Annotated in this window: 55 protein-coding genes (2 of these 55 running past the window's edge); 33 read left to right on the top strand and 22 right to left on the bottom strand. The window is 63.3% G+C overall.

The features are described 5' to 3' along the window. The 4 genes from SH412_RS25900 to SH412_RS25885 form a co-directional block, all read right to left on the bottom strand. A protein-coding gene (locus tag SH412_RS25900) for an HDOD domain-containing protein (protein ID WP_336520938.1) crosses the window boundary here: on the bottom strand, positions 1-246 show its start. 753 nt of this gene lie to the left of the window's left edge; the window shows 246 of its 999 coding nt (coding positions 1-246); it begins with the start codon at positions 244-246; its stop codon lies beyond the left edge, outside the window. After that, entirely contained in the window at positions 243-1040 is a 798-nt protein-coding gene (locus SH412_RS25895; RefSeq protein WP_336520937.1) for a response regulator, read from the bottom strand. The genes SH412_RS25900 and SH412_RS25895 overlap by 4 nt, the downstream gene beginning before the upstream one ends. After that, on the bottom strand, positions 1040-2683 hold the full coding sequence (locus SH412_RS25890) for a hybrid sensor histidine kinase/response regulator (RefSeq protein WP_336520936.1): 1644 nt from the start codon (positions 2681-2683) through the stop codon (positions 1040-1042). The genes SH412_RS25895 and SH412_RS25890 overlap by 1 nt, the downstream gene beginning before the upstream one ends. 101 nt (positions 2684-2784) lie before the next feature. Continuing rightward, positions 2785-3513 carry a response regulator gene (locus tag SH412_RS25885; protein WP_336520935.1) on the bottom strand — a complete coding sequence of 243 codons (729 nt, stop codon included), beginning with the start codon at positions 3511-3513 and terminating at the stop codon, positions 2785-2787. Positions 3514-3807: 294 nt separating this feature from the next. Between SH412_RS25885 and SH412_RS25880 the strand changes: the two genes are divergently transcribed. Next, positions 3808-4209, top strand: coding sequence for a 6-pyruvoyl trahydropterin synthase family protein (locus SH412_RS25880; protein WP_336520934.1), 402 nt, complete (start codon positions 3808-3810; stop codon positions 4207-4209). 145 nt (positions 4210-4354) lie between these two features. Here the strand turns inward: SH412_RS25880 and SH412_RS25875 are convergent, their stop codons facing one another. Then, on the bottom strand, positions 4355-5293 hold the full coding sequence (locus SH412_RS25875; RefSeq protein ID WP_336520933.1) for a hypothetical protein: 939 nt from the start codon (positions 5291-5293) through the stop codon (positions 4355-4357). Positions 5294-5616: 323 nt separating this feature from the next. Here SH412_RS25875 and SH412_RS25870 point away from each other — a divergent pair, with 323 nt between their 5' ends. The 21 genes from SH412_RS25870 to SH412_RS25770 all read left to right on the top strand — a co-directional run bounded on the left by SH412_RS25870 (position 5617) and on the right by SH412_RS25770 (position 29775). Next, a complete protein-coding gene (locus SH412_RS25870; RefSeq protein WP_336520932.1) occupies positions 5617-6150 on the top strand; it encodes a hypothetical protein in 534 nt (177 codons plus the stop codon). A 59-nt stretch (positions 6151-6209) separates the two neighbouring features. Then, on the top strand, positions 6210-8120 hold the full coding sequence (locus tag SH412_RS25865) for a DEAD/DEAH box helicase (protein WP_336520931.1): 1911 nt from the start codon (positions 6210-6212) through the stop codon (positions 8118-8120). A gap of 427 nt (positions 8121-8547) precedes the next feature. Then, positions 8548-9228, top strand: coding sequence for a cytochrome c3 family protein (locus tag SH412_RS25860; protein ID WP_419555760.1), 681 nt, complete (start codon positions 8548-8550; stop codon positions 9226-9228). Then, the gene (locus SH412_RS25855) at positions 9216-12326 is read left to right on the top strand and encodes a TAT-variant-translocated molybdopterin oxidoreductase (protein ID WP_336520929.1); all 3111 of its coding nucleotides are present in this window, start codon (positions 9216-9218) and stop codon (positions 12324-12326) included. The genes SH412_RS25860 and SH412_RS25855 overlap by 13 nt, the downstream gene beginning before the upstream one ends. A 96-nt stretch (positions 12327-12422) precedes the next feature. Beyond that, positions 12423-13823 carry an NrfD/PsrC family molybdoenzyme membrane anchor subunit gene (nrfD, locus tag SH412_RS25850; RefSeq protein ID WP_336520928.1) on the top strand — a complete coding sequence of 467 codons (1401 nt, stop codon included), beginning with the start codon at positions 12423-12425 and terminating at the stop codon, positions 13821-13823. Between the two features lie 103 nt (positions 13824-13926). After that, entirely contained in the window at positions 13927-15279 is a 1353-nt protein-coding gene (locus SH412_RS25845) for a quinol:electron acceptor oxidoreductase subunit ActD (RefSeq protein WP_336520927.1), read from the top strand. Positions 15280-15339: 60 nt separating this feature from the next. Beyond that, positions 15340-16581 (top strand): quinol:cytochrome C oxidoreductase, encoded by a 1242-nt coding sequence (locus SH412_RS25840; protein WP_336520926.1) that lies wholly within the window; start codon positions 15340-15342, stop codon positions 16579-16581. A gap of 57 nt (positions 16582-16638) precedes the next feature. Next, positions 16639-16935: a hypothetical protein gene (locus tag SH412_RS25835; RefSeq protein ID WP_336520925.1), complete on the top strand. Its 297-nt coding sequence runs from the start codon at positions 16639-16641 to the stop codon at positions 16933-16935. A gap of 10 nt (positions 16936-16945) precedes the next feature. Continuing rightward, positions 16946-17806: an SCO family protein gene (locus SH412_RS25830; RefSeq protein WP_336520924.1), complete on the top strand. Its 861-nt coding sequence runs from the start codon at positions 16946-16948 to the stop codon at positions 17804-17806. An 80-nt stretch (positions 17807-17886) separates the two neighbouring features. Continuing rightward, positions 17887-18897, top strand: coding sequence for a cytochrome c oxidase subunit II (gene coxB / locus SH412_RS25825; protein WP_336520923.1), 1011 nt, complete (start codon positions 17887-17889; stop codon positions 18895-18897). Between the two features lie 103 nt (positions 18898-19000). After that, positions 19001-20704 carry a cytochrome c oxidase subunit I gene (locus SH412_RS25820; RefSeq protein WP_336520922.1) on the top strand — a complete coding sequence of 568 codons (1704 nt, stop codon included), beginning with the start codon at positions 19001-19003 and terminating at the stop codon, positions 20702-20704. Positions 20705-20764: 60 nt separating this feature from the next. Further along, positions 20765-21637 carry a cytochrome c oxidase subunit 3 family protein gene (locus SH412_RS25815; RefSeq protein ID WP_336520921.1) on the top strand — a complete coding sequence of 291 codons (873 nt, stop codon included), beginning with the start codon at positions 20765-20767 and terminating at the stop codon, positions 21635-21637. A gap of 59 nt (positions 21638-21696) precedes the next feature. Next, entirely contained in the window at positions 21697-22056 is a 360-nt protein-coding gene (locus SH412_RS25810; protein WP_336520920.1) for a cytochrome C oxidase subunit IV family protein, read from the top strand. A 31-nt stretch (positions 22057-22087) separates the two neighbouring features. Next, entirely contained in the window at positions 22088-22687 is a 600-nt protein-coding gene (locus SH412_RS25805; protein WP_336520919.1) for a cytochrome c oxidase subunit 3, read from the top strand. A 16-nt stretch (positions 22688-22703) separates the two neighbouring features. Continuing rightward, complete coding sequence (locus tag SH412_RS25800; protein ID WP_336520918.1) at positions 22704-23012, top strand: Rieske (2Fe-2S) protein; 309 nt, start codon at positions 22704-22706, stop codon at positions 23010-23012. A gap of 252 nt (positions 23013-23264) precedes the next feature. Then, positions 23265-24023, top strand: coding sequence for a hypothetical protein (locus tag SH412_RS25795; RefSeq protein ID WP_336520917.1), 759 nt, complete (start codon positions 23265-23267; stop codon positions 24021-24023). Positions 24024-24227: 204 nt separating this feature from the next. Then, positions 24228-25208, top strand: a complete 981-nt coding sequence (gene hpnC, locus SH412_RS25790; protein ID WP_336520916.1) for a squalene synthase HpnC — start codon at positions 24228-24230, stop codon at positions 25206-25208. Further along, positions 25190-26080, top strand: a complete 891-nt coding sequence (locus tag SH412_RS25785; RefSeq protein WP_336520915.1) for a phytoene/squalene synthase family protein — start codon at positions 25190-25192, stop codon at positions 26078-26080. The genes hpnC and SH412_RS25785 overlap by 19 nt, the downstream gene beginning before the upstream one ends. Further along, positions 26077-26844 (top strand): hypothetical protein, encoded by a 768-nt coding sequence (locus tag SH412_RS25780; protein ID WP_336520914.1) that lies wholly within the window; start codon positions 26077-26079, stop codon positions 26842-26844. Before SH412_RS25785 ends, SH412_RS25780 begins: the two co-directional genes overlap by 4 nt. An 80-nt stretch (positions 26845-26924) precedes the next feature. Continuing rightward, the gene (locus SH412_RS25775) at positions 26925-28376 is read left to right on the top strand and encodes a sensor histidine kinase (RefSeq protein WP_336520913.1); all 1452 of its coding nucleotides are present in this window, start codon (positions 26925-26927) and stop codon (positions 28374-28376) included. Next, positions 28354-29775, top strand: a complete 1422-nt coding sequence (locus SH412_RS25770; RefSeq protein ID WP_336520912.1) for a sigma-54-dependent transcriptional regulator — start codon at positions 28354-28356, stop codon at positions 29773-29775. The genes SH412_RS25775 and SH412_RS25770 overlap by 23 nt, the downstream gene beginning before the upstream one ends. A 10-nt stretch (positions 29776-29785) precedes the next feature. Here the strand turns inward: SH412_RS25770 and SH412_RS25765 are convergent, their stop codons facing one another. Further along, positions 29786-30229, bottom strand: a complete 444-nt coding sequence (locus SH412_RS25765) for a flagellar export chaperone FliS (protein WP_336520911.1) — start codon at positions 30227-30229, stop codon at positions 29786-29788. A gap of 161 nt (positions 30230-30390) precedes the next feature. Further along, positions 30391-33126 (bottom strand): flagellar filament capping protein FliD, encoded by a 2736-nt coding sequence (fliD, locus tag SH412_RS25760; RefSeq protein ID WP_336520910.1) that lies wholly within the window; start codon positions 33124-33126, stop codon positions 30391-30393. A gap of 754 nt (positions 33127-33880) precedes the next feature. Here fliD and SH412_RS25755 point away from each other — a divergent pair. Together SH412_RS25755 and proC are read left to right on the top strand one after the other, a co-directional pair. Continuing rightward, positions 33881-35167: a beta-ketoacyl-[acyl-carrier-protein] synthase family protein gene (locus SH412_RS25755; RefSeq protein WP_336520909.1), complete on the top strand. Its 1287-nt coding sequence runs from the start codon at positions 33881-33883 to the stop codon at positions 35165-35167. Positions 35168-35299: 132 nt separating this feature from the next. Continuing rightward, positions 35300-36124 carry a pyrroline-5-carboxylate reductase gene (gene proC, locus SH412_RS25750; protein ID WP_336520908.1) on the top strand — a complete coding sequence of 275 codons (825 nt, stop codon included), beginning with the start codon at positions 35300-35302 and terminating at the stop codon, positions 36122-36124. Positions 36125-36139: 15 nt separating this feature from the next. Here the strand turns inward: proC and SH412_RS25745 are convergent, their stop codons facing one another. The 5 genes from SH412_RS25745 to SH412_RS25725 form a co-directional block, all read right to left on the bottom strand. Further along, positions 36140-37984 (bottom strand): ATP-binding cassette domain-containing protein, encoded by a 1845-nt coding sequence (locus SH412_RS25745; RefSeq protein ID WP_336520907.1) that lies wholly within the window; start codon positions 37982-37984, stop codon positions 36140-36142. After that, positions 37981-39435 (bottom strand): hypothetical protein, encoded by a 1455-nt coding sequence (locus SH412_RS25740; protein WP_336520906.1) that lies wholly within the window; start codon positions 39433-39435, stop codon positions 37981-37983. Before SH412_RS25740 ends, SH412_RS25745 begins: the two co-directional genes overlap by 4 nt. After that, positions 39432-40466 (bottom strand): substrate-binding domain-containing protein, encoded by a 1035-nt coding sequence (locus tag SH412_RS25735; protein ID WP_336520905.1) that lies wholly within the window; start codon positions 40464-40466, stop codon positions 39432-39434. The genes SH412_RS25740 and SH412_RS25735 overlap by 4 nt, the downstream gene beginning before the upstream one ends. 71 nt (positions 40467-40537) lie before the next feature. Beyond that, positions 40538-42163 (bottom strand): hypothetical protein, encoded by a 1626-nt coding sequence (locus SH412_RS25730; RefSeq protein ID WP_336520904.1) that lies wholly within the window; start codon positions 42161-42163, stop codon positions 40538-40540. Positions 42164-42376: 213 nt separating this feature from the next. Next, the gene (locus tag SH412_RS25725; protein ID WP_336520903.1) at positions 42377-43213 is read right to left on the bottom strand and encodes a PEP-CTERM sorting domain-containing protein; all 837 of its coding nucleotides are present in this window, start codon (positions 43211-43213) and stop codon (positions 42377-42379) included. A gap of 379 nt (positions 43214-43592) precedes the next feature. Between SH412_RS25725 and SH412_RS25720 the strand changes: the two genes are divergently transcribed. After that, positions 43593-44687 carry a prenyltransferase/squalene oxidase repeat-containing protein gene (locus tag SH412_RS25720; protein WP_336520902.1) on the top strand — a complete coding sequence of 365 codons (1095 nt, stop codon included), beginning with the start codon at positions 43593-43595 and terminating at the stop codon, positions 44685-44687. Between the two features lie 202 nt (positions 44688-44889). Here the strand turns inward: SH412_RS25720 and SH412_RS25715 are convergent, their stop codons facing one another. The 4 genes from SH412_RS25715 to SH412_RS25700 form a co-directional block, all read right to left on the bottom strand. Then, entirely contained in the window at positions 44890-45381 is a 492-nt protein-coding gene (locus SH412_RS25715; RefSeq protein WP_336520901.1) for an Hsp20/alpha crystallin family protein, read from the bottom strand. Between the two features lie 92 nt (positions 45382-45473). After that, complete coding sequence (locus SH412_RS25710) at positions 45474-45674, bottom strand: carbon storage regulator (protein ID WP_336520900.1); 201 nt, start codon at positions 45672-45674, stop codon at positions 45474-45476. 89 nt (positions 45675-45763) lie between these two features. Continuing rightward, entirely contained in the window at positions 45764-46024 is a 261-nt protein-coding gene (locus tag SH412_RS25705; protein ID WP_336520899.1) for a hypothetical protein, read from the bottom strand. A 35-nt stretch (positions 46025-46059) separates the two neighbouring features. Beyond that, on the bottom strand, positions 46060-46524 hold the full coding sequence (locus SH412_RS25700; RefSeq protein WP_336520898.1) for a response regulator: 465 nt from the start codon (positions 46522-46524) through the stop codon (positions 46060-46062). A gap of 237 nt (positions 46525-46761) precedes the next feature. Here SH412_RS25700 and SH412_RS25695 point away from each other — a divergent pair, with 237 nt between their 5' ends. The 6 genes from SH412_RS25695 to SH412_RS25670 all read left to right on the top strand — a co-directional run bounded on the left by SH412_RS25695 (position 46762) and on the right by SH412_RS25670 (position 50357). Continuing rightward, the gene (locus tag SH412_RS25695; RefSeq protein ID WP_336520897.1) at positions 46762-48219 is read left to right on the top strand and encodes a PAS domain-containing sensor histidine kinase; all 1458 of its coding nucleotides are present in this window, start codon (positions 46762-46764) and stop codon (positions 48217-48219) included. Between the two features lie 27 nt (positions 48220-48246). Next, positions 48247-48906 carry a response regulator transcription factor gene (locus SH412_RS25690; protein ID WP_336520896.1) on the top strand — a complete coding sequence of 220 codons (660 nt, stop codon included), beginning with the start codon at positions 48247-48249 and terminating at the stop codon, positions 48904-48906. A gap of 279 nt (positions 48907-49185) precedes the next feature. Further along, the gene (locus tag SH412_RS25685; RefSeq protein ID WP_336520895.1) at positions 49186-49443 is read left to right on the top strand and encodes a hypothetical protein; all 258 of its coding nucleotides are present in this window, start codon (positions 49186-49188) and stop codon (positions 49441-49443) included. A gap of 90 nt (positions 49444-49533) precedes the next feature. After that, positions 49534-49716, top strand: a complete 183-nt coding sequence (locus SH412_RS25680; RefSeq protein ID WP_336520894.1) for a hypothetical protein — start codon at positions 49534-49536, stop codon at positions 49714-49716. A gap of 203 nt (positions 49717-49919) precedes the next feature. Continuing rightward, on the top strand, positions 49920-50084 hold the full coding sequence (locus tag SH412_RS25675) for a DUF1328 domain-containing protein (RefSeq protein WP_336520893.1): 165 nt from the start codon (positions 49920-49922) through the stop codon (positions 50082-50084). Positions 50085-50120: 36 nt separating this feature from the next. Next, positions 50121-50357: a hypothetical protein gene (locus SH412_RS25670; RefSeq protein WP_336520892.1), complete on the top strand. Its 237-nt coding sequence runs from the start codon at positions 50121-50123 to the stop codon at positions 50355-50357. Between the two features lie 124 nt (positions 50358-50481). Here SH412_RS25670 and SH412_RS25665 read toward each other — a convergent pair whose 3' ends face one another. From SH412_RS25665 to SH412_RS25655, 3 genes are read right to left on the bottom strand one after another with little or no spacing between them, the layout of a single operon-like run. Next, positions 50482-50946, bottom strand: a complete 465-nt coding sequence (locus SH412_RS25665) for a YaiI/YqxD family protein (RefSeq protein WP_336520891.1) — start codon at positions 50944-50946, stop codon at positions 50482-50484. A 7-nt stretch (positions 50947-50953) separates the two neighbouring features. After that, positions 50954-51298 (bottom strand): hypothetical protein, encoded by a 345-nt coding sequence (locus SH412_RS25660; protein ID WP_336520890.1) that lies wholly within the window; start codon positions 51296-51298, stop codon positions 50954-50956. Then, positions 51295-51534 carry a hypothetical protein gene (locus tag SH412_RS25655; protein ID WP_336520889.1) on the bottom strand — a complete coding sequence of 80 codons (240 nt, stop codon included), beginning with the start codon at positions 51532-51534 and terminating at the stop codon, positions 51295-51297. The genes SH412_RS25660 and SH412_RS25655 overlap by 4 nt, the downstream gene beginning before the upstream one ends. 113 nt (positions 51535-51647) lie before the next feature. Between SH412_RS25655 and SH412_RS25650 the strand changes: the two genes are divergently transcribed. Continuing rightward, positions 51648-52058 carry a protein-tyrosine phosphatase family protein gene (locus SH412_RS25650; RefSeq protein ID WP_336520888.1) on the top strand — a complete coding sequence of 137 codons (411 nt, stop codon included), beginning with the start codon at positions 51648-51650 and terminating at the stop codon, positions 52056-52058. 99 nt (positions 52059-52157) lie between these two features. On the opposite strand, the gene SH412_RS25645 is transcribed toward SH412_RS25650, so the two are convergent. Both SH412_RS25645 and thiC read right to left on the bottom strand, forming a co-directional pair. Then, positions 52158-53723, bottom strand: coding sequence for an alkaline phosphatase D family protein (locus SH412_RS25645; protein ID WP_336520887.1), 1566 nt, complete (start codon positions 53721-53723; stop codon positions 52158-52160). Positions 53724-53958: 235 nt separating this feature from the next. Beyond that, entirely contained in the window at positions 53959-55800 is a 1842-nt protein-coding gene (gene thiC, locus SH412_RS25640; protein WP_419555826.1) for a phosphomethylpyrimidine synthase ThiC, read from the bottom strand. Between the two features lie 200 nt (positions 55801-56000). On the opposite strand from thiC, the gene SH412_RS25635 reads away from it, so the two are divergent. Further along, positions 56001-56387 (top strand): hypothetical protein, encoded by a 387-nt coding sequence (locus SH412_RS25635; RefSeq protein WP_336520885.1) that lies wholly within the window; start codon positions 56001-56003, stop codon positions 56385-56387. Positions 56388-56478: 91 nt separating this feature from the next. Here SH412_RS25635 and lptB read toward each other — a convergent pair whose 3' ends face one another. Further along, positions 56479-56587: the 3' end of an LPS export ABC transporter ATP-binding protein gene (gene lptB / locus SH412_RS25630; protein WP_336520884.1), read on the bottom strand. 683 nt of this gene lie beyond the right edge of the window; only the last 109 of its 792 coding nucleotides appear in the window; the start codon falls outside the window, past its right edge; the stop codon is at positions 56479-56481.

Raw genomic sequence — 56587 nt, 5'->3', positions numbered from 1 at the left:
GATCACCGCGTCCTTGATCGTCGACACCCGTCGACGGAGGCCGAAGAATGTCGAGTTGGCCAGCCGGACGATGCGGGCGGCGAGGACCGGATCGTACTCGATGAGATCGACGATCCGCTGCAGGGGAATGTCGCAGGTGCTGGAAATCGTCAGCAGCTCGCGGGCGACGCGCGGCAGCGGGCGGAGGCTGTGAAGCGCCCGCTCAATGTCCTCTCCAAGTCGACGTTCGCGAAGTTCGATCATCATCGACTCCCTCCGAGAATAATCAGACAGCCGCGAGTCTGCCCGTCCGAAGAGAGCCGCTGGAGAAAGACGTGAGCGTCGGCGCCGTCCGCCGGCGTTTCGAGCGACTGAAATTCAATCTCTCCCAGGATGCAACTGCGGGCGGCCGTCGCCAGCTCGGCCGGCAGAGATTGCACGAGGTCTTCGCCGGGAAAGATGTGATTCCAGGGAGCCGGCGCATCGGTCACGGCGTCGTTTCGCAGCGCCACCACGCCGTCCGAGCCGACCCCGATCACCGGCATCGGAATTCGGGAAAGGACTTCCTGAGCGAGCTGCAGGGAGCGGGTTCGCTCTTCGACGACTTCGGCGAGCCGCAGATTGAGCCGTTCGAGCTGCGAATTCTTGACCGCGATCTGCTCGGTCAGCCGGCTGTTCTGCCTGGCGATGTCGAACTGGCGGAGGCAGTCGCGGACGCCGTCGCGAAGGACTTCGTCATCCCAGGGCTTTGTGAGAAAGCGGAAAATGTGGCCGTGGTTGATCGATTCGAGGATGGTCGCGGCGTCCGCATACCCGGAAAGCACAACGCGAATGCTGTCGGGATGGAGTTGCTTGACCCGTTCGAGGAACTCCGTGCCGGACATCCCCGGCATCCGCTGATCGGAGATGATGACTTCCGGAGCGCAGGTCTGGAGGAGTTCGAGGCCTTCCTCGCCGCTCGAGGCCGTCAGCACCTGATAGTCCTCCTTGCGCAGCAGCCGCCGAATGGCGCGCAGGACGTTGACCTCGTCGTCCACGCAAAGAATGGTGGGGACGGTCATCAGGCCACCCCCTTTCGCGGCAGGATCACGGTAAAGGTTGTCCCTCTGCCAACCTCGCTGGCGACTTCGATGCGCCCGCCGTGCTTCTGGACAATTCCGTAAGAAATCGACAGCCCCAGGCCGGTCCCGGCCCCGACAGGTTTTGTCGTAAAGAACGGGGTAAAGAGCTTCGACAGGTTTTCCGGCGGAATGCCTTTCCCGGTATCGTTCACGGAGACGCAGATGTCGTCGTCATTGGACCATGTGGAAATCGTCACTTCGCCATGGTCGCCGATCGCCTGCGCAGCATTCATCAGCAGATTCATGAAGACCTGATTGAGCTGACCGGCGTAACAGCGGAGCCGGGGGATCTCGCCAAGTTTCAGCTTGACGTCGCACTTGTAACGCAGCTCGTTGGCGACGACTTTCAAGGTCGTCTGCAGGCTCTCGTTCAAGTCCGCCTCTTTGACTTCGGCCTCGTCGAGCCGGACGAAACTCTTCAGGTTCTGCACGATGTCCTTGACGCGCAGCAGACCTTCTCCGGAGTCGTCGAAAAGCTCGCCGATGTCGGCCAGAATCTCGTCGTAGCGTTCGCGGCTCTGGAAATCGCGGATTCTCGCGACGCTGCGGGCGACTTCCTCCCGATCGCCGGCGACGGCGGCCTCTGCCGTCGCCTGGTACCCCCGGATCACGGACTGAAAGACTTCGACGTATTCCTGCAGCGTGCCGAGGTTGCTGAGTACGTAGGCGATGGGATTGTTGATCTCATGGGCCACGCCCGCGGCAAGCTGGCCGAGCGATGCCATTTTCTCCGACTGGACAAGCTGAGTCTCCAGCTCCAGCCGCTTGGACACATCGCGGATGAAGGCGTTGATCAGCCAGACGTTTTCGGATTCCACGGCCGTCAGACAGACTTCCACGGGGATCGGCCGTCCTTCGTGATCGATGACGGCGGTCTGCAGCCGGCGCTGATGGGGAAATCCTTCCGGATTCCGACGGAACTGCTGCATCAGTTCGCCGCACGCGTCGCGATGCTGGGGAGGAACGATCGTGTCGAGAACATTGCTGCCGAGGGCATGGTCGCGGGGAAGTCCGAACATGCTCTCCGCAGAGCGATTCCATTCCATCACGGTGCCGTCGACCAGGATCGAAACGAACGCGTCCGGGTTCGAGTCGACGATCTGCCGCATCCGCTGCTGCGAACGGCGGACGGAATCCTCGGCCTCTTTAAGAATTCGGTCGACCTTCAATCGCTTGAGGAGCCGCTCCACCAGCGTCGGGAGCATTTCGCAGATGGCCCCGTCCTTGATCAGATAGTCGACGGCCCCGCGCTTCATCATGGAAACGGCGACCTGCTCGCTGCCGCGGGCCGTAATGACGACGAAGGGGGGAAGAATCCGGTCGGCCTGAAGACGATCGACAAGCTCTCCCGCCGAAATGTCCGGCAGCTCGTAATCGACGAGCACGAGGGTCACGGCCTCCGACTGCAGGATCCGCTCGGCCTCGGCCCCGTTGCTCGCAGTCAGGACTCGCACCGGCAGGATCGACAGACTCTGTCGCATGGCCTGTCGCTGCGCTCGGCTGTCCTCGATGAGCAGGATGGAGTCCATCCGCGGCGACGCGACGCGCTCCACCGTCGCCGACACGGGAGCCAGTGCAGTCATCGACGGCCTTTCGAAAATGCAGGGCGTCGACACGCCGGGGAGGCCCGCAGCAGAACCCGTGTGTCGACGCCCGCAAGAGCGGGGCGGAATCCGATGATTCGTTATGTTTTGGCGGGGAACTCGCGGGAAGCGTTCCGGTCTCGAGATCTTTGCCGATCCCCCGCGTCATCGCCGATCTGCGGAAGAAGTCTGCGGACTTTCTCGATCAGGGTTGAGTTGAGGAATGGTTTGCTCAGAAAGTCATCCGCCCCGGACTGCAACGCGCGGTCGATGGCGGACTCTCCCTCGCCCGACGCCACAAGCACGCGTGTGCTCCGGAAACGGGGCGAGTCCTTAAGGAACTCCAGGACTCCGAGGCCGCTCGTACCGGGCAGGTGCAGGTCCAGAGTGACGACTGCGGGCCGGAAGGTTCCCAGCAGGATGCCGGCGCGGAAACCGTCAGAGGCGACTTCGACCTCCAGACCCTGCCGCTCGAGAACGCGTCGCATGGCGCCGGCGACTTTCGGGCAGTCTTCCACAATCAGCACGCGCGAGCCGAGGGCCGAGAACTCGTGCGGGACCGGGAGCTCGTGCCGAAGCAGGAACTCCAGAAAATCCGTCACCAGAACTCGATTGTCCCCGCGCCCGGGGATCTGGTGGGCTTCCAGCTCGCCGCGCTGAATCCAGCGCAGAACCGTTCGAAAATGCACCTTGCAGTGCTCGGCAATTTCGCGCGCGGTGAGAGTTTCTTCGAGCGGCGTCAACGTAGACTCCTCGCTGCCACCGGCAACGTCGGCCAGATCCGAATTCCGATCCGGGGCGGGCGAGGCGAACCCGCGCGGAACCGGCATGCGTTCGAATCGACTGGAGCGCCGGGAATGATGAAGTATGTTCATCCCCCTGGTGAACGGTAGGTCGAAGCGAGAACTCGTCAAACCGTCGCGTCGGGAACGACGCCGTTTTTGTGACTTTCGTGACATCGGCGGGACATTCGGCCGGGCGCGTCCGCCACAACCCTCCCAATCGAAACTGGCGGCGTGACCCCAAGTTGCCGGCGCAGGGCCGGCTCGGGATTGGCCGTGCCGACCGTGAGGTCTACAATTCGCCTGAGCCGAGACGATACACTGCGAGCCCGGGATCTGCCGATGTACGCCATCACCGTCGAACTGGAATTCTGCTACGGTCACCGGCTGTTGAATTACGACGGCAAGTGCCGGTACCCCCACGGGCACAACGGCCGGCTTCAGCTCGCCATGCGCGGCGACCAGCTCGATTCGAACGGGATGCTGGTCGATTTCACGGTGCTCAAAAAGGACGTCAACGGCTGGATCGACGAAACGCTCGATCACCGGATGATCCTGCACGAGAGCGATCCGCTCGTCGCGTTTCTGCGGACGCAGAACGAACCGGTCTGTCCGATCCCGCATCATCCGACGACGGAGAACATCGCCCGGATGATTTTCGACTACTGCAAGTCGCGCGGGTACCCGATCGTCGAGGTCACGCTGTGGGAAACTTCGAAAAACTGCGCGTCGTACTCAGGCTGACGACGAGGGTGATCGCGGCGAGTGACGCGTTGACCGACAGACCGGGCTGCGCTTCTGGAGGCCTGCAGTTCGATGCTCCCGGCCCCCATCGAGCTCGGACGGAAAATCGGTTCTCCGTCCGATGAATCAACGGCCTCGGGGGCTCTCAGTCAGGCTTCATCTTCTTCTGCATCTCTTCCCACTTGGCGACCCACTTTTTCGGATCCTCCTCGAAGGCGGCTTTGCAGCCGGTGCAGCAGACCCAGTAGCTCTTGCCGGCATAGGAGACGGAAATCGTCCCGAGCCCCTGGGAAATCAGGCAGGTTTTGTCGCCGTAGTCCGTATCGCTGATCGCGAAGGACGTCCCTTCCCGCTGGGTATTGACGGTGTCGACGCGTTGAAATCGCCCGCTCCCCCGTTTGCGGTCGACTTCGACGATGTAGCGATTATTCTCCTGCTGGCCGATCGCAAGCTGCCACTGTTCGGGGGCGTCCTGCGGGACGACTTCTGTGAGCAGGAGCTTATAGGTCCGTTGCGGTTTCTGGTCGTCCCCCGGAACGTCCTGGACGGGTCTGGAGAAGACGCCGCGATAAACCCGGCGATTTCCCTCGCCATCCTTGACCGAAAACTCGTATTCCTGCGAGGCGGTCAGAAACGTCAGTCGGCCTTCGTGGATGTAGATTCCCTTGTCTGACGTGAGAACCAGCGCAGGCTGCCGCCGATCTGTCGTCAGATCCCAGACCCACTCCGGCTGATCGAGCACCGCTTTCCGCGACGTCCCGTTCCAGCGGCCCAGCAGAATCTGCAGCGGTCGCAAGGCCGCCATGACCGAATCAACGCGGGCCGCCTCGTCCACAGGATCAGCCGACGCTTCGCCGCCCGCCGACGTCAGATTGAGCTTGACCGGGGCCGCATGTCGACGGGAGGGAGGAGGAACATTGTCGTCGGCGGCCGCGACCGGTTCGGCGGCAGGCGCCGCCTGCTCACCGGCGGATTCTGCCTGTGGCGCCGTCGGGGTGGGAGTTGGCTGGCCGCAGCCTCCGAAAAGCAGCAGGCCCGCGCAGGACCAGTTTGCGACCGTTCGCAGGAGAATCCTCCGACTCATTGCCAGCTCCCGACCAGTCATCCAATTCACGGCCCCAGGTGACGCATCATGTTACACGGAGTTCGGCGGTCAGGGTTCGTCCGATTCCTGGAAGGAGGTTGAATTTTCTGCCGACGTTCCTCCTTCGGAACGCAACCGGCGTGCCGCAAAGCGGAGTTCTCCGAGAGATCTCCGGAAGTTGCTCAAAATGCTGAACTCTTGAATTCAGAACGAGATAAGTACGACTGGTGCGATCGTGTGAGTCCCTCTCAAGTCCGCTTGGCGAGTCTTCCGATCCCTCAGAAGCGGGCCAGGGTCCGTTTTTCCAACAGGGGTCGGAGTGGATGGCAGCCAGCGGATCGCAAGAGCAATTCCGGTTGGGATTTCTGACGGCCATTGAGGATCCGGAACGGGGCTACGTGGGCGGACTGCTGATCACCAACCGCTTCGGCCGGCCGCTGGAGTTCCAGTGCACCGCGCCGGTCAAACCCAACCGGACGCAGCAGATTCTCTACGGGCCAACCCTGAAGCCGTTCGTGCTCGGGGAGCTGATCGGCCGGACGCTGGTCGAAAAAGCCGGCGTGAAACCCCATCTCGTCCTGACGGAACACGACGACCTGCTCGATCTGCGGGACTATGTGTCCGTTCCCGTGGCGAGTTTGTCGGATCTGCCAATGGCGAAGTCCGGGGAATCCGGGCCGAAACGCCTCAAACTCGGGAACCAGTTGCTGACGTTCCACGGCGGACACGATGAAGACCGGACCGAAATCGAGCGGCAGGCGGCTCAGATTCCGTCGTCGGCGGATCTGAAGGAGCCGTTTGACCGGGTCCGCGAAGCGCTGACGGAGACAATCAAGGCAGCGACGGCCGCCCGTTGATTTGTCTGGAAACGTCGCACACGGATCGTGCGATCGATTGGGAATTCAGGAAGGCCCCCATGCAGCCGGAAACGACCGACTCGACGCGAATTACCGGCAGCGCCAACGAGGGAGTGCTGCGCGGCCCCCACATTCCGGCGGGGCAGTTTGCCGATGAAACGGCGCAGGGAACCCCCGGCGTTCAGCGGCTGGAGCTGGGGCTGAACTGCGACATCTACGCGGCAGGCCTCAACAGCGCTTTGCAACGGGCGCCCCGAATCGAGACCACGCTGATCGCGCTCCCCAAAGGAGTGACCCTCGGCCCCTCCTGGAAGCCGACTCGCCCGCGCGTTGTGACTTTTGGATTGACGTTTGCCGAAGGGACCGCCTTCCTCCCGCCGAAGTCTGAGAAGAAACCCGACGAAGAGCTCCGTTCGCTGGAGCCTCCCAAAGCGGACCTCCCGACCGTCGAGGAGGAGACCGGGGTCGAGGCGCCGAAGAAACAGGTCACGCGGATCAAGCCGCCAGCCAGCGCGATTTCGCTGGAGGACCGGTTGTTCTACGTGTTGCAGCCGCCGCTGCAGACCTGGCTGGCGGGCCAGGAACTGATCATGCCGTTCGAGCCCTTTCCCTATCAATACGAGGGGATCGGCTGGCTGTTTTCGCGGGATGCGGCCTTGCTGGCGGACGAGATGGGGCTCGGCAAGACGATGCAGACCATCACGGCGATCCGGCTGCTGATCCGCAGCGGCCAGGTCCGCCGGGTGCTGCTGATCTGCCCGAAGCCGCTGTTGCCGAACTGGCAGCGGGAGTTTCAGACGTGGGCGGAGGAATTGCCGTTCGTGGTGGTGGAAGGGGACACCGAGCGAAGGCGCATGACCTGGACGATGCAGGGGGTCCCGGTGTTGATCGCCAACTACGAGGCCATGGTTCGCGACTTCGCCTCGTTTCCGGAGGGCGAGTTTCCCAGCTTTGATCTGGTGGTCTTGGACGAAGCGCAGCGGATCAAGAACCGCGAATCGCGGACGGCCGTCACCGCCCGCGCCCTCCCCCGCAAGCGAAGCTGGGCTCTCACGGGGACGCCGATTGAGAATCGCCCCGAAGAAATGGGGGCGCTCTACGAGTTCATGGAGATCGTTCCGCCGGGCGCCAGTCCCGATCTGCGGCAGCTTCAGGCGCTGTCGAAGGAATTCGTGCTGCGGCGGACCAAAGACCTGGTCATGAAGGACATGCCCCCCCGGCTCGACCGGGACGCCCTGCTGGAGCTCAGCCCGGCCCAGCAGATTGCCTACGACATGGCCGAAAAAGACGGCATCGTGCACCTGAACGAGCTGGGAGACCAGATCTCCGTGCAACATGTGTTCGAACTGGTGCTGCGGCTGAAACAGATTACGAACTGGGACCCGCTGACCGGGGAATCGGCGAAGCTGGACCGGTTGCAGGCGGATATGGAGGAAATCGCCGCGAGCGGAGGAAAAGCGATCCTCTTCAGCCAGTGGACGCGCTGCCTGGACTGGCTGTACGAGCATACGAAGCAGTATGGGGCGCTGATCTATCACGGCGGCGTGCCGACGAAGAAGCGCGAACCCGTGCTGAAGAAATTCAAGGAGGATCCCGATTCGCACTTGATTCTGATGAGCTACGGCACCGGAGCCGTCGGGCTGAACCTGCAGTTCGCCGGCTACGTGTTCCTGTTCGACCGCTGGTGGAATCCGGCGATCGAGGACCAGGCGATCAACCGGGCGCACCGGATCGGCTGCAAGAGCCAGGTCATCGTGACGCGGTTCATTTCGACCGGCACGATTGAGGAGCGGATCGACCGCGTGCTGAACGAAAAGCGGGAGCTGTTCCGAACAATTCTCGGAGAGGGCGACAATACCAACGCCTCTCTGAGCCTCAACGCGTCTGAGATTTTCGGCCTGTTCGACCTGAAGGCCCGCAGCCCGAAAGGACCGCGGAGCATCGGGCCGAAGCCCCCTGATGCCGCCTAGCACGCCCGTTCACTTCAGCAAAGAAACGGGCAACATGCGGAGCTCGCGGGGTCGCGGAATCGAGACCAGCCCCGCCGTCCGTCTCTCATTATTGAGAAACCGTTCCGGCTATGTCGGTCCCGGGCAGATTCCGGCCCAAAGGGTTTCATGATTGCCGAACCCACGGGTCGCGCCGGCGCTTCACTGCGAGTTTCACCGCCTCAATCCGGTCGAGACTGACGGGTTCGCAAGCCGCGGAAGTCCTCTGCGAGTTGGAATTTATCGAGAGTGGGAAATCCTCGCAGAAGGTCGCAGTGGGCGTTGCTGTGTTGTTAGCAGAACTCTAGACTGCCGCGGTTGACGTCCCTCGGTTTCCTCAGGCTCCGCGCCCCGGGGAGCCGTTCTGGCTCCAGGGGCTGCACTTCGCGGCGAATGATTTGAGTCCAATATGAGACGGTTCCAATTCCCGACCTGGGTCGACCGTCTTCTGCCCATCGCTGGCGCAGGAGTCGTGTTTCTCGCACTCTATGTCGGTGGCGCGATTTACGTCGGCGATGCACCGGGCACGCTCGACGTCGGCTACATGCCGAAGCAGCCCGTGCCCTACAGCCACGCCATTCACGCGGGCAAGCTCAAGATCGACTGCCGATTCTGCCACAACACCGTCGAGGTCGCGGGCAACGCCGCAGTCCCCCCGACCGCCACTTGCGGCAAGTGCCACAGCGGCCCCGTCGACGGCGTCCAGGTCAAGACCGCGATCCACACGGCCAGCCCCAAGCTGTCTCTCGTGCGGGAAAGCCTCACGACCGGCAAAGCCATTTCGTGGGCCAAGGTCCATGACCTCCCGGATTACGCCTACTTCGACCACAGCGTTCACGTCGCCCGCGGCGTGAGCTGCGTCAGTTGCCACGGCCGCATCGATCAGATGGAAGAAGTCCGCCAGGTTGCTCCGCTGAGCATGTTCTGGTGCCTCGAATGCCATCGCAATCCCGATCCAAACCTCCGTCCGCGCGAACTGGTGACCCAGCTCGACTGGAAGCCCGACGAAGATCCCGCGGACCTCGGCAAGGCGCTGCGGACCGAGCATCACATCGACCCGAAGGTGAATTGTTCGACATGCCATCGGTAACCGAATCGAAAAAATACTGGCGCAGTCTCGAAGAGCTGCAGGACACTCCGGAATTCCGCGAGATGCTGCATCGGGAGTTCCCGGTCGCCGCCTCGGAATTTCCGTCGGGATTCTCGCGCCGACGCTGGATCCAGCTCATGGGCGCCGCCCTGTCGCTGGGAGGCGCCGCCGGCTGCCGCTGGCAGGCCGATCACGAAGTCACCTTCGCCGTGCGGCCCAAAAACCGCATCCCCGGCGTGCCGCAGAAGTACGCGACGTCCTACCAGGTCGCCGGCGTCTCCCGCGGTCTGGTCGTCACCGACTACGACGGTCGACCGATCAAAGTCGATGGCAATCCGCAGCATCCGCAGAGCCTCGGCGGCACCGATGTCTGGTCGCAGGCCCTCGTGCTCCAGATGTACGACCCGGACCGCAGCCGCCACATCCTCGACCGGACCGGCAAAGAACCGGTCGAAAAGTCCTGGGACGAATTCAAGTTCGCCCTTGGCAAGCTCGTCGAGGCGGCAGGCACATCGCAGGGCAAAGGCCTGCGCGTCCTGTCGGAAGCCAGCTCCTCGCAGACCCTGGCCATGCTGAAGGCCAAGCTGCTCGAAAAGCTGCCGCAGGCCCGCTGGATCGACTTCGACCCGATCAACCGCGACAACGACATCGCCGGCTCGGAACTCGCGTTCGGCAAACCCGTCCGGACGTTGCTCGATCTCTCCAAGGCCGACGTCATTCTCAGCCTCGACGCCGACCTGTTCGGCGATCACGGCTCAAAGCTCGTTAACATCCGCCAGTGGGCCGCACGCCGCGAACCCAAGGCCGACGGCGGCATGAACCGCATGTACGTCGTCGAGAGTCTCTACTCGACGACCGGCGCCAACGCCGATCACCGCCTGCCCCTGACGCCAAACAACATCGGCCCGTTCCTGGCCGCCGTCGAAGAACGCGTCGACGCCCACCTGGCCGGCAAGGAGCCCGCCGCCGCCGGCGAGAAGTATGACGGCAAGTTCCTGGCCGCCGTCGCCTCCGACCTCGTCGAAGCCAAGGGTAAGTCCGCAGTCGTCGTCGGCTCCCGGCAGCCCGCCGCCGTCCACGCCCTGGCGCACCGCCTGAATCTGAAACTCGAGAACCTCGGCCACGCCGTCCTCGCCGCTCCGGAAACGCAGGCGGGCGGCCAGCTCGCAGCCATCAAAGACCTGGCCGCGGAAATGGCAGCCGGATCGGTGGAAACGCTGATCATCCTCGGCGGCAATCCGGTCTACAACGCCCCCGCGGACGTGAAGTTCGGCGACGCCCTGGCCAAGGTCGCCAACAGCATTCATCTCAGCGAATTCGACGACGAAACGTCACACGCCTGCAAGTGGCACGTCAACCGGGCTCACGCCTTTGAAGCCTGGAGCGACGGCCGTTCTTTCGACGGTACCGTCACGCTCGCCCAGCCGATGATCGACCCCCTCTTCGACGGCAAGTCGGATCTCGAACTGCTGGCGACAATCCTCGGGGACGATCGCGACGGACAGACCCTGGTCAAGGCCGCCCTCGCAGACGTCCTCCCCAAGGACCGCGCCGAGAAGGCCTGGAACAAGCTGGTTCACGACGGCTTCCTGCCGGACTCGGGGCTCGCCTCCATCCGCGTGCAGCTCAAACCGGACCTCGAACTCGATTTCAAAGGGAGCGCGGCGGATTCGACCGATCTGACCGTCATCTTCCAGACTGACGCCAGCGTCTACGACGGCCGCTTTGGCAACAATGCCTGGCTCCAGGAAACCCCCGACATCGTCACCAAGATGGTCTGGGATAATGCCGCGTTGATCAGCCCGAAGACGGCCGAGAAGCTGGGGCTGAAAATCAGCGACCTGGTGGAAGTCGCGGTCGGCGGATTGAAGATCACCGCGCCGGTGTTCATCGTGCCGGGGACCGCCCAGAACGTCGTCGGACTGGCGCTCGGCTACGGCCGGACGCACGCCGGCCATGTCGGCGGCCTCGCCTACGAGAAGGTCGGCTCCGTCGGCTGCAACGCCTACGCGCTCCGGACGACGACCGCTCCCGATCACGCCGTCGGTGCGAAGCTCACGAAGACGGGAAAAACCTACCCGATTTCGACGACGCAGGATCACCATGCGATCGATCTGGCGGGTCTGGCCGAAACGTTCGGCCGGATCGGCCTGCTCGCCCGCGAAGGAACGCTCGAAGAGTACAAGCAAGAGCCGCACTTCGCCGAGCACAAGGTCCACCATCCGCCGCTCGAATCGCTCTGGACGGAACGATCGTCGGAAGGCCATGCCTGGGGCATGTCGATCGACCTTTCGAAGTGCGTCGGCTGCAACGCCTGCATGGTGGCCTGCCAGTCGGAAAACAACGTGCCGATCGTCGGCAAGGAGCAGGTCGGCCGCAATCGCGAGATGCATTGGATCCGGGTCGACCGGTACTTCAGTGCGGACCCCCGCGATCCGGACAGCTTCGACAACCCCCAGATGATCACGCAGCCGCTCCCCTGTCAGCAGTGCGAGAACGCCCCCTGCGAACAGGTCTGTCCGGTCGCGGCCACCGTCCACAGCCCCGAAGGGCTCAACGACATGGCGTACAACCGCTGCATCGGCACGCGGTACTGCGCCAACAACTGCCCGGTGAAAGTCCGGCGGTTCAACTTCTTCGACTTCAATAAAGAGTACGACAAGGCCAACACCGAACTGCAGCAGATGGTTCTCAATCCCGAGGTTACCGTCCGCGAACGCGGCGTCATGGAAAAGTGCACCTACTGCGTGCAGCGGATCCAGAACGGCAAGATCGTCGCGAAGCGCGAAAACAATCGTCCGCTGGTCGACGGCGAGATCCGGACCGCGTGCCAGGACGCCTGCCCCGCCAACGCCATCGAATTCGGGGATCTGATGGTCAAGGAGAACCGCGTCGCGGTCGCCCACGAGAATCCGCGGGCCTACGCCATGCTCTCCGAACTGAACATCAAGCCGCGAACCAAGTACCTGGCCCGCATCCGCAATCCGCATCCGTCGCTGGCCCCGAAGCTGGCCGACCACGGACACGGTCACGGACACGAAAAGAATCACGACGACGGTCACAAAGACGCTGAGCACAAAGACGACCACAAGGCCTGAAACGGGTCCGCGAAATCGGAGGGGCGGCCTGTCGGGCCGCCGGGAAAGACCACACGACTGACGCCGCCTGGTGCGGCTGAGCGAAGTACGACGCTTATGGCCACTGTCACCGCCTCACTGGTCGACAACTCGATCGAAACGCCGGGCCAGCGCGCACCGCTGGTCCTGGGCGGACAGGATTACGCGTCGGTCACCGACACGGTCTGCCGGATTGCCGAAGCTCCGCGGATGCCGCTCGCGTGGTACGTTGCGCTGGCGATCTCGTCGTCGTTGACGGCGATGCTGGGCGTGGTGGTGGCGTATCTGCTGGCGACCGGCATCGGGGTCTGGGGTAATATGAACCCCGTCTTCTGGGCGTTCGACATCGTCAACTTCGTGTTCTGGGTCGGTATCGCTCACGCGGGGACGTTGATTTCGGCGGTGCTGTTTCTGTTCCGCCAGAACTGGCGGACGAGCATCAACCGCGCCTCGGAAGCGATGACGATTTTCGCCGTGATCTGCGCCGGCATGTTTCCGGCGATTCACGTCGGTCGAATCTGGGTCATCTGGTACACGGCGCCGCTGCCGACTCAGAACTGGGTCTGGCAGAACTTTCGCAGCCCGCTGATGTGGGACGTGTTTGCGATTTCGACGTATGCCAGCGTTTCGGCGATCTTCTGGTACATGGGCATGGTTCCCGACTTCGCCACGTTCCGCGACCGGGCCACGAATAAGTGGAAGTACTTCGCCTATGGAATTCTGAGCCTGGGCTGGAACGGCTCCGCCCGCGCCTGGCACCGCTACGAACGGGCGTACCTGCTGCTGGCCGCCATGTCGACGCCCCTGGTGCTGTCGGTCCATACCATCGTGAGCTTCGACTTCGCCACATCTCAGTTGCCCGGCTGGCACACCACGATCTTCCCGCCCTACTTCGTGGCGGGAGCCATTTTCAGCGGCTTCGGAATGGTGCTGACGCTGATGGTTCCCTCGCGGGAGCTGTTCGGGTTGAAGGATCTGATTACGCCGCGGCACCTGGAAAACATGTGCAAGATCATTCTGGCGACGGGAACGATCGTCGGTTACTCGTATGCGATGGAGTTCTTCATTGCGTGGTACAGCGGAAGTCGATACGAGCAGTTCGCGTTCATCAACCGGGCGTTCGGCCCGTACTGGTGGGCGTACTGGACGATGGTCTCGTGCAACGTGCTCAGCCCGCAGCTCTTCTGGTTCAAGAAGTTCCGGACCACCCCCTGGCTGATGTTTATCGTTTCGATCTTCGTCAACATCGGCATGTGGTTCGAACGATTCGTCATCGTGGTGACGTCGCTGCACCGCGACTTTCTCCCGTCGAGCTGGGCGTACTACATGCCGACGACCATCGATATCTGCACGCTGATCGGCAGTTTCGGATTGTTTTTCACGCTGTTCCTGCTCTTCCTTCGATTTTTGCCCGTCGTGGCGATGGCGGAAATTCGGGGCGTGATGCCGCATCCGCAGGGCGAGGGCGAGCAGCACTAAAGTCCGCGGGATGCGGAGCGGCGTCGCCCCAAGCGGCAAAGCTCCGGTTTTTGGACATTCAGACACGATTTCCGGGCCATCCGAGCGGATGAAGACAGACCCTATGCACTACCACCACCAGCCCGATCTTCCGGCTCCGCAGCCCGTGTTGGCGGCCATGGTCGCCGAGTTCCAGACGCCGCGGGAATTGATTGAAGCCGCGCGGAAGGTGCGGGACGCCGGATATCAGAAATTCGACGCGCACAGCCCGTTTCCGGTGCACGGCATCGACGACGCGATGGGCATTCGAATGTCCAGGCTCCCCTGGTTTACGTTCGGCGCCGCCGTCTTCGGCGGGCTCAACGCGGTCGGCATGCAGTGGTGGATGAACACCGTCGACTACCCGTTCTGGATCAGCGGTAAGCCGTTTGCGAGCATTCCCGCGTGGATGCCGATCATCTTCGAACTCTGCATCCTGCTGGGATGCTTTACGACGGTGATCGTCATGTTTCTGTTGAACGGGCTGCCGCGGTTTGCGAGCCCTTTCAGCAGGGCTGTTTCGACTCTGCGGAGCAGTTCGGACCGGTTCTTCGTCTCTCTCGACGCACGCGATCCCAAGTTTTCGCTCGAAGGCTCCCGGCAACTGCTCGAGTCGATCGGAGCCCGACACGTCGAAGCCTGCTACATCGATCCCGCAGACGCCAAGTTTCCCAAAGCGCTCGTCTTCGGGGCCATCATGCTCGGCAGCGTGCTGGTCGTTCCGCCGGTGGCGATTGCCAAGCATCGCTGGGAGGAAAAGCGGATTCCCAAGGTCCACTGGATCCAGGACATGGATTTCCAGACCAAGTTCAAAACCCAGAAAGCCAACAAGTTCTTCGCGGACGGTCGGTCGATGCGGCAGGAAGTCGTCGGAACGATCGCCCGCGGCGACCTGGAAGACGACGACAAGCTGTTCAAGGGACTGGAACACGACGACGGTACGCTTGAAAGGCTGCTGAACGCTCCGCCGGCGGCGCCTGCCGCGCCGCAGCCTGCCCCGGCAGGCGGGGCGCCGGCCGCTCAAGAACCCGATCCGCTCGATGCGCTCCCCTGGGTCAAGACCGTTCCGATTCCGGTGACCCTGGAAACGCTCAAACGGGGCGAAGAGCGCTACAACATTTACTGCTCGGTCTGCCACGGCATCGCGGGCGACGGAGACGGCCTCGTGACGCTCCGGGCGATGGAACTGCAGCAGGGAACCTGGATCAAGCCGGTGTCGTACCACACTGAGAACGTCCGCAATCAGCCGATCGGTCGGCTGTTCAATACCGTGACGCACGGCGTCCGCAAGATGTCGGCGATGGGCGACGTGGTGACGGTCCAGGACCGCTGGGCGATTCTGCTGTACCTGCGGGCTTTGCAGAAGACTCGAACGGGCGATCCCGCCGACGTTCCGGCCGATGTGCTTCCCGAGCTGAAAGACGTGAAGTTCGAGTAGTCCGAGCGACGTCTGAGTCGCCGCAAGCTGCCCGACCCCGCGAGATTTTTGAGATCCGATATGACCGCCTCGACCCATACCGCTGAGCCCGCCGACTTCTCCAGCCAGACGCTGTCGGGGTGGGGTTCCAAGCCGCTGAACCTGTGCCTGACAGTCGGGCTGGGCGGACTGATCCTGGCGGTCGTGCTGGGCGTCGTTTCCGGAGGAATGCTCCGGGTGACGCTCGCCTATCTGCTGAGTCTGCTGTTTTTCCTCAGCCTCTCGCTGGGCGGCCTGTTCTTCGTCATGATTCACCATCTGACCCGCTCCGGCTGGAGCGTCGTGGTTCGCCGGCTCGCGGAATTCATCGCGTGCGGCGTCGCGCCGCTCGGAGTTCTGTTCCTGCCGATCGTCGTCGCCGTGCTGATGGGAAGCTCGATTCCCTTCATCTGGAACGACGCGCAACTCGTCGCCGGCGACCCGCTCCTGGCGGGAAAGGCGTCCTATTTGAATGCGCCGTTCTTCGCGATCCGCTGCGTCGGGTACTTTGCGATCTGGCTGCTGCTTTCGCGCCGGCTGCTGGGGATGTCGCTGCTGCAGGACGGGAGCGGCGACCCGGCGCTGACGAACAAGCTGGAGGGCCTCAGCGCCCCCGGGCTGATTCTCTTCGCCCTCACGATCACCTTCGCGGCGTTCGACTGGATCATGTCGCTGGATCCGCACTGGTTCAGCACGATTTACGGCGTCTACTATTTTTCCGGCAGCGTCATGTCCTTCATGGCGGTCCTGGGGATTCTGTCGGTCGGCCTGCAGCGGCAGGGGTTGTTACGGGACGCGATCACGGTGGAGCACCTGCACGACATCGGCAAGCTGATGTTCGGGTTCATGTGCTTCTGGGCGTACGTTGCCATGTCGCAGTACCTGCTGATCTGGTACGCGAACATCCCCGAAGAAACCGTGTGGTTCAAAGCCCGCCAGGAGCACGGCTGGCAATACGTCTCACTCATTCTGATTCTCGGGCACTTTGCGATCCCGTTCGTCGGCTTCGTTTCGCGATACGCAAAGCGAAACGCCTCCACCCTGGTCTTCTGGTCGGCGCTGCTGCTGGTGATGCAGTGGGTCGATCTGTACTGGCTGATTTACCCCAACTTCATCGACAAAGGGCAGTTCCAGTCCCCGCCGATTCCGTTCGTCGAGCTGGCGGCGCTCGTCGGAGTGGGGGGCGTCTGGCTGGGGGGCATTCTGTACTTTGTCGGCGACAAGCCGCTGATTCCGCTGAAGGATCCGCGTCTGGCTGAATCGCTGGCCTTCCATAACATCTGAAAACATCTGGCGCCTCAGACCGCCTCCTCGGACGGTCCCGTGCGGTGAAAGTAGATCATGGCCCGCTACGACGACATGAACAATCAGGTGATCGGCGTGATCGGCTTTGTCGCGGTCATGCTGACATTAGCAATGGTCTTTTTCTTCCAGGCCCTATACTACGGATATCGGGACTCGATCGAGGGACCGCTCGCCAACCGCGGCCCAAACGCCCCGGAGATCGTGATTCAACGCAATCAGCGAGCCAGACTCGCCGAGTACGGCTGGATCGACCGCGAAAAGAAGATCACGTCGCTGCCGATTGGCAAGGCGATGGAACTGGTCGTGCAGGAAACGTCGGCGAAGGCGCCGTAGACCGGGTGAAATGAGAGTGCGACGGGCGATTTGCGGAGTTCTCGTCTGGCTGAGCAGCGTCGGTGCGCTCTCGGGTCCGGTCGGGGCGGCTCCGTGGGAAACCACCCCCAAGGAGCTGGAGAATCTCGACGTCGCCGAGCACGTCGGGGAATCGCTGCCGCTGGAACTGATCTTCCGGGATCACCGACGGCAGGACGGACGGGTGCAGGACTGGTTCGAAGGACGACGGCCCGTCATCGTATCGATGAACTATTCCAACTGCCCGATGCTCTGCAACCTGCAGTTGTCGGGCCTGGTGGAATCGCTCAAGCAGTTGGACTGGACGGCGGGCAAGGAGTTTGACGTCGTCTCCGTCAGCATGGATCCGTCGGAGACTCCCGAGCGGGCCGGGCAGACGCGGCAGAGATATCTGGATTTGTACGAGCGGGCCGGGACGGGAAACGGCTGGCGATTTCTGGTCGGCAACCGGCAGTCGATCGAGCGACTGGCGGCTTCGATCGGTTTCAAGTTTCGATATGTCCCGGATCGGAAGGAATATGCTCATCCGGCGATGTTCGTGCTGTGCACGCCGGACGGGAAGATCGCAAGATACATGTATGGCGTCGATTTCCCGCCGGAGACGCTGAGGCTGAGTCTGGTGGAAGCGGGCGAAGGCAAGGTGGGGGGGACGTGGGAGCGGATCCTGCTGTTCTGCTTCCACTACGATGCGGAAAAAGGGCGATACGCTCCGGCGGCGCGCAACCTGATGCGGACCGGCGGGGTGGCGACGGTGGTGGTGATTGCAGCGTTTGTCGCCTGGCTGTTGCGCCGGGAGCGGCGGATGCGATCTCCGAAGACGGGTCCTGGCCCGGTCGGACCAGTCCCCGTCTGAATTTCGACATCGAGAGTTTGAAGATCTGGAATGCAGCGGTCGGCAGCGCCGAACGCGATGGAAGTTGTTGAGAACCGATCATGGATAAGTCGCAGGACACCGCGCAGTTCGTCGCCCCCCCGTGGGTGGAAGAGGGCTCGACGTTCTGGTTCCCCGTGCAAAGCTCCACCGTGGCCCCCCAGGTGGACTGGCTGTTCCACTTCATCCTGGGAACTTCCACCGTCTTCTTCCTGCTGATCGTCGGCCTGATGATCTGGTTCACGGTGCAGTACCGTCGTCGGCCGGGCGCCCCGCTGCTGGAATCGCCTCATCACAGTACCGCTCTCGAACTCACCTGGTCGATCATTCCCGCAATGCTGCTGATCCCCATGTTCTTCTGGGGATTCATCGGCTATGTCGAAATGCGCACTCCTCCCGAGGACTCGGGCGACAACGAAATCCGCGTCACGGCCAAGCGCTGGGCGTGGCTGTTCACCTATCCCCAGTTCGACGGCTTCGCCAGCGACACCCTCTACGTCGAAGAGGGGAAACCCTTCAAGCTGACGATGATCTCCGAAGACGTCCTCCACAGCCTGTTCATCCCCGCCTTCCGCGTGAAACAGGACGTCGTCCCCGGACGCTACGCGACGACCTGGTTCATTCCGACCCGCCCGGGCGAATACACGCTGTTCTGCGCCGAATACTGCGGAAAAAGCCATTCGGACATGCTGGCGAAGGTGGTCGTCTACCCGGCGGGCGAACGGGCCGAGAAGCTCACCCGCGTCATCGAAATCGAAGAGAAGGAAACGCCTCCGCTCGAACGCGGCCTCAAGCTCTACAACCGACGCGGCTGCGCCCAGTGCCACACGACCGACGGAACGGCCAAAGTCGGACCGTCGTTCAAAGGGACCTTCGGCACGCAGCAGAAGCTCGCCGACGGCTCCACGATCACCGTCGACGACAACTACATCCGCGAATCGATCCTCGAACCCAACGCCAAAGTCCGCGGCGGCTACCGCGCCCAGATGCCCAGCTTCAAAGGGCAGCTCAAGGACTCGCAGATCGAAGACCTGATCCTGTTCATCAAGAGTTTGAACGAAGACAAGAAATAGGTTCCGCGGCGGGTCGGGAAGTCCCGGACGGGGAATCGAGAATCATCGTCGTCACCCTGCAGAATGCAGCGTGGCGGCGCCAGACGGAGTGGGGAGCAGTCCCATGGCAACGGCAACCATCACGACCGAAAGCGGATCCGGCGGACACAGCCCCGGCCGCAACTACCTCAACGAGTCCAGCGGCATCCTGAGCTGGGTCTTCACGCTCGATCACAAGCGGATCGGCCTGATGTACCTCGTCGGCGTCATGTCGGCGTTTCTGCTGGGAGGCACGTTCGCGCTGGCGCTCCGGACGGAGCTGCTCACGCCGGGTCCGACGACCGGCATGACGCACGACATGTACAACCAGATGTTTACGCTGCACGGCGCGGTGATGACCTTCCTGTTCATCATCCCCGGCATTCCCGCGGCTCTGGGCAACTTCGTCCTCCCCATCATGCTCGGCGCGAAGGACGTGGCTTTCCCCCGCATGAACCTGATGAGCTTCTACCTCTGGATGGGCGGAGCGCTCTTCTTCGTGCTCACTCTCTTCCTCGGAGGACTCGATACCGGCTGGACCTTCTACACCCCCTACAGCATCGATACCAACACGAGCGTCGTCTCGGCGGTGCTGGGAGCGTTCGTCCTCGGATTCAGTTCAATCTTCACCGGGCTGAACTTCATCGTCACCATTCACACGCTGCGCCCGCCCGGGATGACCTGGTTCAAGATGCCGCTGTTCCTGTGGTCGCTGTACGCGACCGCGATCATCCAGATCCTGGCGACCCCCGTGCTCGGCATCACGCTGCTCCTGCTGTTCGCCGAACGGACGATGGGGATCGGCATTTTCGATCCGAAGCTCGGCGGCGACCCGGTGCTGTTCCAGCACTTCTTCTGGTTTTACTCGCACCCCGCCGTTTACATCATGATTCTGCCCGGCATGGGGATCGTCAGCGAGCTGATTTCCGTCTTCAGCCGGAAGGCCATCTTCGGCTACCGCTTCATCGCGTTCTCCAGCCTCGCCATCGCGCTGCTCGGCTTCCTGGTCTGGGGCCACCACATGTTCACGAGCGGCGAATCCAAGATGGCCGCCATCGTCTTCAGCGGCATCACCTTCAGCATCGCCATCCCCTCGGCCATCAAGGTCTTCAACTGGCTGGCGACGATGTACAAGGGCTCGATCAGCCTGGCGACGCCGATGTGCTTCGCCCAGTCGTTCATCGTGCTGTTCTCGATCGGCGGCCTGACCGGCCTGTTCCTCAGCACCCTCTCCACCGACGTCCACCTCCACGACACCTACTTCGTCGTCTCCCACTTCCACTACGTCATGGTCGGCAGCACGCTCACCGCCTTCCTGGGGGGCCTGTTCTACTGGTGGCCCAAGATCACCGGCAAAATGTACAACGACATCCAGGGGCAGATCGCCGCCCTGATCATCTTCGTCGGCTTCAACCTCGCCTTCTTCCCCCAGTTCATCATGGGCTCGCGCGGCATGCCCCGCCGCTACTACAACTACCTCCCGGAATTCCAGACCTACCACCAGCTCTCCACGTACGGATCCTACGTCCTCGGCGCGGGGCTGTTCCTGGCCCTCTGGGTGCTCGTCCAGTCGCTGCTGCGGGGCAAGCCCGCCCCCATGAACCCCTGGGGCGGCAACTCGCTCGAATGGCACACGTCCTCCCCTCCCCCGCTGGCCAACTTCGAACACACCCCCGAAGCCACCGACCCCTACGACTATCACGCCAACAAATACGATCCCGCGGTGGGCGGCTATGTCCCGATTCCCAAGGCGCAAAAGACGGTTGATCCGTATGGCGGCATCGAATAAGACCCCCGCGCCGACTGTTTATCCAGGCGTTGTGTATAACGTCCGACGAGGCTTTTCCGCATGAGCACGCTCGCCCCCGCCGCACTTCCGGCCGACGGCCATGACCACGGTCATGATCACGCCCACGGGCATTCGCCATTCCTGGCCCACCACTTCGAGAATCACGAACAGCAGTTCGACAGCGGCAAGCTGGGAATGTGGCTGTTCCTGATCACCGAAATCCTCTTCTTCAGCGGACTGTTCACCGCCTACGCGGTCTACCGGGCCAACCACCCGGAGATCTTCACGTACGGGCACATGTTCCTGAACCCCACCATGGGCGCCATCAACACCGTCGTCCTCCTCTTCAGCAGCCTCACCATGGCCTGGGCCGTCCGCTGCGCCCAGCTCGGACAGAAACAGGGCCTCGTCATCCTGCTCGCCATCACCTGGCTCTGCGCCCTCACCTTCCTCGTCGTCAAATACTTCGAGTACTCCCACAAGTTCCACCTCGGAATCTACCCCGCCAAATACTTCGTCTACGGCGAAGATCCCCACGGCGAACTCAAAGCCACCGGCAACGCCGCCGCATCCCACGCGAGCGACCCCCACGCCGACCCCGTCGACCACGCCCATGCCGACGCAAAACCGGCCGGCGACTCCCACGCCAAAGGCGAACACGCCGCCGGCGGCCACGGCGACGAGGGCCTCCCGACCCGCGCCGAACTCCCCAAAGACATCGGCATCTACTTCAGCATCTACTACTGCCTCACGGGACTCCACGGCATCCACATCGTCGGCGGCATGATCGCCATCGGCTGGATTTTCTGGCGCTCCCTGCGCGGCGACTTCGGTCCCGAGTATTTCGGCCCGGTCGACTTCGTCGGGCTGTACTGGCACCTCGTCGACCTGATCTGGATCTATCTGTTCCCGCTGCTCTATCTGATTCACTGATCGCGGCGAAACGGCTGGCGATTGAACTTCGCGGATTCCTCCCGGACGGGTTTTTGAAGATGTCTGACCACGCTCACCACGCCGACGCCCACAGCTACTCCCACCCGGTTCCGCTGTCGATCCTCATCGGCACCTTCCTGGCGCTCATCGTGCTGACCGCGCTGACGGTGGCGCAATCGACCGTGATTCCCGCCGCGGCGGAGTTGTACGTGGCGCTGTCGATTGCCACGGTCAAAGCGTCGCTCGTGCTGATCTATTTCATGCACCTGCGGCACGACAAGTCGTTCAACGTGCTGATTATTCTGTTTTCGCTGGCGTTCGTCGCGGTTTTCGTGGGGTTCTGTTCGATGGATTCGATCAGTTACCAGTCGGAGATCAGCAATCTGACTCTGGACAACAGCCCCGCCGCCCGGCCCTAGCAGCCGCCGTCCCCGCATCGGGGGAATTCCCATGCCCGCCCGCCGTGAACTGATTCAGAAAGAGTTCGGGCTCTATCTGCTGCTGGCGTCTCTGGGCATGTTCTTTCTCGGAGCGATGTGGGCCTTCATCCTGATGCGGAAAGGCGTTCCGGTCACGCCCGGACGGTTTCCGCCGGTCCTCTGGGCTTCGACGGCTGTGCTGCTCGTCGGCGGCATTTCACTTCAACAGTCGCTGAGGGAAGTCCGCCGCGAGCGGCAGCTTGAGTTCCGCCGCTGGCTCCTGACCGCCTTCGGCTGCGGATGCCTGTTCTGCATACTCCAGACAATCGGACTGACCGATCTGTTACTCGGTCACTTCGTCAACCTGCGGTCTGCTTCCCTTGAGCCGCCGATCTCGCGGTTCGAATCGTTGCGTGCAGTCCGGTTCTGGGGCTTTCTCTTTGTGCTCGTGCTGCTGCACGTGCTGCACTTCATCGGCGGCCTCGTCGTGCTGTTCCGGGTCGTGCTGGAAGCTCTGCGCGGTCGGTTCGATCACGAGTTCTACCCCGGCGTCAAACTGTGCGCCGTCTACTGGCGATTCCTGGACGTCGTCTGGCTGATGATGCTGGCCGCTTTCACGCTGACGCTCTAGCAGGATCTGGATTCGCATGAGCACCCGCCATCGGATCGCCGGCGTTGAAGAAGTCGCCCCCGGAACCGGCAAGGAGTTCGTCGTCGACGGCCGGATTATCGCTTTGTTCAACATCGACGGTCGGTTCCACGCGCTCGACGGAATCTGCCCCCACGCCGGCGGCCCCCTCGCGGAAGGATACCTGCGCAAGAACGTCGTGACCTGCCCCTGGCACGGCTGGCAGTTCGACGTCACGACAGGCCAGCACTGCCTCAACGCCAGACTCAAACACGCGCGATTCGAAGTCGCTGTCGAAGGAAACGACGTCTTCGTCGAGTTGCCATGATGGAGATTGGTCAGTTGTCCGTGGTCAGTGGTCCGTCGCGAAATGCGGTGCGTGCAAGGGGTCGTTGGCGAACTTGAGTTTTCAATCTGTGGTTCTTCCATTTTGCACTTTGCTTTTTTCACTTTTCATTTTGCACTGATCTTCTCTCCCCCCTTGTGAAACGCCCTCGTTCCACGAGCAGCATCCTCTTGACCCCGCCAATCCTCCCCGCCTAGACTTCGCCCCCCTGCGATCCGATCCGGGAGAGGCGGCATGCGACGATGGGCTCTGACGGTGATCTGCAGCCTGGCCGGCCTGGTCCAGGCCCGCGCCGAGTCCCCGTGGATCGACGAAGCCACGATCGCTCCGTTCGTATTTCGGTCCGAGTTTCCGCTGCGAGATGTCGACGGTCTCGTCCAGGAGCTCGGCGAACTTCAGGCCGATCTGCACGAAACGCTGGGGCTCGATTTTCGCGACCGGCCGGTGGAGATCCACCTGTTCTCCGGCAAATGGTCCTACCAGAAATACGTGTCAAGCAGGTCCCCCGGCGGCGAAAAACGTCAGGCCCTGTATCTGCCGGGACAGGACGCCGGCCGCGTCTATGCGTACCGCCATCGGGATCTCGAAACCGACGTCCGGCACGAAGCGACGCACGCCCTGCTGAGAAACTCCCTCCCCTACGTGCCACTCTGGCTCGACGAAGGACTCGCCGAGTATTTCGAGGTCCCCCGCGGCGCCCGGCTCAACGACAACCCGCATCGCAAAAGCCTGCAGTGGGCGATCCGTTTCGGCTGGAAGCCTCGGCTGGAAGCCCTGGAAGCCAAACGCGAAATGCTCGACATGGGCGGAAAGGACTACCGCGACGCCTGGGGCTGGGTCCACTTTCTGCTGCATGGCCCCCCCGAAGCCCGCGAGGAAATGGCCGCATACTTCGCGGAAATCGACTCTGGCCGAGCCCCCGTACCGCTCAGCGAGCGTCTGAAACGCCGGCTGCCGGACCTCGAACGACGCGTCATTCAACATCTGAAGTAGTGGGGCGAGTTATTGGGAATTGGTCAGTTGTCAGTTGTCCGTGGAATGGACTCGTTCTCTGGCTCTCGACTCTGGACTCTCGTCTCTCGACTTGTTCATTTCGACATTCGACATTTCTTCTCCGTCTGCTCTCCGCGCCTCCGCGGTGAATCCTCTTCGTATCTGGTACGATGCCCGACGACACACGGCAAAGGGCAGCGGGGAATGGCGGACGCGGCGTTTCTGGCGGAACTGAAGGAATGGGGGCCAGAGGCGCTTGCCGGACGCCCGGCCCCTTCGCCGGACGAGGCCCGCGCATTCTGCCGCAGACTCGCGACGAGTCACTACGAGAACTTCCCGCTCGTCTCCTGGCTGCTTCCGCCGGGGCTCCATCAGCACTTCTACAACGTCTATGCCTACTGCCGCTGGGCCGACGATCTGGGAGACGAAGTCGGCGACCGGGACCGGTCGCTGGAACTGCTCGCCTGGTGGGGAGAGGAGCTGGATGCCTGTTATGCCGGACGGACCCGGCACCCCGTCTTCGTCGCGCTCGCGGAGACGATCCGCGAGTTCCAGATCCCGCGCGAACCGTTCGCCGACCTGATCTCCGCGTTCGTGCAGGATCAGTCGGTTGCCGAATACCGCTCCTTCGCGCAGCTCCAGGACTACTGTCGACGCAGCGCGGACCCGGTCGGGAGAATTGTCCTCCACCTCTGCCGATGCGTCGGCCCGCAGGAGTTCGCCTGGTCTGACAGCATCTGCACCGGCCTGCAACTGGCGAACTTCTGGCAGGACGTCGCGCGCGACTACGCCATCGGACGGATTTACCTGCCACGGGAAGACTGCGAGCGCTTCGGCTACCGGCGGGAGGACTTCGATCGGCGGCTCCAGAACGAGGCCTTCCTGGAGCTGATGCGGTTCGAGGTCGACCGGGCGCGGGAATTCCTGACCGCCGGCCTGCCGCTGATCGGGCGCCTGCCGGGCCGGCTGCAGGTCGATATTGACCTGTTTGCCCGCGGAGGGCTTCGCATTCTTCAGAGAATTGCGCAAATCAGGTATCGTGTCTGGGACATTCGTCCCCAAGTCACGAAACGCGATGCTCTGCTTCTCCTCGGCGGGGCGCTTTCGCGGGCGGCGTTGCGCTTCTGCACGCGGCGGAGAGGATCGAGCAAGGCGACCACCGATCCATGTCCGGTCCAGCACTGACGCCGCTGCACGAATCCTACGCCTGGTGCCGCCGGCTCACGCGACAGACTGCTCACAACTTCCATTTCTCGTTCCTGACGCTCCCCCGCGACCGCTACGACGCGATGTGCGTGCTGTATGCGTTCATGCGCCTGAGCGACGACTTGGGGGACGAGCCCGGCCGAAGCCCCGAGCAGCGTCGCCGCGAACTGACGCACTGGCGGCAGGCGCTCCGCGCCGCGCACGCCGGCGTTCCCGCCGAGCACCCGCTCTGGCCGGCCTTTGCGGATATCTGCCGACGCTTCGCGCTGCCGCTCGAGGCGCTGGAAGCGGTCCTGGATGGAGTCGAACGCGATCTGGAACCGCAGCCGATTGCCACGTTCGCAGAGCTGGAGCAGTATTGCTACTGTGTGGCCGGCGCCGTCGGCGTCTGCTGCATCCACCTGTGGGGCTTTCGCGGCGAAGACGCCATTCCGCGCGCCATCGACTGCGGAACCGCGCTGCAATTGACCAACATCCTCCGCGACCTGTCCGAAGACGCCGGGCTGGGCCGCATCTATCTTCCCCGCGAAGACCTGCATCGCTTCGACTACTCCGAGGACGACTTGCGGCGCGGCGTCTGTAACGACGAGTTCCGCGAGCTGATGAGGTTTCAGGTCGATCGCGCTCGCAGCTACTATCGGCGGGCGGAAGAGTTGTTTCCGCTGGTCGAGCCGGTCGGGCGGCCGATCCTGCGTACCATGCTCAAAATCTACGGCGGCCTGCTGCACGAGATCGAACGCCGTCGATTCGATGTCTACCACAGCCGCGTGCGGCTGCCGCGCTGGAAGAAGCTGTGGTTTGCCGCGTCGTCCATCTGCGTCGCCGGCCGCCTGGCGGGAGAGCGGACGTGAACCGTGCCGTCCCCCCGCCCGCCCGCCCGTTCTTCCAGGCCGCCGCCCCGTTTTTCATGGCGTTGACCGCGCTCGTTCAAGCCGCCCCCCCGGCCCCGGCGCCGCTCGATCAGTTGCTGAAGGAGGGAGGCGTTGAGCTGGTCTTCTACGAACGCGCCGCAACCCCGCGCCGATTTCCCGGCCAGACGATATTCACGCTGAACACGGAATGGAGGTATCAGTTCAAGCACGATTTCCGGCGCCGCGGCCGGGACCTCGAGGCCACCCTGCGCATCGACATGCAGACCGCCCGATCCACACTGACTCATAAAGTCGAACTGCCGCGGGAGTACGACAGCCCGCAGCTCTGGGACACGAGCCTGGCGCGGCACGAGCTGGATCACGTACTGCTGAGTACGGACCCCCGAGCGCGCCTGCTGAATCAGGCCGTCCTCAAGTCGCTCAGCCTGGTCCGAATTCCGATTCCCTCCGGTCAGAAACCGACCGAAAAACTCCTCCGGGACAAACTCGACGCCATCTGCGACGAACGCCGAAAGGCCGTGACGGACCTGATGAACGCCCTCCAGCAGCGGCTCGACGCGCTGACTCGCAACGGGAACGTGGCGATCGCCGACCGCGGGCAGTTTTTCAGCGAAGCCTACGGCAAGGAAATGCTGGCCGAACTGAAATTCCCGTATCTTGAAGACGTTCTCAAAGTTGTCGACAGCGACGACTACGAGACGGCCGGACGCAAATACGTCGAGCGGTTTGTCCTGCAGAACTGACGCAAAGGGTGGCAGACGTCGAACAACCCGAACATGCTGTGAGCAGTGTTCCTGGGCCACTCCCGTGAGACTGCTCGATCGTGCCGCCTGACCCGCCCGCCCCCCTCGTCGAAGCGACGAACTTCCGACACGCCGCCGCGTCCGGTCGGTTCGCTCGACCGTTGCGCCGGCAGATCCTCCTCCCCGTCGCTGGACTGGTGCTGATCGCCGTCCTCATCAATACGATTGCCGCGGCGTGGCTGTCCTCGCGGCGAACCGCCCAGGCCGCCCTCGACCGTCAGCAGCAGATGGCGCAGGTCCTCGCCGAGGCCAACTACCCTCGATCGGGAGCGGTTCTCCGACAGTTGTCCCGTCTGACCGGCGACCACTACATCACGTGGGATGCCCGCCGCGGCGCGGCGCTGGCGACTTCGCTGCCCGACATCGACGAAGCCGATCTTCGACTGGATCTCCACGGAGACCCCGCCCGGCTCCTGCAGACCGTGCAGATCGGTCCGACGGAATACCGCGCTTCGGTTCTCTCGGTCGGTTCCGCGGCCCCGGATGAGCAGATTGTGGTTCTGACGTCCGTCGAGCGCTGGACGCGGTCGCGCTGGCTGGCCATCTGGCCCGCGCTCGCCTTTGGCGGCATGACGCTCCTGCTGCTGATTCCGCTGACGGTCTGGCTCTCCCGACGACTGGTCCGGCGTGTTCAGATCCTCCAGCAGCACGTCGCCGCGATCGCCGGCGGCGACTTCGGGCGAGTCATCGAGCTGTCGGGGCCGGACGACGAAGTCCGTCAGCTCGCGGACCGCGTCAACCGCCTCAGCCAGGAACTGCGATCCCTCCGGGAAACGCTGGTCCATTCCGAGCGAGTCCGCGTCCTCGGCCAACTGGCCGCCGGCGTCGCCCATCAGCTCCGGAACGGACTGACCGGCGCCCGTCTGGCCATTCAGCTCCACGAGCGACGCTGCGCGATGGCGACTTCAGACACCAGTCTGTCCGTCGCGCTTCGCCAGCTCACGCTCCTGGAAGAAGAAGTGCGGGGGCTGCTGTCTCTCGGGCGCCGCGAAGCCGAGGCCATGCAGCCCGTCGATCTGACGACGCTCCTGCAGAGCGTTGCCGAACTGGTGCGACCTGTGTGCGAGCACGCCGGCGTCCGCCTCGAAATCAACGTCGATCCGGAGCTGCCAATGGTCGCCGGGCAACGGGATGCTTTGCGAGCATCCGTGTTGAATCTCGCGCTCAATGGAATTGAGGCGGCTGGATCGGGAGGCGCGGTCTGGCTGAGCGCCGCCGTCGCTGGCGGGCGGGGCGTCCTGCGGGTCGAAGACAGCGGACCGGGGCCGGTCGGAGGCGTCGCGGGATCGCTGTTCGAACCATTCACGACGACCAAGCCGGAAGGGTTGGGGCTCGGGCTGGCGATTGCCCGACAGGTGGCGGAAGACCATCGGGGGGGGCTAAGCTGGAGTCGCACCCCCGGCCGGACTTCCTTTGAGCTGAGCTGGCCACAACACGAGAGCCCCCGCGATGAGCAGGATTCTGATCGTTGACGACGAACCCTCCATCTGCTGGAGCCTGCGATCGTTTCTGACCGACGAAGGACACGAGGTCGAAGCCGCGGCATCCGTCGAAGCCGCCGAACGGATTCTAGATCGGTTTCATCCGGAAGCCATGATGCTCGACGTCCGGCTCCCGGGCGAAGATGGTCTGACCGCCATGCCCCGGCTGCAGCAGCGCGCCGATCAGGCGCCAGTCATCGTGATGACGGCGTTCGGCGATCTGCCGACCGCCGTCCGCGCGATGCAGCAGGGCGCCTTCGACTATCTGGTGAAGCCCTTCGGCCTGGAACAGGCCGCCGACGCCGTTTCGCGGGCGCTCGCTCCCGCCCCCGCAGAAACCAGTCCTCCGCCGATCCCTCTCGCGGAATCGGGCGAACCCATCGGAGTTTCGCCCGTGATGCAGCGGGTCTTCAAGCAGATCGCACTGGTCGCCGGGACCGACGTCCCCGTCCTGATCACTGGAGAAACCGGGACGGGCAAGGAGCTCGTGGCGCAGTCAGTCCACCGGCACAGCGCGCGCCGCGACGGTCCATTCGTCCCTGTCTGCCTGGCGGCGCTCAACCCGGCCGTGATCGAAAGCGAACTGTTCGGCCACGTCCGCGGAGCCTTCACCGGGGCCGCGGAGGAGCGGCGGGGGCTGTTCGAGTCGGCCGAAGGGGGGACGATCTTCCTGGACGAGATTGGCGAAACGCCCCTCGCGCTCCAGGTCAAACTGCTGCGCGTCCTGGAATCGCGGCAGTTCGCTCCCGTCGGTTCCGGTTTACTCCGGCCGACCAACGTGCGAGTTGTCGCGGCCACCAACCGGAGCCTGTCAGAATCGATTCTCCAGGGTGAGTTCCGCGAAGACCTGTATCACCGGTTGCGGGTCTTCCCGATCGACGTCCCGCCGCTCCGCGAGCGACCGGAAGACATCCCCCCGCTGGTCGAGCACTTCCTGCAACTCGCCGTCGGAAGTCGGATGCCGCCGTTGACGACCGGGTTTCTGACGGCCCTCCGCGAACGCAACTGGCCGGGCAACGTGCGCGAGCTGCGGAATGCCGTTGAGTGTGCGGCCGTCCTGTCGCGCGGAGGTCCGCTGCAGGCAGAGCACTTGCCGCGTCCAGCCTCGACTCCGCAGAACGTCACGTCGATGACTGCAAGTCGGGGCCTCGACGCAGAACTGGTCGCGTGGGTCGGGCGGGCAATTCAGTCCGCCGATCCCGGAGAGACGGGCGATCTCTACCGGCGGTTCCTTCAGCTCGTCGAGCGGCCGTTGCTGCAGACGGTGCTGGCGCACACGCATCAGAATCGGACGGCGGCCGCGCGACTGCTCGGGCTCGATCGAGCAACCCTCCGCGCCCGGCTCAAGGCCGTCCTCGGCGCCGACGACACGGAGCCAGGCGGAACCTGACAGGCCCCGCTCAGGTCGACCAGCTCCGCCCCGAAGTCGGAGCGTCTTCGTACGCGGGACGCGCAGGCGCTCCCGCCGGCTGTCCCGCGCCGAGCTGAAGTCCCAGTTCGACCCAGGCCTCGCGATGGATTTCGAGGATGCCGATCGCGTCCCGAATGAGCTGCGAGTCCCGATCAAAATCGGCCTTCGCCAGATTCCGATAGACAAAGATGAACAGATCCTTCGTCGGATCGACCAGCTCGGGAGCGACATCGGGCTGCAGTCCCCCGATCAACTCCGACACGCAGTCGCGTGCCTTGCTGAGCGACTGGAACATCGACTCCCACGACTTCTCATCGAGCGCTTCCATGCCGCGGCGGGCGTGACGGAGAGCTGCGTCGACGACCATCAGATGCAGGCGGTGCGGTGAAGCAGTGAACACCTGGTTTTCAAGGTACGTCGCGGCCTGCTGCACGGTTCGGGCATCCTTCTCAAGGCATCCAGAATGTTGATCTTGAGTGCTGAAAGACACATCGTCCAATCGAGAGGAATTGCTGGTGCGCGGCTTTGAGCGCCGTTGCAGTCGTCATGAACCGAATCCGTTGTCCGACCGCCCTCCGTCTATCGGATCGGAAATCAATTCTCAGAGGAATTGGTGACCGCGTCGAACATCGCCTTGATGGCGTCCTGCTGTGTCTGCAATTGGGCAATGGCGTTATCCATTCTCTGGAACTGCCGGAGCAGAAAGTCCTGTCGGGTCTCCAGCAGCGACTCCAGATCGGCGATACGACTCGTCATCGAATCCGCGACAGTCCCCAACCCGTTAATCTCGACCGTCAAGGATCCTTTGGTCGAATCGTTGAGATTCGTCAAAGCGTCCAGAAACTTAACGCCGAAGCCGTTTTCGGCGTCGGTAAACAGCGACGTCACTTCTTCCGGGTTGCTCTGCAGCGTGTTGGCCAGTCGCGTGGAATCGACGGTCAGCTTCCCGCCGCTCGTCACCGTCACGCCGACATCCGCCAGCGATCGGACAGGGTCCCCCTGCCCCCCCCGGACGCGGTTGATCAAATCGGAAAAACGTTGCTGAATCCGCAGCAGAGTGCCGCTCCCCTGCAGCGCCGCCCGCGTGCTCGTCGCCGTGTCGTACTTGGAGAGCGTGGCGGCCGTGTCGACGTAGGAATTGTAGAGCGAGACAAAGTTGGAAATCGCGCTCTGGATCTTGCTCGTATCCTGAGTCGTCGTCACCGACGCGACCGAATCGCCGGTCTGCAGCAGCGACACGCTGATGCCGGACACGGCGTTGCTGAACGTGTTCGTATTCGACGTCACCAGGTAACTCGAAGGGGACGAGGCATTTCCGACGCGCAGGACCGCATCCTCCCCGGGCGTCTGCGTCGCGAAGTTCAGACCGAGCCCGCCGTCGTCAAATTTGAGCGAGCCCGCCGCTCCCGAGACGGTCGACGTCACGCTCAGTCGGAACGGATTCAGCGGAGAGCCGGTATTGACGACCGACGAGCGAAACATCCCCCCGGCGGAGTTGAGCTTCGTCGAAATCTGCGTCAGCGTGTCTGTCGCCTCAATGGTGATCACCGTCGACATGCGGCTGTCGATGTGATATTTGCCGTCGCCCCCCAGCGCCGCCGAATTGAGCAGCCGCAGGCCGGCGGCAGTCGTTCCCCCGATCTCCGAAACGACGGGCGTCCCGGCCCCCCCGGCGTCGTCCACGATCTCGAAGCCGTCCCCCGTGGAATTCAGCTTCGCCGTGACCTGAATTCCGCTGGCGGCGTTGATGCGGTCGATCACGTCGCCAATCGTCTTGACGCTGCTGGTGATGTTGATGACGGCCTGATTCCCCGCCGAGTCCGTAATCCGAAACGACCCCGTCGGGACCGAAGTCCCCTTTGGACCGTAGTTCGCCAGGCTCTGCGATTCCCCGATATACCGATGATAAAGGTTGCCGGAGCTGACGGTCGTCTGGGAGGCGCTCACCGCGATTCCCAGATCGGCCGCCACGGTCCCCCCGCCGACGTCGGCGATCACCAGGTCGCTGGCCGTCGCCCCGGACGTATCTTCAATGACGATGCCGGTGCCGTTGTCGTTGAGGCGGGCCGTCAACTGCAGCTTCACGTCGCCGACCGACGTCGCTGAATTGATGGCGCTCAGCACTTCGTCGAGAGACTCGGCGGCGCTCAAGTCGATGGTCGCCGTCGTTCCAGTCCGGTCCGTCAGAGAAATTTCGCCGCGCGTGGCGATCCCCTGACCGCCGCGGAGATTCCTCAGCAGCACGCTGTCGAGACCGGCGATCAGACGATTTCCGGTCAGCTCGTTTCCGCTGGCGGCGACGTCGAGTCCCAGCACGGTCGCCGCATTGCTCCCCGGCGCACTGGCGACAGAGAGCGATCCGCCGCCGCCGGTGTTGTCGGTGAGTTTCAGCCGGCCATCGACCAGCTCCGCCGTCAGTTTGCCCTCATTGCCGGTCGCGCTGTTGATCGTGCTGACGACATTTCCCAGCGTCGCCGCGTCGTCCAGATTGACCGCCAGGATTGAGCCGTCCTTCAGGGTCAGCACCAGGTCGGAGGAACCCGTGGACCGGCGAATGCCGTTGCCGTCGTCGAGCAGCCCCAGCGTGAAGTCGCTGTTGACGGTCAGGATGTCACTGCCGGTCAGCGAATCGGCGCTGACAGAGCCAAGAATTCCCAGGTTTGCCGCCGTCGTTCCTCCGCCGATTTCCGCGACCTGCAGATTGGTTGCGGTCGATCCGGTCGTGTCGGTCAGCGTCAGGCGACCACCCAGCGTGGAGGCGGCGACGCCGATCGAGGAGCTGTTGATCGCCGTGACGACGTCATCGATCGTGACGGCGTTTCGCAGATCGATACTGGCCGATGTCCCGCTGCGGTCGGTGATTTTGATCTGACCGCGCTGGACGCCGACGCCGTCATTCAGGAGTTCGAGCCGGAGCGGTCGATTCAGGTCGCCGCCGGAGCTGATGACGATCTGGCCGGCTCCGACCGTCTGGGTGGCGGTCGCGTACCCGCGCGACAGCGACTGATTGGTCGACGCCAGCCGCACGGACTGGAGCGCATAGGTGCTGGCGGTGGCGCCGGACTGCGTGGTAACTGAAAACTGAGACGGGCTGGAGTTCTGGACGGTGAGAGCTTTGAAGGTGCTGGAGGACTGGAGCGATACGGCCGACGTCGTCAGCGACAACAGGCTGGCCTGAATATTGCTGAGGGCGGTCTGTTGCGCCTGGATGTCCTTCAGGCGGGTCTCGAGCTGATCGATCGGCTTATGCTCAACCCCGATAATGGCTTTGACGAGCGCACCGATGTCGATGCCGCTCGCCAGGCCGGTCGTGGATTGAATGGTCGACATAAGATGAGCCCGGAGCTCCGCGAGGCGTTTCTGGGAATCCTAGATTGCCGACTGGGACTCCGCGGGGCGCCTGCATCCCCTTCGTTGAGATCGTCCATCTGGAATGTCCGTTTGGAAGGAAATAGCGAAGCGTTCGGTTGTAGCGACTGCGAAAACCCCGCCGGCAACAGAGCTTTTTCGACATAACTTTTTGTATACATATTCACGGAAGATTTCTTGACAATTTCGCGATTGCCGGGTGTAATTACTCGGTGAATTGCGGACTTCATCATCGGTTCGGGCAGGGGTGCCTGAATCGAGAGCTGTTCTCGACTGTGCCGCTGGGGTCCGCCGACGGGGTTCGTTGGCGGATGGTGCATCGAAAGAGGCGGAAGTCTGCAATTGACTTGGGTGTTCCTGAAATCTGGAGCAGTCTCGATCCGGAGTACGGATCGGGTCGTCGGGGTGGTTCCGTGGAAAGAGATTTCCTCGGAAACGTTTCGGCGGCATTGTGAGGCTGCTCTGCACGGCGACGCATTCGCAGACCGATAACAACAGAGACGAGCTGCTGAAGTCGCGGAAGCGACTTGGCGTCTCAGAATTGTGGTTTTGGCTGCATTTCCAAGCGGCGTAACGAGTTGCGCTGTAACTGCCGGCCTGGCGGAGTCCGAAGGATCTTAGGGCCGGGAGGCGGGGACCGCCGTCGGAAAGTGCACTGGGGTAGAAACCGCTCTCCGAGGGATGCCGGGGCGCGGGTTGCGAACAAGGTCAGGCTATGACGGCTCAGGCCGCTTTTCCCCGCGTGGTCGTCTCCGGAATCGGAGTCGTATCGCCGATCGGTATCGGGTGCGACCCCTTCTGGTCGAACCTTATTTCCGGTCGCTCCGGGATTGATGTGTTGTCCGCGTTTCCGGCCACGAATCTGCCTTCGAAGCTGGCTGCGGAGATTCACGACTTCGATCCGCTGCAGTTCATCCAGCAGAAGAAATTCCTCAAAGTCATGTCCCGCGACGTGCAGCTCGGGGTTTCCTCGGCGTCGATGGCCATGAAGGACGCGGGGCTGACCCGCGGCGATATTGACCCGGAGCGCCTGGGCGTGGAGTTTGGCGCTGGGCATATTTCCACCACTCCGGAAGAGCTGGCGGATGCTGCTCGCAAGATGCAGGGGTGCGTCGACGACGACGAGAGCTTCACCCGCTGGGGTGAAGACACGATGGGGCAGATCTGTCCCCTCTGGCTGCTGAAGCAGCTTCCGAACATGCCGGCGTGCCACGTGGCGATCGAACACGATGCCCGCGGGCCGAACAATACGATTACCGCCTGCGAGTCTTCCGCGCTGCTGGCTATCGCTGAGGCTGTGCGGGTGATTCAGCGCGGCCGCGCCGACGCGATGATCGTCGGCGCCTGCAGTTCCTATATTCATCCCCTGGAGATCGCCCGGCTGAACCTTTACGAAAGCCTGTCCCGCGGGGAAGATCCCGCGTCGGCCTGCCGTCCGTTCGATCTGCATCGCGACGGAACGGTCGTGGGCGAAGGGGCAGCGGCCTTCGTGCTGGAAAGCTACGAGCACGCAATTCGCCGGGGCGCTTCGATCTACTGCGAGATCGTCGGCGTCGGCGGCGGCTCGGACGGCGCTTCCGACCGGGAATCGGGCGTCGGCCTGGAACGCGCCATTCAAGCAGCCCTGCGGCAGTCGCAGATGACTCCCCGCGATCTCGGGCACATCAACGCACACGGCAAGGGAACGCGACGGGACGATATTGCAGAAGCCCGCGGGTATCAGCGGGCGCTGGGGCAGATTGCCGAAAAGATTCCGGTGACAGCGCTGAAGAGTTACTTCGGTCACTTCGACGCCGGCGCCGGTGCGGTGGAACTGGCCGGCAGCCTGCTGGCGATGCAGCACGGGCAGCTTCCGATGACCCTCAATTACCGGACGCCGGACCCGCTTTGCCCGCTGAATATCGTGCACAGCGAGCCGATGCAGATGAGCAATGGCATTGCGCTGAGCGTCAACCGGACTCGGATGGGACAGAGCGCCGCTGCGGTGATCCGGGCCGTCTGACGACTTTGGCCCGCCGCGGGCGTACAATTTTCCACATTCCGAGCGACCCCGGCCGAGACCATCGCCGGGGTCGCTCGCTTGCTGGACCGCACCCGAACCGCCTCCGCCAGACGCGGACAAGGAGTTGACTCCATGACAGCGACCGCCCCGCCCCCGGTGATTGGCTTTCTGGGGGCCGGCCAGATGGCCGCCGCCCTGGGCAAAGGGTTTGTCACGGCGGGCGTCGTCGGTCCGGATCACCTCTTAGGCTACGATGTCTCCGCGGATGCAATGCAGCGCTTTGCGGCGGCGACGGGCGGAAAGGCGGTCTCCGGCGTCGCCGAGCTCCTGATCGCCGCGCGCCTGATCGTCTTGTCGGTGAAACCGCAGCATATTCCGGACGTGCTGACGCAGATTCGCGATCTCGTCACTTCCGATCATCTCGTGGTCTCGATTGCGGCGGGGCAGTCGCTGACTCGCATCTCCGCCGGGCTGCCGCCTGGAACCCGACTGGTGCGCGTGATGCCCAATACCCCCTGTCTGGTCGGCGAAGGGGCCAGCGCATTTGCGATGGGTCCGCATTGCCGTCCCGGCGACGCCCAACTGGTGGAGATGTTGCTGTCGACGACTGGGCTGGCGGTGGAAGTGCCGGAGAAATTGCTCGACGCGGTGACCGGTCTGTCCGGCAGCGGTCCGGCGTACGTGTATCAGATCATCGAAGCTCTCAGCGACGGCGGCGTACGAATGGGGCTGCCGCGCGACGTGGCAACCCGGCTGGCGGCTCAAACGGTGCTGGGGGCCGCGCAGATGGTGCTCGCCACCGGGCAGCATCCGGGGCAGCTCAAGGATGCGGTCACGAGTCCCGGCGGCACTACGATTGCCGGCCTGCATGAGCTGGAGCGCGGCGGTTTGCGCGGAATTCTGATGAACGCCGTCGAAGCCGCCACAGAACGTTCGCGGGAGCTGGGACAAGGCTGATCCGGACGTCTCCGGCTATAACTCCAGCCGCACGAGTCGGCGATTGCCGGTGTCGCAGATCAACAGCCGCCCCTGGGAGTCGACCGTCAGTCCCCAGGGGGTCATGAGCTGGTTCTCCCCACCGCCCGGCGTTCCGAAGCGGCCGAGCAGTTTGCCGTCGAGGTCGATCGCCGTCACGCGACTGCCGCCATACTCGACGACGAGCAGCCGGTCGTCGGGTGTGAGAGCGACGTCGTAGGGGTAGTAGAGCGACGCGCCGTCCGCGCCGTCGGCGATCACCTTGACGAACCGGCCCTGTTCGGTAAAGACCTGGACGCGGTTGTTGAATGCGTCGACGACATAGAGCAGCCCGTCGCGCCAGACGATCCCGCTGGGACGCTGGAACTCTCCCGGCGCCGTACCGAAACTGCCGAACTCGCCGACGTACGTTCCGTCCGGCCGAAACATCTGCACGCGGTCGTGACCGCCGTACTCGCAGACAAACAGCGTTCCCGACGGAGACTGAATCACCTTCACCGGATAGATGAACTCGCCCGGCCCTTCGCCCAGTTTGCCGAACCGCAGTTGCTCGATTCCCTGCTGATCGAAGACGACTACACGGTGATAGTGCGTGTCGGCGACGGCGACGCGACCGTCCTGCAGGACGCAGACCCCCTCGGCTTTGCCGATGTCGTAGTCCGGCATCCACCACTCGCGGAGCAGCTCGCCCGCTTCGTCGTACACCAGCACCCGGCCGGCGTTGTCGAGGACATACAGCGTGCGATCCGGCCCGGGGCCGATGCCGCGCGGCGCCGGCATGCGGCCTGCGTGGGCGGGCAAGGACCAGGACTCAGTTTCATGGGCGGAGAGCGCCGGTTCGTCCGGCCCACTGCAGCCGGGAATCAGAGCCAGAACCAGGATGAGCAACCAGGGCAGCAGCCGGAGTCGGACTCGCCCGCCAACGTCGAGGGGCCGTTCGGGGACGCGGTGCAGCAGCCGGATTTCAAGATTCTGGCCGTCCTGCCGCATGCGGGATTCGCAATATTGCCCCAGCCTTTGACTGCCGAGAAGTTCGCAAGGGCCATCGCTTTCGGCTTCGACGACGAGCGACTCCGGACGAATGCAGGGATGACGCTCCGACAGCGAATCAGCCAGCCAGCGGGTCCGGCTGGAGTCGTCGAGCCAGTTGGCCGGTCCGAGCAGCTCCGCCAGGTCGAGCGAAGGGGGGCAATGGTAGAGCTCAGCAACAGAACCGGCATACGTCAGACGGCCGGCTTCCAGGCAGATCACGTGCGCGGCTTCCCGCAGGACGGCTTCCCGATCGTGAGTGGCAAAGACCAGGTGACTGCCGGATCGCTGCAGTTCGCGGCGCACCGCCTGCCAGAACCGAACCTGGCGACCGGCCTCGACATGCGACAGCGGCTCGTCGAGCACGAGGATCGAAGCCTCCGTCGCCAGCGCACGAACAACATTGAGCCGGGAGCGTTCGCCGAGCGAAAGTCTCTCGGGCCGCGCATTCACCAGCGCCGTCAGATCGAAGTCCTTGAGTAATCCATCAATGCGGTCCGCCGCCGTGCCGGCCGGCGCAACGGTCGTGAGATGCTCGCGAACCGTCAGATGCGGCCACAGCCCATCGTCGGGCGGTCCCCAGAAAAGATCGGCCTGTCCGGTCGGGGCAGGTTGGCATCGAATGATTCGGCCGGAGCCGGGCGTTTCGAATCCGACCAGCAGCGACAGCAGCGAAGATTTGCCGGCTCCCGAAGGCCCGAGGACCGCGGTCACGCCTGCCGGAACGTGGAGCGTGACGTCGTCCAGGCGGGGTTGAGGCCGCCCCTGCAACGTCACCCGTTCGAGTCGCCAGAGGTTGGATGCGGTCGTCATGCTGACTCAGGTTCCGCCGGCGGCTGCGAATCCGAAGGCGTGTTCGTTCGTTGCCGACGGGCAAACATCCCGCTCAGAAGCGGGACAAGTGACAAAACGGCCAACGCCCCGATCAGCGGCGTCAGCAGCAGCACGGCGGCCTCGGCAGAGAGAGCAGCCGAGCGACCGTAGTGCATGAAATTGTAGAGCCGCACGATCCCGGGAACCATGCCGGTGGGATTCAGGAGGTAGGCGGTGGTGACATCCAGGTAACCCCACCAGCAGACCAGTCCGACCGCCAGGCAGGCTGGTAGATGCTCCAGCCGCCAGACGAGCCCGCGACTGGCCGCGTTGCGTCCTGCCATCGCAGCGGTCATGCGGGCCGTATGAACGGGCGAGCCGGGCCTGATCCGTTGCAGCCAGACCTGCAGCAGCGCTGCGCGGGGCAGCAGGAGAATCGTCAGCCCCAGGATCCACGGGAGAGGGGTGTCATACGCGAAGTTCAGCCATCCGCGCTGAAACAGATTCACGAGCGTCAGTCCGACGACCAGCGAACCGCAGCAGCCCGGAATCAGCCACAACCAGCGGGCGGACCAGCCCGCCCGAGGGCGAATCTGGTCCGCCAACCACCACGCCAGTCCGCCCGCGCACGTGGCGACGCCGACGCCGCCCACCAGCTCGCGTCCGAGACCCGCCCACTGCAGCCGCTGCAGGAGGTGGGCACTGAGTGCGCTCCAGCTCGTGCGCAACATCAGGACAATGGGCACGACGCACACGAGAAGGATCGCCGCGGCAAGATAGCCCCGGCACATCCACGCGATCAACGGGTGCGGCGGCGGCGGGATTTCTCGCGACCAGCCGCCAGTGCTGCGAGTGACGAGGAGGAGGATCGGCAGGAGAACGACCAGCTCGCCAAGGAGCGGGAGCACCGCCAGTCGCCACGACGTCGAAAGCGGGAGGCCTCCGACCTGCGCTACGAACAGCCAGTCCGCCCAGGAAACCGTCTTGAGCAGAGCCGCCAGCTCAAACTCCTGAAACAGGACAAACCACATCAACCCCAGGGCCGGAACGGACCGGCGGACCGAGCGCTCCCAGATCCAGCGGAGGGGACTGCCCGGATTTCGACCAGTCCTGCGGAGCAGTTGGCGGAGATGCCAGGCGGACGCCGAGACGCCGGCGGGGGGGGCAATCAGCAGCGTCACTGCGCCGATCGGAATGATTCTCAGCCAGAGGAGGAGACAGCACAGTCCCTCGGCCGACCAGGGGAGGCCGGCGACCCACGGTGCATAGGCGTAACCGGTGACGAGCTCCGGAAACAGGAACGGTGCGAGCAGCAGCAGCAGGCCAAGGGATCGTCGAGGGCCGGGAATGTGCCGCAGATGCTCCGCAAGGGCCGAGCTGACCGGCCAGGCCAGCAGGGTCAGCAGCACGCTTCGAAACAGCGTCCACCCGCAGGCGGACAGCCAGGTCACTCGAGGTACTCCGACTTGAGCCAGGCGAGGCACGCGTCACGATTCGGGAGCAGATCCCGCAGGTCGTGCCCTTCCGCCGCCCGGGGAAGCAGCTCGCGGACTTCAGCGGGAACTTCGGCGTCGGGAACTTTGCCCAGCGGAATCTGTCGTGCGGTCGATCGCGCCAGCGCCAGCTCGGTCTGCGCCGACAGCAGGTAGTCGACCAGCAGTTCCGCATCGCCCCGGCGGCTTGTGCCGCGGATAATGGCGACGGTATTGGGAATCACGATCGTTCGCCCCTCGACCTTCAGCGGCAGCATCCGAACGGGCGCTCCGGCCTCCAGAGCCGCAAACGTGTCGTCGGTGTCGGTCCAACCCGCCGAGCAGGTCCCGGCGGCAACCATGTCCTTGACGAGTCCGTTGCCGTTCACCTCGCGCACGCCGCGCTGACGGACGTCGCGATGCCACGCCTTCAGTTGATCCGGCCCCCACAGTTTCCAGAGCAGGCTGTATTGCGTGAGGGTGGTGCCGTAGAGCGGTTTGGCGACCGCCAGCGTCCGCGGGTTGTCCGTCCAGAGCTGATCGAGCGAGGCTTCGGTGGCTTCCGGCAGCAGCCCGGTATTCACGATCCAGACACGCAGGCGGGCGCCGAACCCGGTCCAGTTCCCCTCGGGGTCGCGATACTGCTGCGGAATGCGTTTCCAGCCGGCGCCCCGATAGGGTTCCAGAACTCCCTCGGATTGCAGGTGGAGCATGCCGAGCAGCTCGTTGTTCCAGAAAACATCGCAACGGGGCCGTTCGCGTTCCTGCAGCAGCAGATTGATCAGCCCCAGCGACTTCGTGGCCTCGGTGTCGAAGCGGACTTCGACGGGGATCCCGAGCTCCTGTTCGAACTGTCGGAGGATCGATTCGGCATACACCGCATCGTGGCTGCAATAGACGACCAGCGGAGCGTGGCCGTTCACCGACCTTCGGCCGGTGCTCCAGACGAGGAGCACGAAGGCGGCGGCGATCGCAGGGAGCCACAACCAGTGATGTCGGGAAGCTGGCATGCGGACGGCCGACTCCGGAAACAGGGCTCAAATCGAGCGGGGAGCGCGAACGTCGGGAAACGCGAGAAACTTCAGCGGTCCGATTTCTGATCGGCTTCGAGCGCATCGAAATAGCGCTTGATGCCATCGACGTATCCCGGAGGAACCTGTTCCTGCAGGATGGCTTCATTGACTCCCTGCTTCACCTGCTGGACGGCGGCTTTGTACTGCACCTGCGCCTGAGGTTCGTCCTGATCGGGGGCCGCACGGGTCTTCATCGACATCAGCACTTTGCCGAGCGTCATCTGCGACTTGGACTCTTCGTCCTTGAAGCCGGTCTTCACGGAATCATCTTCAGGAGCCGCTCCGCCCCGGCCCATCCCCTCGTCGCCCATTCCTTCGCCCTCGTCATATTTTCCTTCGGCCAGGAGCTGGGCATAGAGCTCTTCGTAGTCGGCGAGAGACTCGCACTGACCGGCGGCCATTTCCCCGTCGAGCATTTCCTGCTCGTTGAGTTTCTTGGCCATCTGCAGCGTCTTGAGGGCCTGCTCGAGCTGCTGCATGTCTTTCATCGAGACCGCCAGCTCTTCGAATTCCTTCCCGGCGAGGTCCATCGATTCCATCGCCGCCTGCAGGGCTTCGGGCGTCAGGTCCTGCATTTTGGACAGGTCGAGCTGCTCCTTCGCCCGCTTGAGGGCGGCGCTCATCTCGGGGGACCCCAGTTTATCGCGGGCCATCCGTTCGAGCTTGTCCATCCGCTGCTTGAGCTCCTGCTCGACCTTCTGCTGTTCGGCGGGATCGTCGGTTTTCGCCAGCTTCTGAAGCGCGTCCTTCATACCCTCCAGTTCGCGCTTGAGACTTTCTGCGGACCCGTTCTTCAGATCCTCCATCATCTTGCGCAGCTCTTCGTCGCTGGCCATGCCGAACTGCTGGTCGGAGAGAGAGTCGCTGTTTTTGAGGAACTCTTTCAGCTTGCTCTCGCTGAGGCCACGCCACATCTCGCCCAGCTTCTTCTGCTCGGCCATCAGCGCCTGCAGGTTTTCCTTCTTTTCCTTCGGCTTGGTCTTGTTGAACGCGAACTGCAGGTCTTTGAGGGCGCCCTCGGTCGGGTCGGACTCTTCCCGTTCCTCGGCCTGCTTGCGAACTTCGGCCAGGCGCAGCGCGGTGGCTTTCTTGGAATCGTCGAGGCGGACCTTGCGCTGTTCGATGACGTTGGCCTGCGCGAGCTTCTGGAATGGATCGAGCTGCGGGAGGAAAACCCAGCCGAGCACGACGACCGCGGGCGCCCAGAGCAGATTCCAGTACTTCTTCTGCCACGCAAACGGCAGCACTTTCTGCGGCGAGACCGACCCCGCCCGCTGCTCGGCGGCCAGCAGCACGAGAGGCTGATACTCTCCCGCCGAGGTCTTGAGCATCGATAACGTCAGGTAGAGATCCTTGGTTCCCGCCCAGCCATCGACCGCCCGGGCGGCATCCACGGCCGTCGGCCGACGGAGCAGGACGAACGCCGCCAGCAGCGCTAAAGCCGGCAGGATCAGCAGGGACCACCACGTGAAGAGCTGCGGCCCGTAACCGGTCAGACGCGCCACGAGCAGTCCTGCGGCATACACCGCGCAGAGAACAAGCAGCGAGCGATACCAGCAGCGGCCCAGCGCGGCGAGAAACAGCCGGCGGCGGACGGAGGACAGCAGCCGCACGGAAAGGGGCGAATCGATCATGAGAGGGGCTCCTCGGAACTCGACATCTGTTAAGGCTATCGGACCGAGGGGAGCCGGGCAAGGAGATTTTTGCAAGGAATCGTCACTCTGGCCAACGACTCATCGGCAGTCTCTGTCTGCAAGTGATCGCGATATGGCGAGCAGAACGAGAACAGGGCCGCATGCGACTGCACGACGGCCCTGTTCTGGCGTCAGATAATGTCGTTGCGCAGCCTACTTGCTCCGCTTGACGGCGCGCCGGGCAAATGCCGCGAGCACGCCGATCGCTGCGAGCGCCAGGGAAGTCGGTTCGGGAACGACCGGTCCGCCTCCGCCAACAGGGTCGGCATTCAGGATGATATTGTCGAACGCAAACACTTCGGAACCGCCGTCGTTCGTACCGGCCGTGTAGCGGAGGGTGAGCAGATTGCCTGTTCCGAGGATTGCGGAGGTCCCGAGGGTGGTGAACGAGTTGTCGATGATCCGCGTCCCGAGATCGTCGGTGAGCTTCAGCGGATCGGCCAGGTTAACGACGAATCCGCCTTCCATCGTATACCCGAAGGTGTCGTTGTTGTCCCCATTGATGTTGAAGATCGTCGAGAATCCGCCGCCGTCGATTGCAACTTCGAAAATGTGGCTGTTATCGCCAGCTTCGAAGTCGCCCATCGCGCTGAAGAGAATCTGCAGCGACAGGTTGGTCAGTCCGGCGATGTCGAACGTCCAGGTTGCGGTGCCCCGTCCCCCCGGCTGGTCCGGGTTCAGGAGATCTTCGACGCCGAAGAATTTGTCTGTCTTTGCCGTTGGAACGACCCCGAAGCGATCTGCCGGAAACGAACCCGCCGAGTCGTCGGCGAAGTCGAAATTCACAGTTCGGTCGGTCACGCCAAAGACATCGAAGATGCCGTTCGGGAAGTGAGGGCTGCCCGTGGTCGGCGAGATGGAAAACGATTGCAGACGTGCGTCCGAGCCGCCATCGAAGTCATCGATGACCAGCGGAGCCGCGTCGGCGGAGCTGATGAGGCCCGCCCCGACGACGAGCAGCGAAGAGAGTTTTCGGAGGTAACAGTTCACGACGAAATCCCTGAAATCCGGAGGAACGTGGATGGCGACCAGCGAATCTTCGAATCGCCGATCGCGGTTATGCGGATTACAGGGAGTTTAGGAGAGATGCTGTGGATTAAATGAATGGTGTGCGAATGTTCGATGAGGCGACGGCATTTTTGTCAGCGCGGCCAGTCGAAAACACTGCAACCAATTACTGAGAAATCACTTACGTGACGATTCGAACTTGCGGGAATTCTCGATCAAACAACTGGGATGAAGGATCCATGTCCGATTTCCAGGGCCGATCTCGGCCTCGTCAAATCTTTCCTCGCTCGAAGCAACGCTTCGCGTTACGATCTCATCAATGCTTGCCAATATGTAATTACTCTTGTCTGGAGTAGCCGTCATGCCGACTCGCGGTCTGCTGATTCTTGCGGCTCTTTTCTCTATCCCGTCGGCAGTGACCCGCGCTGAGGACAAACCTCAGTACGAGTTCGGCGACATCAGGATTCCGCAGGCCTCGGCGGCGGAACCGGTCCGCAGCGAAGTCTCCGTCGAACATGCGCTGCGTTATCTCGACCAGGGGGCTGCTGCCTGGAACGGGGCGCGGAAATGCGTCAGTTGCCACACCAACGGGACCTATATGACGGTCCGCCCGGCTCTCACGCCGCAGCTTGGTGCGCCGCCAGAGGCGATGCGGGACCACTTTGTCGCTCAGCTCGCCGAGCTGGCGAAAGTCGAACTGCGCGATCTGAAAAAGTCGACGAAGCCGGCTCAGGTGATCTATACCGCCGCGGGACTGGCCGAGTGGGATGCGCACGTGTCGAAGACGCTGTCGCCCGAAACCGACCAGGCGCTCAAGCTGATGTTTGCGATTCAGCTCGACAGCGGGACGTGGGGAACGCTCGACTGCTGGCCGCCCTACGAGTCCGACGCCTTTCACGAAGCGACCGTCGCCGCGATGGCGATGGCCGCGGCCCCCGGCTGGCTGGCGACCATCAAGGACGAAGCGCTGCTGGCGCGCGTCGAGAAACTGAAGAACTACTTGCGGACCCAGACGCCGCCGCACGACTATGGCCGCACGCTCCTGCTCTGGACGTCGACCCGGCTGCCGGACCTGCTGGCGGACGACCAACGTCAGCAGCTCGTCGACATGCTCTGGAAGCACCAGCGGGCCGACGGCGGCTGGTCGATCCGGACATTTGCCACGCCGGAAACCTGGGGGAGCGGCAATCGAGCCGAGAAGCTCAAGGGGGAGCCGGAATTTGCCGATCCGCCCAGCGACGGCCATCAGACGGGCCTGGCGATCATCGTGCTGCGGCAGTCGGGCGTCCCGGCCAGCGATCCCCGGCTGCAGCAGGGGGTGAAGTGGCTCCGCACCCATCAGCAGGAGTCAGGTCGCTGGTGGACCCGCTCGCTGAACACCGACACCTGGCACTTCATCACCTACAGCGGCACAGCGTTCCCGGTCCTGGCGCTGGCCTTGTGCGACGCGCTGTAGTTCCTGACAGAGATCTCTCCGTCAATTCGGGGGGCATGCCCCAGAGGCTTTGCGAAGGGCGTGGTCTTCAGGCGACGAAGACACGCCCTTCGAAGACTCAGGGACGCGCCGCCCAGATTGACTCTCCCATTCCTGTCAACGCCGCCGAATGCGGCATCCACGTCCAACCCATCTCTGAGTCGGCAGAAGCCGGCCGTGCCGGTTAGCCCTGAACGGGGATTTTGCGGCCTTTGCCTTCGGCGGTTTTGGGGAGGGTGACCTGCAGCACGCCGTTCTTGTACGTGGCGTCGATGTGCTTTGCATCGACGAACGGCGGCAGGGTCATCGAGCGGTAGAACTCGCTGGTAGAGAACGACTCGTCGTCCTTGGCGCCTTTCTTCTTCTCTTCGTGGCGAGCCTGCAGGACCAGATTGTCGCCGCGGAGCTCGACGTTGAAGTCGCCGGCTTCGAAGCCGGGGGCTTCGGCATTGATCACGTAGGCTTCCGGCTGATCTTCGATGTCGAACGACCAGCGCAGGTCGAAGCGTTCGGCGTTCCAGATTGCGGGGACGTCGTGGAAGAGCTTGTTCCAGAGTTCGTCGAATTCCTGTCGCATGCGATTGAGGGCGGGGAAGCCCAGACCCTGCAGGGGTTCTCGCGACAGAGTCGTCTTCTCGCCGGTTTCTTTTTTCGGCTTGGTGACTGCTGATGTCATGGTCTGTCTCTCCGTTCGGGGCATTCGGAAATCCGGACGGCGACGATCACCCTCCGGGAACCTTCGGGCCGAGGCCCGCTGGGATCCAGAATTCAGTTGACGGAACCGGCCAGCTCAAGCTCCCGACGCGGCGCCGGGGCTTTCAGCGTGGTCGTTGGGACGCGGCGGATCGAGGTTTCCAGCGGGGCGGCGATCCCGAGCGTGACCCGGTTGCCCCGCACCGACAGCACGACGACTTCGATGCCGTCGCCAATGACAATCCGCTCGTTGATCTTGCGAGTCAGCACCAGCATGAGACTTCCTCCCTGAAATGGCGGCGGACGCCCGCAGGTTCCCCCCTACGGTTGGCGTTCCGCAGCGAAAACTGTCGATCATAAGACGGTTAACGAGCCGTCACTTCCAGTTGATTGTCGACTTCCAGCTCCGTCCCGAACCGGTCGAGCAGCAGGCTCTGCGCCATCTGCTTCAGATAGAAACTGGGAACCTGGCCGCTGAGCGCCAGCCGACGATCGACGACACGGCAGCGGACTTTGCGCAGCGCCGGGAATGACGATTTCCACAATTCTTCGCGTGCGGCCGATTCCGACGAGATCTCATCGGGATGCTGCTCGGTGGCGTCGACTCGCAGCAGTTGAATCTTCATGGACTTCCTTTTCGCAGCACTCGACTTCGAATTGTTCACGCGAACGCCGCACCGCCGCCGCCGATCTCATGCGATGCACTGCCGTCCCAGAACTGCCGGCCGGCGGATGCCGCGCGAACGGCGTCCCGCAGCACGTCCGGTTCTTCCCCTTTGGCGACCAGCCCCACCGCACCCAGTTCGCGACAGCGGCGGATGGTCTCCGCCCCGCTCTGAATCGTGTGCATCACCACGGGGAGAGACAGCCCCGCCGCCCGAATCAGTTCCAGGAACCGGTAACCGTCGGATTCCGGCATCCGCACGTCGACCAGCGCCACGTCCGCCGCGTGCTGCTGCAGTTTCTCAAAGGCTTCTTCGCCGCTGGCGGCCTCCGCAACAATCTCGATTCCCGAGCCCGCGAATGTCATTCGCAACCCCTCGCGAACGAGCTTGTGGTCGTCGGCAATCAGCAGTTGAACTCGCATGGATGCAGGTAATCGCGTCTCGGCGGATCTGTCGTACATGATGCGGCAGATTCTGCCGATCCGCGTCAAATCCGACTATCGGAGAACCCGCCGTTTTCGACTGGTTCGATTCCTGAAGGTGCGAGTGGTGAAACCCGCCATTTTCCGTAAGGAGTTTCACCAGCCCCTTGCCTTTGATCCGCACAGATTTGAGAATCGGTTGGCCCGAGTTGCTCCGGGGGTTGGCTGGCAGCCGCTTGCTGCGGTTCGATTCTGCTGCGGACGGGAATTCGGGAAATGTCGGATCTCGATCAGTTGCCTGAAACCGGAGGTTCGATTCATACCGCGAACTCGCCCCTCCACGACGAAATCTACGAGCAATTCATCGAAGCCGTTCACGACTACGCGGTCCTGACGCTCGATTCCGCCGGTTGCATCAGTTCCTGGAATCATGGCGCCGAACGCCTGTTCGGTCGCTCCGGGGCGGACGCTCTGGGCCGGCCGGTCGAAGAACTTTGTCCGCCTGCCGACCGCGCTGATCGCAAATTGCAGCGCTGCCTCAGCGCTGCCGACGCGCTCGGCCGGACTGATCTCGAACTGCGGCTGACGCGCGGCGACGGGTCCTTCGAGGCGCGCGTGGACCTCTCGCTTCTCCGCTCAGCCACCCATGAGGGCGGCGGTTACTGCCTGATCGCCCACGACCTGACCGTTTACCGACAACGTCTCCGCGAGTTGACCGATCAGAAGCGGAGATTGCGGTCCATCGTGGAAACGGCCATCGACGCGATCATCATCATCGACAACCGCGGCCTGATCGACAGCGTGAATCGCGGAGCCGAGCGAATGTTCGGATACGCTCAGGAGGAACTGCTCGGTCGCAATGTCAGCCTGCTGATGCCCGAACCCTACGCCTCGGAGCACGACGGCTACATTCAGCGATACCTGCAGACGGGAAACGCCAGGATCATTGGAATCGGCCGCACCGTCCAGGCCCGCCGCAAGGATGGTTCGCTGTTTCCCGCGGATCTGGCCGTCAGCGCTTTCGAAGACGGTCGTCCGTACTTCACCGGCATTCTTCGCGACGTCACAGTCCGCAAGTCGCTGGAGGCAGAAATTCTGCACATCGCCGAGACCGAACAGCGCCGCATCGGCCAGGAGCTCCACGACGACATTCAGCAGCAACTGACGGGGCTGACGCTGTTCGCGCGCCATCTGGCGGACGGACTCGGGGCCGTCGCCGGCGACGATCCGCGCCTGGCGTCGCTGCAGAAGATTGCGCTGCGGATCGCCAACGGCCTGCGCGAGACCAACCAGTCGCTACGGGAACTGGCCCGCGGGCTGGTGCCGCTGCACGTCGACTCCGAAGGGCTGAGTGCCGCGCTCGCGAGTCTGGCGAAGCAGGTCCGGGAACTGTATGCGATCGACTGCGCATACGCCGGCGAACCCACTCTGTCTGGACTGGATGCTCAGCAGACGACTCATCTCTACCGCATCGCGCAGGAAGCCGTCCAGAACATTCTCAAGCATGCGTCTGCCAAGAAAGTGTCTATCCGGTTGTTCGAGCGGGACGCGCAACTGGCGCTGGAAATTTCCGACGACGGCGTCGGCGTCGATCGTGAGGCTCAGTCATCGGGACGCGGTCTCCACATCATGGCCCACCGGGCGGACCTGATCGGCGCGGTGCTGACGGTTCGCCGCGGCGAACCGGATGGTACGATCGTCTGCTGTGCCTTGCCTTTTCCTCGGTCCGCTTAGCCCGGCGCCGCTTGCGGCGATATTCTGATGTCGACTCCTAAAACACGTATCTTCATCGTCGACGACCATCCGCTGATGCGCGACGGCCTGGCGCTGCTGCTCAGGGGCGAGTCCGACCTGGAAGTCGTTGGTCTGGCCGGATCGATCCAGGAGGCCGAACAGGCGATTGCAGCCGCGCCGCCGGATCTGCTGGTCACGGATCTGTCGCTTAAGGATGGTTCGGGAATCGAGCTGATCAAGTACGTCAAAGACCGCTTTCCACGCATCCGGATCCTGGTCCTGTCCGCCCACGAGGAACACCTCTACGCCGAGCGCGCACTGCGGGCCGGCGCCTCGGGCTACGTCCACAAGCAGGAGTCGGAAGAAAAACTCCTCGAAGCCGTCCGGGCCGTGCAGGCCGGCCGCCGCTACGTCAACGAAGAGACTCTGCAGCGGCTGCTGGACCAGGTCATCGCGGGGTCGGACGCAAATCCCGACGACCCCGTATCGCGACTGACCGATCGCGAACTGGAGATCTACCGCAGCCTCGGGCAGGGCGAGACTCCGTCGGACCTGGCTCGCCGGCTCCACCTCAGCCCCCACACGGTCGATTCCCACCGCGAAAACATCCGACACAAGCTCGGACTGAAAAACGGGCGCGAGCTGCTGCAGCACGCGATGCGCTGGATTCTCAGCCAGGAACATTGACCCCCAGCGTACTTCATGCGCTCCAGCCGCCCCTGTCGGTCGATTTTCCTGCGTTTTCCCACGTCCTGTTGCGAAATTCCTGTAGACATTTGCTCCACATCAACCCCATCCGCTCCGCAGCAGCGGAAGACTTCGTTTGCGTCCGGAATTCAGCAACCAGCGTGCTGCAAACAGGTTCCGGAACAATCCAAAACCCTCGGGCATCTCGCCGGCACGCATGTTGCTTTTCCTCCACGCCAGCCCTGACACGCCGTCAGGTCCTGAAAGAGAGGTTTGATCATGCACGCGAAGACGATTCGATACGGCTTCGCAACGGCGCTGCTGGCGGGGAGTACGGTACTCTCCTTAAGTGGCTGCGAAGAACCCAAGCAGAAGGTCCTCGACATCAAGGCGCCAGGCGTCGACATTGAAGTCGAGCGCTCGAAATCTGGCAGCGACACCAAGATCGAAACGGGAGACGAGAGCTCCGGCACCAAGCTGGAAATCGACTCCAACGCAAAGGATGGCTCGTCCGTGAAGGTGGAACCCAAGGAGTAACGGCAGCTCACGCCGCCGTCCGGGCCGGCCGATCAGGTCCCTGCGACCTGAAATGAGGCCCCAACCCTCCGCAAACTCACGAGGTCCATCATGCAACTGACCAATCGACGCACCATCGCCGTTCCCCGCAACCTGGGGACCCTGCTCCTGGCCTTCTGGCTCATTGCCGTGGGAACGGTTTCCCTGCTGAGTCTGGGCAGCCCCGTGCTGTCGGCCGTGCTGAATCTGCTGGCCGTCTTTGCCGGCGTCATGCTGCTGCTGGAACGCCGCTGACGCGAAATTCACCTGTTGACGCGGTCGGATCTGCGAATTCGACAGTCAATTTCCGGCTCATGTGAAGAGCCGCTGTATCGCTTCGCCGCCCGCTCCACGGGGACGCTGTGCGCTGTCCATTGCGCGCTGCCGCTCATCCCACGGCCGCGCCGTGGAGCGGGTCGGGCGAGGCGTCCCTCCCCCCGTATTGAAAGAGGTGCGACATGTTGTCCTGGGCACTGACGTTCATCGTGATTGCGATTATTGCCGGCATCCTGGGCTTTGGCGTGATTGCCGGAACGGCCGCGATGATTGCCAAGTTCTGTTTCGTGCTGTTCCTGATCCTGTTCGTCGTGGCGCTGCTGACCGGTCGCCGGCTCAGCGTCTGACCTGAGTCCTCACGAACCCGACGAGGGGAGATCATCATGATCAAAGCCGTTGTCCTGATCGCGATTCTGGTCGGCGTCATGGCGCTGCTGGGCTGGCTCAGCATCAGCAACAACGCGTCGCAGACGACGATCATGATCGACAAGAACAAAGTCCAGCAGGACGCCGGAAAGGCCGTTCAAAAGGCGAAAGACTTCGCCGAAGGGGTCGAAGACAAAGTCGACGACGCCGTCCAATACGGCGAGCCGATCACGCGCTGGCCGTCGGTGCCGTAAGACGGACACTCAACGAATTCTCCTGCGACTGCGGAGGGGCCCCGAGTCCGGCCCGTCGCCTCACGGCGGCGACCGGGCTCGGGTTCTTTTCGTTGGGGGGTAAGGACTGGCGCAACTTCGAACGTCAACGGTTCCGTTTCCGAAGCAGCCGGGTCAGCACCTGATCGAGCGTGGTTGCAAACGTATGCCGGTCCTTGGCGCTATAGGGAGAGGGCCCCCCGGTCATGCCGCCGGCCGAGCGGGTTTCTTCCAACATGTTCCGCAGCGCCAGCCGCTGCCCGACGGTGTCGGGCGTGAACTCCAGCCCCCGCGGGCTGATCGTGACGACCTGCTTCTCCACCAGGGCCGCCGCCAGCGGGACATCCTGCGTCACCGCCACGTCCCCCGGCTCCGCCTGGTCGACGATGTACTTGTCAGCCGCATCCGCGCGTCCTTCGACGACTACTGCGCTGACCAGCGGATTCCCGAGCGGCGGCCGGATGACCGTATTCGCCACCAGCACCACAGGAAGCTGCAGCCGCTTGGACGCGCGGAAGACGAGGTCTTTGACCTCCTGCGGGGCGGCGTCGGCGTCGATCCAGAGTTTCATGGAGGAGTCAATTCAACGGTTCATCGGGATGTCGAATTTCGTCCGGCGACAGCAGATCCTGCCCGGAACCGCGGACGTGCAGAACGTAGACCTTCGAGTTCTGAATCACAAAAATCACGCGATAATGATGACCGCGACGCGTCTTGAATTGAAGCTGATGGAGCTGCTGCGAGTGGTCGGCGCTCTCCGGCGCTTCGACGCAGCGGTCGGCCGACCGGCTCAGTTCATTCAGCATCGCGCACCATCGCCGATACCACGCCGTCGCGCCGGTCGGCGATCGTTGGAGAAGCCAGGAAACGATGATCTCCACGTCTTCATGTGCCTGCGGCAATACGACGACAAGATATTTCACAGTTCCGGGAATCCATACTTCTCACGCAGTTGTTTGAGATGCTCGTGAGCGGGAATCCCCCGTCCCTCAGCAATATCCTGCAACCCCCGGCGAATGATCGCGTTGATCTGGTCGCGATCACGGTTGTCGTACCACCGCTCCATCAACTCGCCGAATTCCAGCGGCGTCTCGCTCTCGCGAATCAATTCCGCGGCGAACCGATGAAACTCATTCAATTCGTCCAGTGTCGCCGGCATGACGATCTCCCGATAACAAAGCTCGCTGAATTCAGATTATCGCTTCTCCGGCCGTCTGGTCAAATGCTACCTTCTCTCCAATCCAGAATGCGTCAGACGAGCAGGAATCACTGATGCGCGCCATCGACCAGACTCCGCTCTTCCTCGGCCATGCCGGCAACGTGCGCAATCTCAGCTCGCTTCACGCGGCGGGAATCGAAATCGTCGTTGATCTGGCGGCCGAAGAATCGCCAGCGGTCCTCTCTCGCGATCTGGTCTACTGCCGGTTCCCGTTGCTGGACGGCGGCGACAATCCCGACTGGCTGCTGCGATTGGCGGTCGAGACGGTTGCCGATGCTATTCGGAATAATGTCCCCTGCCTGATCGGCTGCAGCGCCGGCCTCAGTCGGACTCCAGCGATCGCAGTTTTCGGACTGGCTCGCGGCCGATCTCTTTCGATCGAAGAAGCGCTCCACCGCGTGTCCGAAACCGGCCCGGTCAGCATCTCACCAGGACTATGGGAGCAACTTCGAAAGTTCTGCTGACGCGGCGTGCTACGCGGCCTCTCTTCCGATCTCCGCGTCCTCCGAGCCTCCGCGGTGAATCCTCTTCTTCCCGGCAAAGGGAAGACTCAAAGTTCCTTCCTACGCCCGCTCCGCCCCCGCCTTCCCGTCTTCCACCACGAACGAGGCCCGCGTCACCTTCGGCGCCCCCGGCTTGTCGACGTACTCCACCACCTGGTAGTCCGCCCGGTATTCCTTCGGCGTCAGCGTGCAGCTCACGTAGCCCCGTTCGGCATTGAAGAACTTCACGAACGGGTTTTCCTGTTCCATCCCCTGCGCCCGCGGAACCGTCTGGGACCCATTGCCTCCCGAGCTGATTGACGTCCCGACGAACTCCGTCGCCACCGTCGGCGAATCGGCTTCGCGGAAATTGACCTTCAGGTCGTTCACCCAGTTGGAATGAATGTCGCCGGTAATCACCACCGGATTGGAAATCTGCCGATCGCGCAGAAAGCTCAACAGCCGGGTGCGGGCGACGTCGTAGCCGCCCCACTGATCCATGCTCAAATGGACTTCCGGACCCGGCTCAAAATCGACCGGCGCAACCATCACCTGCTGCGCCAGCACGTTCCACCGGGCCGGTGAATTCAGCAGGCTGTTGTTCAGCCAGTGCTCCTGATCCCCGCCCAGCATCGTCGTCTGCGGATCGAGCACCGCTCCGGTCGCAGGCTTCTTCCCGTCGCCGTTCGGCTGGTCGCTCCGGTACTGCCGCGTATCCAGCACGGAAAACTGCGCCAGTCGGCCGAACTGGATGTTCTTATAGAGCCGCATGTACGGCCCCTGCGGAATGCTCATCGGACCGAGCGGCATGTGCTCGTAGTAGGCCCGATAGGCCCGCGCCCGCTGCTGGAGAAACAGCACCGGATCGACCCCCGACCTCTCGGAAATATCCCCCGCGCAATTGTTCTCGAACTCGTGATCGTCCCACGCCACAACCCACGGACATGCCGCATGCATGGCCTGCAAGTGCCCGTCGGTCTTGTACTGGGCGTGACGAATCCGGTAGTCGTCCAGCGACGTCAGCTTGGGCCCTTCGTGCTTGCGGACCCGTTTGTCCTTCCCTTCATACTCGTAGATGTAGTCCCCCAGGTGGGCGACCAGATCGAGATCCTCCTGCGCCATGTGCTCGTAGGCGGTGTAGAGGCCGGTCTCGTAGTGCTGGCAGGAGGCGAACGCGTAGCGCAGCTTTCCGGGCAGGACGCTCAGAGCGGGCATTGTGCGCGTCCGGCCGATCGGGCTGGCCTCGTTGCCGACGAAGAACCCGTACGAGTACCAGCGGTCCGGCTCCAGTCCGTCGACTTCCACGTGCAGCGAATGGGCGAAGAGGGGCGTGGCGATCGACCGGCCTTCGCGGACGACGTCGCGGAGCTGATCGTCTTTCGCGATCACCCAGCGGACCTCGACGTTCTCGGCCGGCATGCCGCCGTCGGGCGTCAGCGGCGACGGGGCCAGCCGCGTCCAGAGGACGACGCTCGACGGCGTCGGATCGCCGGAGGCCGCGCCGAGCGTAAACGGGTTGCCCGTGAACTTCTGCTGGTGCTTCACCAGCAGCGACGAGGCCTGAGCCCGCCAGGGGAGACCGGCGAGCGCCAGTCCCGACAGCACGAACGCCCGGCGGTTCAGTTCCCAGTTCGGCAGACGATGCATGGCAGAGGCCCCGGCAGATCGTGCGGTGGAATATTCGTTCCCTGCAAGATCGCCGGTGCGGCGACTGACTGCAACGGACAGATGGCGAAAGGTTGATGAATTGTCGGTGAAGGAACGGGCGACCTGCTGCGGCGATTACGTCCATGAACAGGCCGACACCCGCCGAACGCTCTTCACGTCCTCTGCGAAGCCCGAAGCCCGATACCCGAAGCCCGTCCGCTGACGATCGCACGAATTACGATTTCGTCGTCAGCTCGATCTGCACGATCTGGGCCGTTTCCGCGTCGCTGACCACGTCGCTGTGGCAGACCGCCTTCTGTCCCGTTTCCGCACCCACCGCCTTCTTCGTTTTGCTGGCCAGCTTGTGAATTTCCTCCGGACTGAGGACGCCTCGCTTGGCCAGGATTTCCTGCTGTTCCGGCGTCAATGCCGCGGAAACTTTCGCCCGCTGCCACTGGTAGTTCTCGTCCTTGCCCGACGTGAACTCGACGATCTCCTTGCTGATCCGCACGCTGCACCAGTCGTGGCCGCACATGGCGCAGAAGTCGGTGTCGACGTCGAGATCTTCGTCGTGATAGGCCCGGGCGGTATCCGGGTCGAAGCTCAGGTCGAAGTGCTTCTGCCAGTTCAGGGCGGCCCGCGCCTTGGTCAGTTCGTCGTCCCGGTCGCGCGTGCCGGGGATGCCCAGCGCCACGTCGGCCGCATGGGCGGCGATCTTGTAGGCGATGCAACCCTGCTTGACGTCGTCCTTCTTGGGGAGTCCCAGGTGCTCCTTGGGCGTGACGTAGCAGAGCATCGCCGCGCCATGGTAAGCGGCGGCCGTCGCGCCGATGCAGCTCGTGATGTGGTCGTAGCCGGGGAAGATGTCGGTCACCAGCGGGCCGAGGACGTAGAACGGGGCGCCGTGGCAGAGCTGCCGCTGGAGCTTCATGTTGTATTCGATCTGGTCGAACGGCACGTGCCCCGGCCCTTCGACCATCACCTGCACGCCCTTCCGCCAGGCCCGTTCGGTGAGTTCTCCCAGCGTGCACAGCTCAGCGAGCTGGGCCTGATCGGAGGCGTCGGCCAGTCCGCCGGGCCGGAGGCCGTCGCCGATCGAGAACGTGACGTCGTACTGGCGCATCACGTCGCAGATGCTTTCCCAGTGCTCGTACATCGGGTTCTGCTGGCCGTGGTGGATCATCCACTTCGCCAGCAGCGATCCCCCTCGGCTGACGATGCCGATCAACCGCTGGCGGATGAACGAGAGATGCTCGTGCAGCACGCCGGCGTGAATCGTGAAGTAGTCGACACCCTGCCGGGCCTGGTGCTCCAGCGTCTCCAGGATCATGGCGGGGGTGAGCTGCTCGATCTTCCGGCCGATGATCATCGAATAGATCGGCACGGTGCCGATGGGGACGGTGCTGTTCTGGATGAGGGCCTGTCGGCAGGCGTCGAGGTCGCCGCCGGTCGAGAGGTCCATGACCGTGTCCGCGCCCCACTTCTCCGCCCACTGCAGTTTTTCGACCTCTTCGTCGGTGCTCGACGAGACCGGCGAGGCGCCCATGTTGGCGTTGACCTTGGTCTTCGAAGCCCGCCCGATCGACATGGGGTCAAGGCGATAGCCCAGGTGGACCGTGTTCGCCGGGATCACCAGCCGGCCCGCGGCCACTTCGTCCCGGACCTGCTCGGCGGTCAGATGCGGCTCGCGCTCGGCGACACGTCGCATCTGGGGCGTGACGATTCCGAGACGGGCCGATTCGAGCTGCGTGATCGGCGCGAAACCTGCCGGGAAGGTGACCCGTCGCCAGGCGCCATCGGCGTGAGCGAAGACGCGCTCGCCCGGCGCTGCGACGGGAACGCCACTGGGCAGTTCTTCGGTTGACCAGCCTTCGGGCAGAAAATCCCAGGCGGTCTGATTCGACGGCGCCGGCATGCCGGGGGTATCCGGGGACGCGAACGTCCGGGCGCCCGCGACTCCCGGGAGGATCGTCGGCTTCAAGGCAAAGCTGCCGGGATTGGTCCCCTGAGCGGTGGTCGAGGGATTCAGCCCCAGAGCAGGCAACTGGTAACCACGGCTTCCCGGACGATCGATCATCATTCCACCTTCTCGCTCAACGTCCCCGGAAGGACGGATCTCGTAGGGCGGGCTGCGCCCGCCAATTCTTTGCAATGTCTTCCGCAGAATCGGGTTGCGTTGTCCAACCCGAATGCTTCATCCTAGTCGGCCCTCGGACGATTTCAAAGGCCGCCCGGCAGCCGGTCCGGTGACTTTCCCCGCCGCGAAAGGAGCGTGCCATGGGATTTTTCGGTCTGGGTGATTCCGCGATGATCCTTGGCCGGTTGCTCGGCAATTCGCCGACCTACCTCCTGCTCCTGATCGCGACGCTGCTGGCCGTCCGGAATCTGCGAGATCGCCCCCGCGAGGGCTGGACCGTCCTGGCCCTCGTGGGACTGTCTGGCTTCATGAGCTTCGGCCTGCCTCTCGTGGTCAGCCTGCTGCACCAGTTGGCCGGATTTCGATTCACGGCAGCGGGTGGTCCGGACGAAGCCCTCTTCTGGATCGTCAACCAGTTGCCCTACTCCATCGGACTCGCCATCCACTGGGGCCTGGTTCTCTGGCTCGTCTTCGGCCGCCCGGCAAAATCGAACAGCCGCTACCTGAAAGAAGAACCGACACCCTGAAACGCCCCTCGTCCCATCGCCGCCGAATGGGCCATCTACGACAAGCCCATCTCCAAGTCGGCAGCGGGGCCGCCGCCCGGCGGCTCGGCGGCTAGGCGGCGTTTTTTTCCGAGTTGTCTGTGAACTGGGTTTGAAAGACCCCTTTGCTTTCGATAATCGACTCCGCGTCAAAGCGTTTGCCGAAGTACAGCGCCTGGGCG

Origin of the sequence: Planctellipticum variicoloris (genome assembly GCF_030622045.1) — a bacterium.
Lineage (GTDB): Bacteria > Planctomycetota > Planctomycetia > Planctomycetales > Planctomycetaceae > Planctellipticum > Planctellipticum variicoloris.
The sequence above is the reverse complement of the archived record's forward strand: the minus strand, read 5'-3'. Positions and strand labels throughout refer to the sequence as shown.

What these genes read in the sequence shown, in the direction of transcription:
- SH412_RS25895 (WP_336520937.1), bottom strand. Translation starts at nt 1,040, where the DNA reads ATGACCGTCCCCACCATTCTTTGCGTGGACGACGAGGTCAACGTCCTG.
- SH412_RS25840 (WP_336520926.1), top strand. Translation starts at nt 15,340, where the DNA reads ATGACCGCCTCGACCCATACCGCTGAGCCCGCCGACTTCTCCAGCCAG.
- SH412_RS25735 (WP_336520905.1), bottom strand. Translation starts at nt 40,466, where the DNA reads ATGCCAGCTTCCCGACATCACTGGTTGTGGCTCCCTGCGATCGCCGCC.
- SH412_RS25635 (WP_336520885.1), top strand. Translation starts at nt 56,001, where the DNA reads ATGGGATTTTTCGGTCTGGGTGATTCCGCGATGATCCTTGGCCGGTTG.
- SH412_RS25835 (WP_336520925.1), top strand. Translation starts at nt 16,639, where the DNA reads ATGGCCCGCTACGACGACATGAACAATCAGGTGATCGGCGTGATCGGC.
- SH412_RS25770 (WP_336520912.1), top strand. Translation starts at nt 28,354, where the DNA reads ATGAGCAGGATTCTGATCGTTGACGACGAACCCTCCATCTGCTGGAGC.
- SH412_RS25865 (WP_336520931.1), top strand. Translation starts at nt 6,210, where the DNA reads ATGCAGCCGGAAACGACCGACTCGACGCGAATTACCGGCAGCGCCAAC.
- SH412_RS25890 (WP_336520936.1), bottom strand. Translation starts at nt 2,683, where the DNA reads ATGACTGCACTGGCTCCCGTGTCGGCGACGGTGGAGCGCGTCGCGTCG.
- SH412_RS25870 (WP_336520932.1), top strand. Translation starts at nt 5,617, where the DNA reads ATGGCAGCCAGCGGATCGCAAGAGCAATTCCGGTTGGGATTTCTGACG.
- SH412_RS25665 (WP_336520891.1), bottom strand. Translation starts at nt 50,946, where the DNA reads ATGAAACTCTGGATCGACGCCGACGCCGCCCCGCAGGAGGTCAAAGAC.
- SH412_RS25720 (WP_336520902.1), top strand. Translation starts at nt 43,593, where the DNA reads ATGCCGACTCGCGGTCTGCTGATTCTTGCGGCTCTTTTCTCTATCCCG.
- SH412_RS25710 (WP_336520900.1), bottom strand. Translation starts at nt 45,674, where the DNA reads ATGCTGGTGCTGACTCGCAAGATCAACGAGCGGATTGTCATTGGCGAC.
- SH412_RS25700 (WP_336520898.1), bottom strand. Translation starts at nt 46,524, where the DNA reads ATGTACGACAGATCCGCCGAGACGCGATTACCTGCATCCATGCGAGTT.
- SH412_RS25800 (WP_336520918.1), top strand. Translation starts at nt 22,704, where the DNA reads ATGAGCACCCGCCATCGGATCGCCGGCGTTGAAGAAGTCGCCCCCGGA.
- SH412_RS25645 (WP_336520887.1), bottom strand. Translation starts at nt 53,723, where the DNA reads ATGCATCGTCTGCCGAACTGGGAACTGAACCGCCGGGCGTTCGTGCTG.
- SH412_RS25785 (WP_336520915.1), top strand. Translation starts at nt 25,190, where the DNA reads ATGTCCGGTCCAGCACTGACGCCGCTGCACGAATCCTACGCCTGGTGC.
- SH412_RS25745 (WP_336520907.1), bottom strand. Translation starts at nt 37,984, where the DNA reads ATGACGACCGCATCCAACCTCTGGCGACTCGAACGGGTGACGTTGCAG.
- hpnC (WP_336520916.1), top strand. Translation starts at nt 24,228, where the DNA reads ATGGCGGACGCGGCGTTTCTGGCGGAACTGAAGGAATGGGGGCCAGAG.
- SH412_RS25675 (WP_336520893.1), top strand. Translation starts at nt 49,920, where the DNA reads ATGTTGTCCTGGGCACTGACGTTCATCGTGATTGCGATTATTGCCGGC.
- thiC (WP_419555826.1), bottom strand. Translation starts at nt 55,800, where the DNA reads ATGATCGATCGTCCGGGAAGCCGTGGTTACCAGTTGCCTGCTCTGGGG.
- SH412_RS25805 (WP_336520919.1), top strand. Translation starts at nt 22,088, where the DNA reads ATGCCCGCCCGCCGTGAACTGATTCAGAAAGAGTTCGGGCTCTATCTG.
- fliD (WP_336520910.1), bottom strand. Translation starts at nt 33,126, where the DNA reads ATGTCGACCATTCAATCCACGACCGGCCTGGCGAGCGGCATCGACATC.
- SH412_RS25845 (WP_336520927.1), top strand. Translation starts at nt 13,927, where the DNA reads ATGCACTACCACCACCAGCCCGATCTTCCGGCTCCGCAGCCCGTGTTG.
- SH412_RS25685 (WP_336520895.1), top strand. Translation starts at nt 49,186, where the DNA reads ATGCACGCGAAGACGATTCGATACGGCTTCGCAACGGCGCTGCTGGCG.
- SH412_RS25880 (WP_336520934.1), top strand. Translation starts at nt 3,808, where the DNA reads ATGTACGCCATCACCGTCGAACTGGAATTCTGCTACGGTCACCGGCTG.
- SH412_RS25650 (WP_336520888.1), top strand. Translation starts at nt 51,648, where the DNA reads ATGCGCGCCATCGACCAGACTCCGCTCTTCCTCGGCCATGCCGGCAAC.
- SH412_RS25810 (WP_336520920.1), top strand. Translation starts at nt 21,697, where the DNA reads ATGTCTGACCACGCTCACCACGCCGACGCCCACAGCTACTCCCACCCG.
- SH412_RS25885 (WP_336520935.1), bottom strand. Translation starts at nt 3,513, where the DNA reads ATGCCGGTTCCGCGCGGGTTCGCCTCGCCCGCCCCGGATCGGAATTCG.
- SH412_RS25795 (WP_336520917.1), top strand. Translation starts at nt 23,265, where the DNA reads ATGCGACGATGGGCTCTGACGGTGATCTGCAGCCTGGCCGGCCTGGTC.
- SH412_RS25830 (WP_336520924.1), top strand. Translation starts at nt 16,946, where the DNA reads ATGAGAGTGCGACGGGCGATTTGCGGAGTTCTCGTCTGGCTGAGCAGC.
- nrfD (WP_336520928.1), top strand. Translation starts at nt 12,423, where the DNA reads ATGGCCACTGTCACCGCCTCACTGGTCGACAACTCGATCGAAACGCCG.
- SH412_RS25705 (WP_336520899.1), bottom strand. Translation starts at nt 46,024, where the DNA reads ATGAAGATTCAACTGCTGCGAGTCGACGCCACCGAGCAGCATCCCGAT.
- SH412_RS25820 (WP_336520922.1), top strand. Translation starts at nt 19,001, where the DNA reads ATGGCAACGGCAACCATCACGACCGAAAGCGGATCCGGCGGACACAGC.
- SH412_RS25730 (WP_336520904.1), bottom strand. Translation starts at nt 42,163, where the DNA reads ATGATCGATTCGCCCCTTTCCGTGCGGCTGCTGTCCTCCGTCCGCCGC.
- SH412_RS25855 (WP_336520929.1), top strand. Translation starts at nt 9,216, where the DNA reads ATGCCATCGGTAACCGAATCGAAAAAATACTGGCGCAGTCTCGAAGAG.
- SH412_RS25815 (WP_336520921.1), top strand. Translation starts at nt 20,765, where the DNA reads ATGAGCACGCTCGCCCCCGCCGCACTTCCGGCCGACGGCCATGACCAC.
- SH412_RS25680 (WP_336520894.1), top strand. Translation starts at nt 49,534, where the DNA reads ATGCAACTGACCAATCGACGCACCATCGCCGTTCCCCGCAACCTGGGG.
- SH412_RS25860 (WP_419555760.1), top strand. Translation starts at nt 8,548, where the DNA reads ATGAGACGGTTCCAATTCCCGACCTGGGTCGACCGTCTTCTGCCCATC.
- SH412_RS25715 (WP_336520901.1), bottom strand. Translation starts at nt 45,381, where the DNA reads ATGACATCAGCAGTCACCAAGCCGAAAAAAGAAACCGGCGAGAAGACG.
- SH412_RS25695 (WP_336520897.1), top strand. Translation starts at nt 46,762, where the DNA reads ATGTCGGATCTCGATCAGTTGCCTGAAACCGGAGGTTCGATTCATACC.
- SH412_RS25755 (WP_336520909.1), top strand. Translation starts at nt 33,881, where the DNA reads ATGACGGCTCAGGCCGCTTTTCCCCGCGTGGTCGTCTCCGGAATCGGA.
- proC (WP_336520908.1), top strand. Translation starts at nt 35,300, where the DNA reads ATGACAGCGACCGCCCCGCCCCCGGTGATTGGCTTTCTGGGGGCCGGC.
- SH412_RS25655 (WP_336520889.1), bottom strand. Translation starts at nt 51,534, where the DNA reads ATGCCGGCGACACTGGACGAATTGAATGAGTTTCATCGGTTCGCCGCG.
- SH412_RS25875 (WP_336520933.1), bottom strand. Translation starts at nt 5,293, where the DNA reads ATGAGTCGGAGGATTCTCCTGCGAACGGTCGCAAACTGGTCCTGCGCG.
- coxB (WP_336520923.1), top strand. Translation starts at nt 17,887, where the DNA reads ATGGATAAGTCGCAGGACACCGCGCAGTTCGTCGCCCCCCCGTGGGTG.
- SH412_RS25670 (WP_336520892.1), top strand. Translation starts at nt 50,121, where the DNA reads ATGATCAAAGCCGTTGTCCTGATCGCGATTCTGGTCGGCGTCATGGCG.
- SH412_RS25690 (WP_336520896.1), top strand. Translation starts at nt 48,247, where the DNA reads ATGTCGACTCCTAAAACACGTATCTTCATCGTCGACGACCATCCGCTG.